At 38.8% G+C, this 42,836-nt stretch carries 41 protein-coding genes; 20 read left to right on the top strand and 21 right to left on the bottom strand.

Annotated features, from left to right (window positions below; translation table 11 throughout):
• Together RMO03_RS00275 and RMO03_RS00270 are read left to right on the top strand one after the other, a co-directional pair.
• On the top strand, window positions 1-799 hold a 799-nt coding region (locus RMO03_RS00275; protein WP_309640071.1), incomplete at its 5' end, for an acyl-ACP desaturase.
• A 74-nt stretch (window positions 800-873) separates the two neighbouring features.
• Window positions 874-1,527 (top strand): HD domain-containing protein, encoded by a 654-nt coding sequence (locus RMO03_RS00270; RefSeq protein WP_309640070.1) that lies wholly within the window; start codon window positions 874-876, stop codon window positions 1,525-1,527.
• Window positions 1,528-1,558: 31 nt separating this feature from the next.
• Here RMO03_RS00270 and RMO03_RS00265 read toward each other — a convergent pair whose 3' ends face one another.
• Genes RMO03_RS00265 through RMO03_RS00240 form a run of 6 tightly spaced genes read right to left on the bottom strand, consistent with a single transcriptional unit; the run spans window position 1,559 to window position 7,900 of the window.
• A complete protein-coding gene (locus tag RMO03_RS00265) occupies window positions 1,559-3,115 on the bottom strand; it encodes a hypothetical protein (protein ID WP_309640069.1) in 1,557 nt (518 codons plus the stop codon).
• A gap of 22 nt (window positions 3,116-3,137) precedes the next feature.
• Complete coding sequence (locus RMO03_RS00260; RefSeq protein ID WP_309640068.1) at window positions 3,138-3,920, bottom strand: enoyl-CoA hydratase-related protein; 783 nt, start codon at window positions 3,918-3,920, stop codon at window positions 3,138-3,140.
• A 2-nt stretch (window positions 3,921-3,922) separates the two neighbouring features.
• Entirely contained in the window at window positions 3,923-5,395 is a 1,473-nt protein-coding gene (locus RMO03_RS00255; protein WP_409024898.1) for a sensor histidine kinase, read from the bottom strand.
• 1 nt (window position 5,396) lies between these two features.
• Window positions 5,397-5,951 carry a CopD family protein gene (locus tag RMO03_RS00250; RefSeq protein WP_309640067.1) on the bottom strand — a complete coding sequence of 185 codons (555 nt, stop codon included), beginning with the start codon at window positions 5,949-5,951 and terminating at the stop codon, window positions 5,397-5,399.
• A gap of 55 nt (window positions 5,952-6,006) precedes the next feature.
• Complete coding sequence (gene hemH / locus RMO03_RS00245) at window positions 6,007-7,020, bottom strand: ferrochelatase (protein ID WP_309640066.1); 1,014 nt, start codon at window positions 7,018-7,020, stop codon at window positions 6,007-6,009.
• Window positions 7,021-7,027: 7 nt separating this feature from the next.
• Window positions 7,028-7,900: an AraC family transcriptional regulator gene (locus RMO03_RS00240; RefSeq protein WP_309640065.1), complete on the bottom strand. Its 873-nt coding sequence runs from the start codon at window positions 7,898-7,900 to the stop codon at window positions 7,028-7,030.
• Window positions 7,901-8,127: 227 nt separating this feature from the next.
• Between RMO03_RS00240 and hemA the strand changes: the two genes are divergently transcribed.
• From hemA to RMO03_RS00170, 14 genes are all read left to right on the top strand, one after another.
• Window positions 8,128-9,384, top strand: coding sequence for a glutamyl-tRNA reductase (hemA, locus tag RMO03_RS00235; RefSeq protein WP_309640064.1), 1,257 nt, complete (start codon window positions 8,128-8,130; stop codon window positions 9,382-9,384).
• Complete coding sequence (hemC, locus tag RMO03_RS00230) at window positions 9,381-10,307, top strand: hydroxymethylbilane synthase (protein WP_309640072.1); 927 nt, start codon at window positions 9,381-9,383, stop codon at window positions 10,305-10,307. The genes hemA and hemC overlap by 4 nt, the downstream gene beginning before the upstream one ends.
• The gene (locus RMO03_RS00225) at window positions 10,308-10,988 is read left to right on the top strand and encodes a uroporphyrinogen-III synthase (RefSeq protein ID WP_309640063.1); all 681 of its coding nucleotides are present in this window, start codon (window positions 10,308-10,310) and stop codon (window positions 10,986-10,988) included.
• Window positions 10,981-12,006: a uroporphyrinogen decarboxylase gene (gene hemE / locus RMO03_RS00220; RefSeq protein ID WP_309640062.1), complete on the top strand. Its 1,026-nt coding sequence runs from the start codon at window positions 10,981-10,983 to the stop codon at window positions 12,004-12,006. Before RMO03_RS00225 ends, hemE begins: the two co-directional genes overlap by 8 nt.
• A 116-nt stretch (window positions 12,007-12,122) precedes the next feature.
• Window positions 12,123-12,497 carry a hypothetical protein gene (locus RMO03_RS00215; protein ID WP_309640061.1) on the top strand — a complete coding sequence of 125 codons (375 nt, stop codon included), beginning with the start codon at window positions 12,123-12,125 and terminating at the stop codon, window positions 12,495-12,497.
• Window positions 12,498-12,502: 5 nt separating this feature from the next.
• Window positions 12,503-13,048 (top strand): GNAT family N-acetyltransferase, encoded by a 546-nt coding sequence (locus RMO03_RS00210; RefSeq protein WP_309640060.1) that lies wholly within the window; start codon window positions 12,503-12,505, stop codon window positions 13,046-13,048.
• A complete protein-coding gene (hemF, locus tag RMO03_RS00205) occupies window positions 13,045-13,950 on the top strand; it encodes an oxygen-dependent coproporphyrinogen oxidase (protein WP_309640059.1) in 906 nt (301 codons plus the stop codon). Before RMO03_RS00210 ends, hemF begins: the two co-directional genes overlap by 4 nt.
• Before the next feature lie 103 nt (window positions 13,951-14,053).
• A complete protein-coding gene (gene hemB, locus RMO03_RS00200) occupies window positions 14,054-15,043 on the top strand; it encodes a porphobilinogen synthase (RefSeq protein ID WP_309640058.1) in 990 nt (329 codons plus the stop codon).
• 3 nt (window positions 15,044-15,046) lie between these two features.
• Window positions 15,047-15,418, top strand: a complete 372-nt coding sequence (locus RMO03_RS00195; RefSeq protein ID WP_309640057.1) for a c-type cytochrome — start codon at window positions 15,047-15,049, stop codon at window positions 15,416-15,418.
• Window positions 15,419-15,624: 206 nt separating this feature from the next.
• Window positions 15,625-16,095 carry a methylated-DNA--[protein]-cysteine S-methyltransferase gene (locus RMO03_RS00190; protein WP_309640056.1) on the top strand — a complete coding sequence of 157 codons (471 nt, stop codon included), beginning with the start codon at window positions 15,625-15,627 and terminating at the stop codon, window positions 16,093-16,095.
• 223 nt (window positions 16,096-16,318) lie between these two features.
• Window positions 16,319-17,476, top strand: coding sequence for a serine hydrolase (locus RMO03_RS00185; RefSeq protein WP_309640055.1), 1,158 nt, complete (start codon window positions 16,319-16,321; stop codon window positions 17,474-17,476).
• Window positions 17,477-17,512: 36 nt separating this feature from the next.
• Window positions 17,513-18,226, top strand: coding sequence for a 3'-5' exonuclease (locus tag RMO03_RS00180; protein WP_309640054.1), 714 nt, complete (start codon window positions 17,513-17,515; stop codon window positions 18,224-18,226).
• Between the two features lie 136 nt (window positions 18,227-18,362).
• Window positions 18,363-19,802, top strand: coding sequence for a nucleoside recognition domain-containing protein (locus tag RMO03_RS00175; protein ID WP_309640053.1), 1,440 nt, complete (start codon window positions 18,363-18,365; stop codon window positions 19,800-19,802).
• 18 nt (window positions 19,803-19,820) lie between these two features.
• Window positions 19,821-20,210 (top strand): hypothetical protein, encoded by a 390-nt coding sequence (locus RMO03_RS00170; RefSeq protein ID WP_309640052.1) that lies wholly within the window; start codon window positions 19,821-19,823, stop codon window positions 20,208-20,210.
• On the opposite strand, the gene RMO03_RS00165 is transcribed toward RMO03_RS00170, so the two are convergent.
• The 9 genes from RMO03_RS00165 to RMO03_RS00125 form a co-directional block, all read right to left on the bottom strand.
• The gene (locus tag RMO03_RS00165; RefSeq protein WP_309640051.1) at window positions 20,200-20,856 is read right to left on the bottom strand and encodes a CoA transferase subunit B; all 657 of its coding nucleotides are present in this window, start codon (window positions 20,854-20,856) and stop codon (window positions 20,200-20,202) included. The genes RMO03_RS00170 and RMO03_RS00165 overlap by 11 nt on opposite strands.
• A gap of 8 nt (window positions 20,857-20,864) precedes the next feature.
• Entirely contained in the window at window positions 20,865-21,563 is a 699-nt protein-coding gene (locus RMO03_RS00160; RefSeq protein ID WP_309640050.1) for a CoA transferase subunit A, read from the bottom strand.
• A 190-nt stretch (window positions 21,564-21,753) separates the two neighbouring features.
• Window positions 21,754-24,042, bottom strand: a complete 2,289-nt coding sequence (locus tag RMO03_RS00155) for a PBP1A family penicillin-binding protein (RefSeq protein ID WP_309640049.1) — start codon at window positions 24,040-24,042, stop codon at window positions 21,754-21,756.
• A 5-nt stretch (window positions 24,043-24,047) separates the two neighbouring features.
• Entirely contained in the window at window positions 24,048-24,524 is a 477-nt protein-coding gene (locus RMO03_RS00150) for a gliding motility lipoprotein GldH (RefSeq protein WP_309640048.1), read from the bottom strand.
• The gene (locus RMO03_RS00145) at window positions 24,508-25,743 is read right to left on the bottom strand and encodes a regulatory iron-sulfur-containing complex subunit RicT (RefSeq protein ID WP_309640047.1); all 1,236 of its coding nucleotides are present in this window, start codon (window positions 25,741-25,743) and stop codon (window positions 24,508-24,510) included. Before RMO03_RS00145 ends, RMO03_RS00150 begins: the two co-directional genes overlap by 17 nt.
• Window positions 25,744-25,931: 188 nt before the next feature.
• Window positions 25,932-27,290, bottom strand: a complete 1,359-nt coding sequence (locus tag RMO03_RS00140; protein WP_309640046.1) for a rhodanese-related sulfurtransferase — start codon at window positions 27,288-27,290, stop codon at window positions 25,932-25,934.
• 333 nt (window positions 27,291-27,623) lie between these two features.
• A complete protein-coding gene (locus RMO03_RS00135) occupies window positions 27,624-28,034 on the bottom strand; it encodes a BrxA/BrxB family bacilliredoxin (protein ID WP_309640045.1) in 411 nt (136 codons plus the stop codon).
• A 116-nt stretch (window positions 28,035-28,150) separates the two neighbouring features.
• A complete protein-coding gene (locus tag RMO03_RS00130; RefSeq protein WP_309640044.1) occupies window positions 28,151-29,287 on the bottom strand; it encodes a lycopene cyclase family protein in 1,137 nt (378 codons plus the stop codon).
• Window positions 29,288-29,289: 2 nt separating this feature from the next.
• Window positions 29,290-30,033, bottom strand: coding sequence for a transporter (locus RMO03_RS00125; RefSeq protein WP_309640043.1), 744 nt, complete (start codon window positions 30,031-30,033; stop codon window positions 29,290-29,292).
• 81 nt (window positions 30,034-30,114) lie between these two features.
• Between RMO03_RS00125 and RMO03_RS00120 the strand changes: the two genes are divergently transcribed.
• From RMO03_RS00120 to RMO03_RS00110, 3 genes are all read left to right on the top strand, one after another.
• Window positions 30,115-31,986, top strand: a complete 1,872-nt coding sequence (locus tag RMO03_RS00120; RefSeq protein WP_309640042.1) for an Nramp family divalent metal transporter — start codon at window positions 30,115-30,117, stop codon at window positions 31,984-31,986.
• A gap of 222 nt (window positions 31,987-32,208) precedes the next feature.
• Window positions 32,209-32,862, top strand: coding sequence for a metal-dependent transcriptional regulator (locus RMO03_RS00115; protein ID WP_309640041.1), 654 nt, complete (start codon window positions 32,209-32,211; stop codon window positions 32,860-32,862).
• Between the two features lie 13 nt (window positions 32,863-32,875).
• Window positions 32,876-33,301, top strand: a complete 426-nt coding sequence (locus RMO03_RS00110) for a hypothetical protein (protein WP_309640040.1) — start codon at window positions 32,876-32,878, stop codon at window positions 33,299-33,301.
• Window positions 33,302-33,463: 162 nt separating this feature from the next.
• On the opposite strand, the gene feoB is transcribed toward RMO03_RS00110, so the two are convergent.
• From feoB to RMO03_RS00090, 3 genes are all read right to left on the bottom strand, one after another.
• Entirely contained in the window at window positions 33,464-35,566 is a 2,103-nt protein-coding gene (gene feoB, locus RMO03_RS00100) for a ferrous iron transport protein B (protein WP_309640038.1), read from the bottom strand.
• A gap of 5 nt (window positions 35,567-35,571) precedes the next feature.
• Complete coding sequence (locus tag RMO03_RS00095) at window positions 35,572-35,805, bottom strand: FeoA family protein (protein ID WP_309640037.1); 234 nt, start codon at window positions 35,803-35,805, stop codon at window positions 35,572-35,574.
• 82 nt (window positions 35,806-35,887) lie between these two features.
• A complete protein-coding gene (locus tag RMO03_RS00090; RefSeq protein ID WP_309640036.1) occupies window positions 35,888-36,556 on the bottom strand; it encodes an SCO family protein in 669 nt (222 codons plus the stop codon).
• A gap of 90 nt (window positions 36,557-36,646) precedes the next feature.
• Between RMO03_RS00090 and RMO03_RS00085 the strand changes: the two genes are divergently transcribed.
• On the top strand, window positions 36,647-38,710 hold the full coding sequence (locus tag RMO03_RS00085; protein ID WP_309640035.1) for a M13 family metallopeptidase: 2,064 nt from the start codon (window positions 36,647-36,649) through the stop codon (window positions 38,708-38,710).
• An 87-nt stretch (window positions 38,711-38,797) separates the two neighbouring features.
• Here the strand turns inward: RMO03_RS00085 and RMO03_RS00080 are convergent, their stop codons facing one another.
• The 3 genes from RMO03_RS00080 to RMO03_RS00070 form a co-directional block, all read right to left on the bottom strand.
• Window positions 38,798-39,727: an EamA family transporter gene (locus RMO03_RS00080; RefSeq protein WP_309640034.1), complete on the bottom strand. Its 930-nt coding sequence runs from the start codon at window positions 39,725-39,727 to the stop codon at window positions 38,798-38,800.
• A complete protein-coding gene (locus RMO03_RS00075) occupies window positions 39,728-40,531 on the bottom strand; it encodes an SDR family oxidoreductase (protein WP_309640033.1) in 804 nt (267 codons plus the stop codon).
• Window positions 40,532-40,552: 21 nt separating this feature from the next.
• Window positions 40,553-42,836, bottom strand: a 2,284-nt coding sequence (locus RMO03_RS00070; RefSeq protein WP_309640032.1) for a M20/M25/M40 family metallo-hydrolase, incomplete at its 5' end; no start/stop codon positions are given.

Below are 42,836 nucleotides of genomic sequence, written 5' to 3'. Positions count from 1 at the left end.
TTTTTGGGTAGCCATGGTAGGTGATACGATCACCGAAGAAGCCCTGCCAACCTACGAATCCTGGCTGATGGACGTGGAAGGTGTTGACAATGTGGAGCGAAATGCATGGTCGAAATGGGTTCGCCAATGGACCGGCGAGGAAAACCGTCACGGCGATCTCCTCAATAAATACCTTTATTTGTCCGGCCGTGTCAACATGCGTGAAATCGAAATGACCACACAGCATTTAATCTCCGACGGATTCGATATCGGAACCGGACGCGATCCATACAAAAACTTTGTGTATACTTCTTTTCAAGAATTGGCAACCTACATTTCACACAACCGTGTTTCGCAATTGGCGAAAAGTTATGGCGACAACAAACTGTCGAAAATGTGTAAGATGATTGCGGGCGACGAAATGCGCCATCACCATGCGTACAGCCAATTTGTGACTGAAATTTTTAAAGTCGATCCAAGTGAAATGATGCTCGCGTTCAATCACATGATGCGAAACAAAATCACAATGCCTGCCGGGTTTTTGAGAGAATCTGGGCAACAAATTGGTGCTGCTTTCGAACAGTTCTCCAATTCAGCGCAGCGTATTGGCGTTTACACCGCAAGCGATTACGTAGACATCATGCAGAAACTCATCGACAAATGGGAGATTGATAAAATCACCGGTTTGACGGATGAAGCTGAAAAAGCCAGAGATTACTTGATGAAACTTCCAGCGAGAATGGCCAAGGTTTCTGAAAGAATGGTGATTCCACCGGATTCGTTTGTGTTTAAATGGGTGGAACCGGCTGTAGCGGGATAATTAATTTTAATAGCATATCAATGTTGAATTTTGAAGTGAATACTTTAAGGTTCAACATTTTTTAATTCAAAATCATGAACAATCCTGATTTAATTTCTAGAACCATAACCTTTGTAAAACAACAATTGGCGGATGCTGAAGGCGGGCACGATTGGTTTCACATCGAACGTGTTTACAAAAATTCGATGCTGATTTCACAATCCGAAACTTGTGATGAAATGGTTGTGAAGTTGGGTGCGTTGCTTCATGATATTGCCGATAGTAAATTTCATGATGGTGACGAAACCATTGGTCCGAAAACAGCGCGTGCGTTTTTAGAAAGTCAAAATGTTGAAGAAACGATTATTGTTCATGTATTGAATATCATTGAAAATATTTCTTTCAAAGGCGGTAATTTCGAAAAGAAATTCCATTCTAAAGAATTAGAAATTGTGCAAGATGCTGATCGCCTCGACGCTATTGGTGCGATTGGCATTGCCCGAACTTTCAATTATGGTGGATTTAAAAACAGACCGTTGTACAATCCTGATATTGCTCCGAATTTGCATATGAGCAAAGAAGAATATAAGTCGAATGAAGCACCAACACTCAATCATTTCTATGAAAAATTGTTGTTGCTCAAAGACAAAATGAATACTGAAACCGGAAAGCAAATCGCCCAAGAACGCCATCATTATATGGAACTGTTCCTATCGCAATTCTACGCGGAATGGAATGGTGAGCAATAAAAAAGAGCGCCATTTAGACGCTCTTCCTATTTTATAATGTGACTTTCAATAATTGCTTTTTCTTGCCTTTTCTTCCCATAAAAAAGACGGAATGTTCTGAGGTCATAATGGCGCCATAAGCTACCATAAATGGCACTTCATTATCTTTATCATCTAAGATTTCTTTGTAATCAAAGTCGCCATTTTCGTTGACACGGATTACATTTAAATTAGAATGCTTCGTGCTGGTTTGCCCAAATTGAATGCGGTCATTGCTGAGTTTTTTTACTTTTTCACCAGCATTGATAAAGAAATAAGTGTCGTTGCCTTTGATGGTTGATGTATAAGAAAGATACGAACTCTCACCTGCTGTTGCTTGACGTTTGTTGATGTTTCTAGCCCAAGCGATATCGCCCGAAGTATTGATTTTTGCCGTTACGATATCGTCATAATGATACGTTGTCGTGGTATAACTTCCGTTAGGTGTGCTCACGTATGAAGTAACGATGTAAAACTCTTCAGCATTGAAAACAATTTCATGCGTCGGCGTAATTAGGATTTTTCTGAATGATAAATTTTTAAGCTCCTTGTCTTTATCTTTTCCGTATTTATCAATCATAAATTGCTCGGTAAACGGATTGAATTTTGTTTTTCTGATAGCCAACGTTTCCGGGTCGAGTTCGAAATAACTAATCCCTTTATAACGATTGTCATTTCTGTCGGAATAGAAACCAACGCAAGTCAGACGACCTTCTAAAACAATGGTTTTGAGTGATCTTGAGTAATGTTCTTCCGTGTCAAAAACTTGTGTTTTCTGACTGTCTTTTGTGACACGTGTTAATTCGAATTGGTATTTTCCGCCATCTTTTTTGCTTTTCTTTTCGTCGGTATATACTTTCCCTAACAAATATAAAGTGTTGCCATCATTGGAAACATCGATGTTTTCATACACAAATTTTCGGTCTTTAATATCTCTTACGAAAATGTGTTCTATCTTTTTATTCAATTTATTGTCGAATAAAAACAGTTTGTGGGTTTCTGTCGATTTGTCTTTAATATCAACGGTAATTGCAAATGCATTTTTATCTTCATTCAGAATCATAGACGCGCCGGAATCATTATCAAAAGCGGAAGAAGCGAAGAAACTGAATTGTTTGATTTCATCGCTACTGAGTCTGAACAATTCTGTTTTTTTAAAATTAAAATCATTGATATTCGCGGTCAATGCAGAACAGATGTATGCTTTTTCATCACGGTTGTATAAGAAGTCAATCAAGTGAATTTCGTCGCCATTAGTGATCATGCCCAACACCGAACTTTGTTTTTCAAATTCTGAGTATTTCATTTCATATTCATACTCCTTAATGAGTTTGAGTTTGGCATCATAATGTTCGAAATAATAACCGCCGGCTCCGCCTGAAAAGAAGCCTCCTCGATAAGTTCTGGAAACGAGCACGCCACCATTGCCGTCTTGGGTGACATCAGCAATCTGAGAGAATTTGTATTCATCTTTAAAAATATCGCTTTTTGCGATAGTAGTTGGAATGTCTTGCGCGTAATTACCAATGGTACTTAAGGCGAATAATGCTAGAGCGATGCTTTTTTTCATATAATAATTGGGTTTGGTTGAACTAGTTTCCTTTAAATGCTGCTTTCCTTTTTTCTAAAAATGCTGTTGTTCCTTCTTTGAAATCCTCAGTCCCGAACATTTTCCCAAACGCTTTGATTTCGGTTTCATAACCATTCACGCCTTCTTTGAAGTTGGCATTCACAGCTTTAATCGCTTGTCCGATAGCTACAGGAGAATTTTTTAAAATGCGTTCCGCAATACTTTTACAAAAATCTAAAAGCTCGGCTTGTGGCACGACATGATTCACCAAACCTGTTCGGTGCGCCTCTTCAGCGGTAATCATTCCGGCGGTCATAATCATTTCCATAGCGCGGCCTTTTCCTATAAGTTGTGGCAATCTTTGCGTTCCGCCATAACCTGGAATCACACCTAAAGAAACTTCAGGCAATCCCATTTTAGCATTGTCAGATGCGATTCTGAAATGACAAGCCATCGCCAATTCTAAACCGCCACCTAAAGCAAATCCGTTGACTGCCGCGATAACCGGAGTTTTGAGTTTTTCTACAAAATCGAACAATAATTCTTGACCTTGTGCTGCCAATTGCGCGCCTTCTTCTATAGAAAAATGAGCGAATTCTGCAATATCGGCTCCGGCTACAAAGGCTTTTTCTCCGCTTCCGGTTAGAATAATGACTCTGATTTCTGAATTCAATTCTAACGTATTAAAAGCGTGATGCAATTCTTGTATGGTCGCCACATTCAAAGCATTGAGTTTCGTCGGACGATTGATCGTCACAGTAGCAATTTGATTTTCGGTGCTGATGATAATATTTTCGTAATTCATAATTATGATTGTATTAATGGAAGTGCCACTAAAAACGTAGTGCCCTTCCCAAATTCGGTTTCAAATGTAATTGTTCCTTTATAATTTTCGATAATATTTTTGATAATTCCCAAGCCTAAACCCATGCCGCTGTTTTTGGTGGTGAATTTAGGTTCGAAGATTTTCTCAACAAACTGTTCCTCGATGCCTGTTCCATTGTCTTTCACCAAAATAATCACTTCATTTGGATGTCTTCTGACTGATACCAAAACCGATTTGTATTCTTGTATTTCAGGAATCGATTGAATGGCATTCTTAACCAAATTGGTAATGATTCGGATCAATTGGGTACGATCCATTTTGGAGATGATTTCTTTTTCGTCGCTTTCAAAAACGATGTATTCTTCGTTGAAAATATCGAGCGCCAACTCTACAACTTCTACTACATTAAGCGTTTCGTTTTGTTGTGCCGGCATCGATGCAAAATTCGAAAATGCAGAAGCCACGGCACTCATTGTATCGATTTGTTGAATTAATGTTTCCGAATAATCTTTGAGTTTTTGTTTGAGTTCCGGATCGTTCGCATCAAACTTTCTTTCGAAACTTTGCACGGTAAGTCGCATCGGTGTAAGCGGATTTTTGATTTCATGCGCGACTTGTTTCGCCATTTCGCGCCACGCTTCTTCACGTTCGCTTTGGGCCAATTTGACAGCACTTTTTTCGAGTTCATCGACCATGCCGTTGTAGGCTTTAATCAACAAATTGATTTCCTTGCTGTTGGCTTCTAGTACAATTTTTTTGTTTTTCTGACTCAAACTCGTTTCGCTCAAACGGTCGGAAATGGTTTTTAAAGATTGGGTAATGTAAGTTGAAAGAAAATACGCCAGTGCAAAAGCAATCACGAGCATGAAAGCATAAACTTGACCCAATCGAATTAAAAAGTTTTGCAATTCTTTTTCATAAAAACCATCGTCTTCCACATAAGGTAGATTCAGAATTCCTAGTGGTTTGAATTTCTCGTCTTTAATTTGGCTGTACGAAGATCGGTTTCTGACACCGTCAATATTTTTGATATCAACGTAACGTTTTTCAATAGACGATTGTACAAGTTTGATGATGTATTTCGGAATTGGAGGCGATAAAGTGTCAATCGAAAAAGACGCTTTCGAGGATTTCAACAATTTTCCATCAAGGCTGTAAATGTTGATTTCAAGATTGTGAATTTGCGCCAATTCATGGATTTTATCTTTAAAAATCAAACCCAAATTTTTTGTCGTCAACGGATAAGTTGTCGTCGAAAGCACATATTGAATGTGTTCTTTAATCGCAGTTTCCTTACGTTCGAGTCGCTCTTGATGGTAATCTTTGGCTTCGTTTTTAAACTGAATAATCGAAATCGAAGCCATCAAAATCGACGCTATCAAAATCAATACAATCATCGACAGGAAAATCCTAATCCGCAGCGAAAGCATCGACATTTTGAATTGGGCTGCCATGTTACGATGGATTGCGTTCGCGTATTTTTTTATAGAAGCGGAATCCAAGCATAATCAAAACAGAAAATAAAACGATTCCGATGACGCCATAAATCCAGTTGACGGCGTTTTTCAAGATGACAAGAAAGACGACAGCAAATAAAATAATGGTAGCGCCTTCATTCCACAAACGCATAAAATTCGAAGTGTGTTTGACTTCATCGCGTTGCAATTGCAAATAAATCTGATGGCATTTCAGGTGGTATAAATACAACAAAAACACAAATCCCAACTTGACATGCATCCACGGCATATGCAACCATGCGTTCCCTAAATCGGTAAAAAACAACATCCAAAATGCAAAGAAACTCGCCAAAATTGCCGACGGCCAAGTGATAATATACCACAATCGATAGGTCATGATTTTGTATTGTTTCTGTAAAATTTCCTTTTCAAGTGATGGTTTTTGGGAAGCTTCAATTTGATATACAAACAATCGAACGATATAAAACAATCCTGCGAACCAAGTGATTACAAAGATGAGATGCAGCGATTTTAGGTAATTATAAAGTTCCATTAATATCGTATTTTTTTCAAAAGTAGTTAAAATCCGTGTTGAAAGGCGTTCCTTACTATTTTGCCCAATCTGAAATCCAATGACTTACCGTTTCGCACCATTCATCGCCATCATTCATACACGGAATCGCCAAAAATTCTTCACCGCCATGTTCTTTAAATTGATGGTTCGCTTCCATCGCGATTTCCTCTAAAGTTTCCAAACAATCTGCAACGAAAGCCGGTGTTACCACCGCTAATTTTTTGATACCTTTTTCGGGCATTTTATTAACTTCAACATCCGTATAAGGCGTCAGCCATTTATCTCCAGCCAATCGAGATTGAAAGGTTTGACTGTATTTCCCTTCGGGAATGCCTAGCAGTTTTACAACTTGTTTCGTAGTTTCATAACATTGATGACGATAGCAAAACTCATGTGCCGGCGAAGGTGTATTGCAACAAGAACCATCAATTTTGCAATGCGATTTAGTGATGTCGGTTTTGCGAATATGACGCTCAGGAATGCCGTGATATGAAAACAACAAATGGTCGTATTCGAAAGTGTCAAGATATTTTTTAATGGAATTCGACAATGATTTGATGTAATCGGGTTTGTTATAAAACGCCGGAACAATCGTAAATTTCATTTCAGGAAAATGCTTCTTACGCAATTCTTCCGCCAATTCTAAAATCGTCACCGTTGATGCCATCGCATGTTGCGGATACAAAGGAAAAAGCAACACTTCAGTTACGCCTTTGTCTTTAAGTTCTTGTAATCCTTTTAAAATCGACATTGTCCCATAACGCATCGATAAAGCCACAGGAATATCAACCAGTTTTTGAACTTTTTGATGCATTTTTTTAGAGATGACAATCAATGGTGAACCTTCAGCTGTCCATACTTTAGCATAAGCTGCCGCCGATTTCTTTGGCCGTGTTTGTAAAATAATACCGCGAACTAATAATGCCCGCAGTAAAAATGGAACGTCGATAACGTATTTGTCCATTAAGAATTCATCTAAATAAGGCTTAACATCTTTTGCGGTTGGACTTTCGGGCGAACCCAAATTGACTAATAAAACTCCTTTCATGGTTTGTTTATGTATTGGGATTAATGGACATTAAATATTTTTTTGGTGTCGTGGCGAATTTCTTTTTGAATGCTGCAATGAAATGGCTTCCTGTACTGTAACCGATTTTCAATCCAACTTCATTGACATTATACGAACCGCTGTCGAGCAACCGCCGTGCATAATCCATTTTGTAATCGAATAAAAAACCGTAAACCGTATCGCCGTAAATTTGCTTGAAACCCATTTTTAGTTTTTTTAAATTCAACCCAACTTGGTCTGAGAGTTCTTGCAAACCCGGTGGTTCTGACATGTTAGCAATTACGATGTCTTTGGCTTTTCGGATTTTCATCACGTTTTCTTCGTCAATCAGAAACGGGCATTGTTCTGCGTTTGGATCTTCAGAACGATTGAAATAAAGGCTAAGCAATTCGTAACCTTTACCTTTATAATATAAATTTTTAATCGATGGATGCAGGTTGTAATGAAACAATTGGCTCAACACAATCGCCATCGATGGACTAATATCGGTTTCACTATAATATTTTTTGTCTTTATTTTCAAGATTCAGAAATGAAATATAATTCGCTTCGTCGGAAAACAAAGCATGGAATTTTTTAATCGAAACAATCACCGAAATCACCCACGAATTTGGAGCCAATTCTAAATGCAAAGGCAATTCTTTTTGTGGGTTGTAGAGTAACAATGCTTTCTCTTCTTTCAAGTCTAAAGCATAACTTCCTTGATTAAACATAAATTTTGCTTTGCCTTTGATGCCGAAATGAAATTGAATCAACCCTTGTTTTATCTGCCTTTCGGCCGTAAAAATGTCATCGCCGTCGTTTTGAAAACGAATTAGGGTAAAATCTTCTTCAATTGTTATTACTTCCTGAGAACCCATAGCGATATTTTTTCGTATATGTTTTTGAATCAAGCTTAAAATCTATTTAGAATAATTCTATATAAGCAATTTCACAAGGCTTGATTCTATTGCAAATTTATAAGAATTTACGATGTATAACAGGATTTGGATTAAAATATCTCACAGCGACACAAATAGTCCTTACAGCGTTACTTTTATAAAAAGCATAGTGATAATTTTGTTGAACTTTCTAGAAAAGTAAATTTATGGAAAACAATACCGTCCCAAAACACCTCTACTTCTATGCCGTTGGTTTGAGCTATAAAAAAGCCGATGCTGTGATTCGTGGAGAATTCAGTCTCGATGCCAAAGCTAAAACCAAAGTTTTAGAACAAGCCAAGCTTGAAGGCATTGAAAGTCTTATTGTGACTTCGACTTGTAACAGGACAGAAATATATGGCTTTGCGGAACATCCGTTTCAACTCATCAAATTGATTTGTGAAAACAGTAATGGTTCCGTTGAAGCGTTTCAAAAAGTAGGTTTTGTATATAAAAATCAAGAAGCAGTCAACCATATGTTCCGAGTTGGAACAGGTTTAGACAGTCAAATTCTTGGTGACTTTGAAATTATCAGCCAAATCAAAACCAGTTTCAACGAATCAAAATCATTAGATTTAATCAATACCTTTTTAGATCGTTTGATTAATGCCGTGATTCAAGCGAGTAAAAAAATCAAGACCGATACTGAAATCAGTTCAGGAGCTACTTCGGTTTCTTTTGCTTCTGTTCAATATATTATTAGGAATGTAGAAAACATCGGAAACAAAAACATTCTGCTTTTCGGAACCGGCAAAATCGGAAGAAATACTTGCGAAAATTTAGTAAAGCATACCAAAAACGAACACATTACACTAATCAATAGAACAAAAGATAAAGCGGAAAAACTTGCAGGAAAATTGAACCTGATTGTTAAAGATTATTCTGAATTGCATCTCGAATTGCAAAAAGCAGATGTGGTTGTCGTTGCAACAGGTGCACAAAATCCAACGATTGACAAAGCGATTTTGAATCTCAAAAAACCAATGTTGATTTTAGATTTATCGATTCCAAAAAACGTACATGAGAATGTTAAAGATTTAGAAGGCGTTTCTTTAATCCACATGGATCATTTATCACAAATGACTGATGAAACTTTAGAAAAAAGAAAATCTCATATTCCCGCAGCGGAAGCTATTATAGAAGAAATCAAAGAAGAGTTTTTAACTTGGACAAAAGCCCGAAAATTTGCGCCAACAATTCACGCTTTGAAAGAGAAACTCAATTCTATAAAAGAAGGCGAGCTCAATTTCCAACGCAAGAAAATTTCAAACTTCGACGAAGAACAAGCCGAACTCATCAGCAATCGCATCATTCAAAAAATCACCAATCATTTTGCGAATCACCTCAAAGACGACAACACCATGGTAGATGAAAGCATCGAATGGATTGAGAAAATTTTTCAAATAGAAACGGTGTCGAAATAATGAGCAAAACCATACGCATCGGAACTCGTGACAGCGAATTGGCACTTTGGCAAGCACACACCGTTCAAAAAAAACTCAACGATTTAGGATACAAAACCGAAATCATTGCCGTCAAATCTCAAGGTGATATCATTCTCGACAAACCACTTTATGAACTCGGCATCACCGGAATTTTTACCAAAACTTTAGACATCGCGATGATTAATGGGCAAGTTGATATTGCCGTGCATTCGATGAAAGACGTGCCGACAGCGTTACCGCAAGGCATAGTGCAAGCCGCCGTTTTAGAGCGCGCCAATGTTTTGGATATTTTAGTCCATAAAGGAAACCCAGATTTCTCAAGCGAAAATACAATAGCAACCGGAAGTTTACGCCGTCAAGCGCAATGGCTCAATCGTTATCCGAATCACCATGTTGTTGATTTGCGCGGTAATGTCAATACACGAATGCAAAAACTCCAAGATAACCATTGGGATGGTGCTGTATTCGCAGCAGCAGGTCTTGAACGCATCAATATCAAACCTGAAAATTTCATCGATTTAGATTGGATGATTCCCGCACCGGCACAAGGAGCCATGGTTATAGTAGCCATGGGAAATGACAATTTTTGTATCGACGCTGTTTCGGAATTAAACGATGTTGAAACCGAAGTCTGCACACACATCGAACGCCAATTTCTTAAAACATTAGAAGGTGGATGTACCGCGCCAATTGGAGCTTTGGTTAAAATTATAGAAGACGATATTTCATTTAAAGGCATTCTTCTTTCATTAGACGGCAAGCAAAAAGTGGCTGTTGAAAAAACAGTGCCCATACAAGAATGGAAAAAACTAGGCTATTACTGTGCTCAAGAAGTTTTAGAAAATGGCGGAAAAGAAATCATGCAGGAACTTCGAAAACAACTCAAACCGAAAATGAACTAAATGGAAAATCAAGTTCGCATAGTATCAACAAAAAAATTGCTGCCCAACCAAAAGCAGTATTTGTTGAATGCGAATTTTTCTGTCGTTGAAGCTGATTTTATTGGTATCAAGTATAAAGATTTTAAAATCAACAATGATTTCGAGTTTCTAATTTTCACGAGTCAAAACGCTGTTGAAAGCATTCTTAAAAATAAAAAACCAGAAGTGTTACTTCCTAAAAGGTGTTTTTGTGTTGGTGAAAAAACCAAAGCTTTGTTAGAGGAAAATGGTTTTGTAGTGTTGGTATGTTCAGATTACGCTGCTGAATTGGCATCAATCATTTGCAACAAATACCAAAAACAAAACTTTACGTTTTTTAGCGGGAATTTAAGAAAAGACATTTTGCCCGAAGCCATGCAGTTGGCGCAAATTGAGTTTGAAGAAATTGAAGTCTATGAAACGATATACACGCCAACGGAAATACAATCGAAACCTGACGGCATTTTATTTTTCAGTCCATCAGCAGTAGAAAGTTATCTCAAAACAAATAAAATTACAGATGAAATGTGTTTCTGCATCGGTCAAACTACCGCGGAAACTGCAGAAAAATTCACAGAAAATATAGTTATTGCGAATCAACCATCCGTTGAAAACGTGATTATACAATGTATAAATTATTACAGTAAAAAAGATTATGATTAAAAACGACTTATTTTTAAAAGCCTTAAAAGGAGAAACCGTCGAACGCCCTCCAGTTTGGATGATGCGTCAAGCCGGAAGATATTTACCCGAATTCATTGCACTTCGCGACAAATATGATTTCTTCACGCGTTGTCAAACACCCGAATTAGCTGCCGAAATTACGGTTCAACCGATTCGCAGAATTGCACCCGATGCGGCGATTTTATTCTCCGATATTTTGGTTGTTCCGCAGGCGATGGGCATCGAAGTGCTCATGAAAGAAAACGTTGGTCCGTTTTTGCCCAATCCAATCCGAACAATTCAAGATGTAGAAAAAGTCATCGTTCCCGACATCCACGAAACTTTAGGTTATGTGATGGATGCCATCAAACTCACCAAAGAAATGCTCAATGATGAAGTGCCATTAATCGGTTTTGCAGGTTCGCCATGGACGATTTTCTGTTATGCCGTGGAAGGAAAAGGCTCCAAAAGTTTTGATACTGCCAAAGGATTTTGCTTTACACATCCCGAAGCCGCGCACGTATTGTTGCAAAAAATCACCGATACCACCATTTTATATTTAAAAGAAAAAGTAAAAGCCGGCGTCAATGCCGTACAGATTTTCGATTCTTGGGGTGGCATGTTGTCACCGGTCGATTATCAAGAATTTTCATGGAAATACATCAACCAAATCGTCGAAGCATTAGCCGATGAAACCGATGTGATTGTTTTCGGAAAAGGTTGTTGGTTCGCTTTGAATGAAATGGGGAAAAGTCGTGCATCTGCTTTAGGTGTCGATTGGACATGCTCGCCAAGAAATGCAAGATATCTTTCGGGTGGAAATATCACATTGCAAGGCAATTTCGATCCGTCAAGATTGTTATCTCCGATTCCAACGATTAAAAAAATGGTGCATCAAATGATCGACGAATTCGGGAAAGACAAATACATCGTCAATCTCGGTCATGGGATTTTACCCAACATACCGGTCGACCACGCGAAAGCGTTTATTGATGCCGTGAAAGAATATAAAAATTAGGGCGTGTCCACAAGGGCCGGGCTTTCCGCACTCGCTTTTTTACGCCGAACGCCGGCGCAAAAAGAGCTCAGACAAAGCGTCAATCCCTCACGCAAACTTGGTAAAATAGAACGATTATGCCACTAACTGCAAGACTTCGCGACGAAGAAAACGAACGCATCAACAACATCCTCAAAAGGTTGATGGGTATGGATTACGTTCCCGAAAACGGCAATGCATTGATTGATGAAATATTATCCGGAATTGGATTGGATTTACAAGCGTTGTTGGAATTTAAACCAGAAAACATGGTTGAACACCTTCAAAAGCACCATTTCGATTGGGAAAATGCAGAGCAATTCGCCGATTTTCTAATTATGCTTTCATCAAGATTACCCGAAAACGGATTTTCATTATCCGAAAAAGCCATCGCTGTTTATGAGTTTGTGCAAACAGAAAGCAAAACATTTTCATACACTATTTTCAATAAAATAAACGCCGCTAAAAAGTAACAGCCATGATGACATTCGAGAATTGGACAACAGAACGCATCGACACTATTCTTCCTGAAGAATTTTACAATTTGGTGCAAAGCAATAAAAGTCATATCGAAAACACATTCCCAATTACGTTAAGTTGCTGTTCGAATCTCGAAAAAACGAAAGATTTTCTTCAAAAAAACATACAGAAAGAAAACGAAAAAGACGGTTATTATTTTTACATTCGAAATACAGAAACTGAAAAATTGATTGCTTATGTATGCATTAAAAACATCAACAAATCGATTATGAAATGTGAATTGGCGTATTTCATAGACCACCATTTTGAAGGCAAAGGCATCATTTCTAAAGCGGTTGCTGAAACTGTTGCTTTTTGTTTTGAGGTATTACAAATGAATAAAGTGTACATCTGCACTTCAAAAATCAACATGGCAAGCCAACGCATCGCCACCAAACAAGGCTTCCAAAAAGAAGGCATTTTGCGCGAAGAATTCAAAAACGGAAAAGCCATTTTAGAAGATATCGTTTATTTTGGATTATTGAAATCGGAATATCAAAAATGAAAGACACATTTTACAATTACATACTAAAACTACAAGACGAAATTGTCTCCGGACTAGAAGCCATTGATGGTCAAGCGAAGTTCCGTGAAGATATTTGGGAACGTCCCGAAGGCGGTGGCGGAATAACACGCGTCATCGAAAACGGAGCCGTCATTGAAAAAGGCGGTGTCAACATTTCGGCTGTTCACGGAAAGTTGCCCGAAGCCATGCAGAAAATGTTCAAAGTTGGTGAAGCCGATTTTTTCGCCTGTGGATTAAGCCTTGTCATTCATCCAAAAAATCCAATGGTGCCCACGGTTCATGCCAACTGGCGCTATTTTGAAATGTATGATAATGACGGAAATATCATCGAACAATGGTTCGGCGGCGGACAAGATTTAACGCCTTATTATTTGTTCGAAGAAGATGCGATTCATTTTCATCAAACTTGTAAAACCGCTTGCGACAAACACAACGTTGAATTCTATCCAAAATATAAAAAACAATGCGACCACTATTTCTGGAATGCCCATCGAAATGAAGCCCGCGGCATCGGAGGATTATTCTTCGATTATTGTAAAGCAACCGAGTCAATGTCGATGCAAGATTGGTACAATTTCGTAACCGAAGTCGGCAATAGTTTTCTAGAAGCTTACGTTCCTATTGTAGAAAAAAGAAAAAAACTACCATACACCGAAGCCCACAAAACTTGGCAAGAAATCCGCCGTGGCCGCTACGTCGAGTTTAATCTCGTGCACGACAAAGGCACATTATTCGGACTCAAAACCAACGGCCGTATCGAAAGCATTCTGATGAGTTTACCGCCACACGTGCAATGGGTTTACGACCACCATCCCGAAAAAGGTAGCGAAGAAGAAAAGTTAATTCAAGTATTAGAGCATCCAAAAGAATGGATTAAATAAAATAATAATCAACCACATAGAAACATAGCTAATTGCTATATGAAGCGAAGCGTCTAAAATGACAAATAAGTCTATGTCTCTATGTGGTAAAAAAAATAAAAATATGTTCCCATTAAACAGAAATAGAAGATTAAGAACCAACGAAGCCATTCGTTCTCTAGTGCGCGAAACTATCATTTCGCCCAACGATTTTATCGTACCGCTTTTCGTAGTGGAAGGCAAAGGCATTAAAGAAGAAATTCCATCAATGCCTAATTATTTCCGCATGAGCCTCGACAACATCGAAAAAGAAGTCAAAGAACTTTGGAATCTCGGTTTGAAATCAGTGTTACTTTTCGTTAAAGTCGCTGACAACCTCAAAGACAACAAAGGCACCGAAGCGTTAAATCCAAACGGACTCATGCAACGCGCGATAAAAACCGTCAAAAACGCCACGCCAGGAATGCTCGTCATGACCGATGTTGCGTTAGATCCATTCTCCTCATTCGGACACGACGGAATCGTTGAAAACGGGCAAATCGCCAACGATATCACTTCAGCAATCCTCGCAGAAATGAGTGTTTCTCACGCGCATGCCGGAGCCGATTTCGTAGCACCAAGCGACATGATGGACGGAAGAATTCTCGAAATCCGCGACGCTCTCGAAGACGCTGGTTACATCAACACCGGAATTTTAGCTTACAGCGCCAAATACGCTTCTGCCCATTACGGCCCATTCCGCGACGCACTCGATAGCGCTCCTGTCGATTTGGTTGACGTTCCCAAAGACAAAAAAACCTATCAAATGGATTACCACAACCGCATCGAAGCGATTCGCGAAACCCTAATGGATATCGAAGAAGGAGCCGACATCGTCATGGTAAAACCCGGAATCGCCTATTTAGATATTGTGCGTGAAGTTAAAAATGCCGTCGAAGTTCCTGTTGCCGTTTACCAAGTTTCGGGCGAATATGCCATGATTAAAGCAGCTTCACAACGAGGTTGGCTCGACCATGACGCCGTGATGATGGAGCAAGTTACCGCCATCAAACGTGCCGGTGCCGATATGATTGCAAGTTATTTTGCGAAAGATGTGGTGAAGTTAATTTCATAAAATATGAAAAAAACAGCACTTCTTGGTCTTTTGGTTTTGATAGTTTCGTGCAAGAAAGAATCCACCGAATCTTTCGGGAAATCGAATACCAAAAAAACACCTGTCGAATTAGGAAAAGAACTTTTCGAAGACAAAGGCAATTGTGTAGCATGTCACCAACCGAATCAGAAAGTGATTGGTCCAAGTATTCAAGACATCGCCAAAATCTACAAAGCTAAAAACGCGAGCATCGTAACATTCCTGCAAGGCAACGCTGACCCGATTGTAGATCCGTCTCAATTCGAAGTCATGAAAACCAATTTCGCGATCACCAAATCAATGAGCGAAGATGAATTAAAAGCGATTGAAGCTTACATTTATTCGAATTTAAAGTAGGAACTATTTACTTCGTCAGTTCGCTCTTTACGAGCTCGGGTCCCGCTATCCATTCCCAATCTTTTGTGCCGAACACCGTCACAAAAGGATTTCCACTACTATCGGGGCTAGGGCAGACTATAAGATTGTAAGATTTCAAGACAGTAGGATCAAATCTTATAGTCTTACAGTCTTAAAATCCTAAAATCCTTTACTATCTTTATCCCATGGAAACCGCCTTCATCAAAACCCCACTAGGAACCGCCAAAATCACCGGCGACGATAACGGCATTGCTGCAATTTCGATTCTAGAAGAAGGCCAAATCACCAAAAAAATTCCAAAAGTTTTAAAAGAAGCCAGCAACCAACTTCAAGATTATTTCAACGGAAAACGCAGCACTTTCGATTTCAAACTGAATCCTCAAGGCACCGAATTCCAACAAAAAGTTTGGAATGCCTTACTCGAAATTCCATTCGGTAAAACAGTTTCTTATATGGATATCACCAAAAAACTAGGCGATGTAAAAGCCATTCGAGCCGTAGCATCAGCTAACGGAAAAAACCCATTGTGGATTGTCGTTCCATGCCACAGAGTTATCGGAACAGACGGTTCACTCACAGGTTATGCCGGTGGTTTGTGGCGAAAGAAATGGTTGCTTGAGCATGAAAGTCCATCCCAACAACAAACTTTGTTTTAACCTCAAGGGTCGCAAAGGTTTTCGCAAAGAACGCAAAGAAATAATTGTATTTATATTTTTACCGCAGATTACTTCGTCTGTTCGCTATCGCTCGGGTGACAGATTAATATAAATATCTGCGAATCTGTGGTTTAATTTTTTTAAAACTTAGCGAACCTTGCGAAAACCTTTGCGCACTTTGCGGTTATTTTTTGTAAATTCGTCTATCAATAAATACATGCACATGAAATTCTTGAAAAAATTCCTCCTTTGGTTTGTCATTCTCTTTGCCACGATTATCGCCTTGCTATACATTTTCCAAGTGGATTATCTAATCAAAGCCGTGCGCACGATTTACCTCAACGGACACACGACGGCTTTTCTAAAAGACTACACCGAATTCGACAATCGCATCATTCCTAAAAGTCATACACCACAACCTTGGGCAACTTCGAAAGATTACAATACCGTAAAGCCAACAAATGAACTCGAAAATTGGCATAAAAAACTCGGAACCGTCGCTTTCTTAATCATCAAAAACGACAGCGTTTGGAACGAAAGTTATTATGATGATTACGATAAAAACTCCAAATCGAATTCGTTTTCGATGGCGAAAAGTATTGTATCCGCTTCGCTTGGAAAAGCCATTATGCAAGGCAAAATTAAAAGTCTTGACCAAAAGGTTTCTGATTTTTTTCCTGAATTTAATAAAGGAACTTCAGCCAATATGACCGTTGGCGATTTGTCTTCGATGGCTTCAGGGTTAGATTGGGATGAGTCGTATTACAGTCCATTTTCGATTACAACACGTGCCTATTTTGATGAAGATTTAAACAAAGTTATTCTCGGTCTCAAAGGCGTCGATGAACCAGGAAAAGCCTACAAATATTTAAGCGGCAACACCCAATTACTCGCCATGTGTATCGAAAAAGCCACTGGAAAAAGCCTCGCCGATTACGTAGCTGAAAACTTCTGGAATCCGATGGGCGCAGAAAACGAAGCGTTCTGGCAAACGGATCATAAAGGCGGTATTGTTAAAGCGTATTGTTGTTTTGCCAGCAACGCCAGAGATTTTGCGCGTTTCGGAAAACTATACAAACAACACGGAAAATGGAATGGTCAACAATTGCTCGATAGTACTTTCATCGCTAAATCAACAATGCCAAGATTTAAAGCCTCGCCTGAATACGGCTACGGTTGGTGGCTCAGCGATTACAAAAACAAAAAAATATTTTATATGCGCGGGCATTTGGGACAATACGTGATTGTCATTCCACAAGACGATTTGATTATCGTACGTCTTGGAAACCAACACCAAGCGAGCACCAAAGGCAGTCCACACAGCGAAGATTTCTTCGTTTACATTGATGAAACTTATAAAATGCTCGCACAAAGAAAATAAATACAACCCACGAATTATTAACTAAATATATACGCCATGATTGAAAAAATGAACCTCGAAAACATCTTGTTCCTCGACATTGAAACTGTTCCTGAACAAGAAAATTTTACTAGTCTGGATTCCGAAATGCAAACGCTTTGGGAACTCAAAACGCAATACCAACGAAAAGACGAATTTACTCCTGAGGACTTTTACGAACGCGCCGGAATTTGGGCTGAGTTTGGAAAAATCGTTTGTATTTCTGTTGGGTATTTTACGCTCAAAAGCGACATTAGCCATTTTAGAGTCACTTCTTTTTTTGGAGATGAAACTAAAATTCTCAAAGATTTTTCGAATCTAATGGGCAACCATTTCAGCAAACCGCAGCATCTTTTGTGTGGACATAATGCAAAGGAATTTGATATTCCGTTTATCGCGAGACGTATGATTATCAACCAGATTGCGATTCCGTCGAAATTGAATCTGTTTGGCAAAAAACCTTGGGAAGTACCGCATCTCGACACTTTAGAATTGTGGAAATTTGGTGATTACAAACATTTCACTTCGTTGAAATTACTCACCAAAGTGCTCGGCATTCCATCATCCAAAGGCGATATCGATGGCAGTCAAGTGGCGCATGTTTTTTATGTAGACCAAGACATCGATCGCATCATCACCTATTGTGAAAAAGATGTCATTGCCGTAGCTCAGGTTTTCCTTCGTTTTCGTCGTGAAGATTTGTTGATTGATGAGGAAATTTTGCATGTATAAATAAGTAAACTTTGCGTCTCTGCGACTTTGCGAGGTTTAATTTCACGCAAAGACACAAAGGCGCAAAGCATATTGAAATCAATAGAATCCGAATTAAAATATTATAAAAAATATTACATTTACGAAAAAGTAAGTTATGGTATTAAGTAGATTTTGGCTCACGATTTTTATCGCTTCGATTCTGTTCGTGGTGTTCAGTTTGTTTACCGGCAACAGCTATACAATCGATTATGTACTAAATGGAAAGAAAGACGATCCCGTTTTGATTTCGGAAAAGTACAAGGAACAACTTCCCGCTTTCATCAAAGATTCGATCGAAAAAGCGCCTGAGCAAACAATGATTATCAATCGTGATACTTTGAATGCCGATACGACTTATGTCTTCAAAAACAAAACCGTAAAAATCTACAGCGGCGTTCAGAAATCGGACGGATTGTTGCCAACTTGTAAAAACACCTTACTCGATTTGATTCTTCCGCTGATTGCCTATTTGGCTTTTTTCTGCGGCTTGATGGAGCTTTTAATTATTTCCGGTGCTTCCGCAAAATTGGCTAAACTATTGAGTCCTGTTTTCGTAAAAGTGTTCCCGAGTATCCCGAAAGACCATCCGTCTATTTCGTACATGACGTTGAACTTTGCTGCCAATTTCCTTGGATTGGATTCTGCCGCAACGCCATTCGGGTTGAAGGCGATGGAAAGTTTACAAGAAATAAATCCTGAAAAAGACAGGGCGAGTGATGCGCAAATTATGTTTTTGTGTTTGCATGCTTCGGGGCTTACTTTAATAGCCACTTCGATCATCGGTTATCGCGCTGCAGCCCATGCGACGAATCCTGCCGATGTGATGCTGCCTTGTATTATCACTTCTTTTATAGGTACGATTGCGGCTTTTCTTATCGTTGGAATCAAACAGAAAATTAATTTTAAAAGCGCTTCTTTGGTTGTGGGTTTGATGGGATTAATAGCCGCCATTGTAGGGTTGTTGATGTATGTGAACCACTTGGATTTGATTGGAAAAAACTATTTTACCTCTAATCTTTCCGCTTTAATATTAGTAGCGATTATTGCTTTTACTTTGATATTTTCGTTTATTAAAGAGCAGCAATTTACGGCGGCGAAAACCACTGTTTTTGAAGCTTTTGTTTCGGGAGCCAACAATGGAATAAAAACTGGAGTCACTATTTTCCCTTATGTTTTGGGAATGTTGGTGGCCATTTCGTTATTTAGAAACAGCGGTTTATTTGAAATTATCAGCAACTGGATAGCGTTTGGTTTTTCGAATATGGGTGTGAGTAAAGAAATTACAGATGCACTACCTGTTGCGCTGCTTAGACCATTTAGTTCTGCGGGTTCAAGAGGATTTTTGATCGATTCGATGAATACATTTGGAGCTGATTCCTTAACCGGAAGATTAAGCAGTATTTTTCAATGTAGTGCTGAAAGTACATTTTATGTCATCGCCGTTTACTTTGGCTCGGTCAATATAAAAAATACGCGTTACGCTTTAGGAACGATGCTTATTGTGGATGTGATTTGTGTGATTACTGCGATTTTTGTTGCGGGATGGTTTTTTTAAAATAAAATTTCAAAAGTAATGTCATTTACGGAATCCTTCTCTGCTTTCTATAACCAGGTTAAAACTAGTTTAGCCGATGGTACTTTTGCCAAATTAACGCTTGCAAAAACAATTGGCAATACCGATTTGATGAATATTTATGTTCGCCCGATAGTAGAAAATGGCGTTTTAAAAATGGAACTCAAATACAAATTCCAGCAAGAAGAGCAGATTGAAATTCACACGATTGACAAAGCACGCGACACTTTAGTATATTATATCAACAATCCGTTTATGTCGGCCATACTATTCACAACAGCATTTGATTTGACCTATAAACTCAATAAAAAACGCGCGGTAAGTATTACTGAAAAAGCCAATACTTTTGGAAACGCTTCGGAAGTTTTACTAGATTATCTTAATCAATAACCATTTCAGGAATCTCACCTTCAATAATCAAATCGGCTTCCGTTGATGCGATGATGTGTTCTACCGAAACGCCAGGTGCTCTTTCGAGAAGTTTGAAGCCTTTTGGTGTAATTTCTAAAACCGCTAATTCCGTAACGACTTTCTTCACGCAACCTACGCCTGTTAATGGCAAAGTACATCGTTTCAATATTTTCGATTCTCCGGCTTTATTGACGTGCATCATGGCTACGATAATGTTTTCTGCGGAAGCAACCAAGTCCATGGCACCACCCATACCTTTGACCATTTTTCCGGGGATTTTCCAATTGGCAATGTCACCATTTTCGGCTACTTCCATAGCGCCTAAAATCGTTAAGTCGACGTGCTGACCGCGAATCATACCAAAACTAAATCCTGAATCGAAGAAACTAGCTCCTGGTAACGTCGTGATGGTTTGTTTTCCTGCGTTGATTAAATCAGCGTCTTCTTCACCTTCGAACGGAAATGGGCCCATGCCTAAAACGCCGTTTTCACTTTGAAATTCTACTGAGATATCGGTGCGCACATAATTCGCCACAAGCGTTGGGATTCCGATGCCTAAATTGACATAATATCGATCTTGGACTTCTTGTGCAATTCTTTTTGCGATGTCGTTTTTATCTAACATGGTGGTGGTTATTTTTGTCTGACAGTGCGTTGTTCTATTCGTTTTTCAAATTTTTCGCCTTGAAATATTCTTTGAATCAATATTCCTGGAATGTGCACTTGGTTTGGATCGAGCGTGCCAACGGGAACCAATTCTTCTACTTCGGCTATTGTGATATTTGCTGCGCCACACATGCATGGGTTGAAGTTTCTGGCGGTTCCTTTGAAGATTAAGTTTCCGGCTTCGTCGCCTTTCCATGCTTTTACGATGGCGAAATCGGCTTTGAAAGCGTGTTCCATCACGTGCATTTTGCCGTTGAATTCGCGCGATTCTTTTCCTTCTGCGACTTCGGTTCCGTAACCTGCTGGTGTGAAGAAAGCAGGAATTCCGGCTTGTGCAGCGCGACAACGTTCGGCTAATGTGCCTTGTGGGATAAGTTCAACGTCGAGTTCACCTGAAAGCATTTGGCGTTCGAATTCGGCGTTTTCTCCGACATACGAAGAAATCATTTTTTTGATTTGCTTTTTTTGCAACAACAATCCCAATCCGAAATCATCGACGCCGGCGTTGTTGGAAATACAGGTGAGATTGTTGGTTTCTTTGTTAACGAGTTCCCCTATTGAGTTTTCAGGAATGCCACAAAGTCCGAAGCCTCCGAGCATTAGTGTCATTCCGTTTTCGATGCCTTGTAGGGCTTCTTGTACTGAGTTTACTTTTTTGTTGATCATATTCTTTTAAAAATGGATTTTAAGACTGTAGGATTATAAGATTGCTTCGCCAGTTCGCTGACAATCAGGTCGATCTTACGGTCTTGAAGTCTTGTAATCTGTGCCTAGCCCCGATAGGAACGTTATCCTTTTGTTCTGGGGTTCAGAACAAAAGATTTAGTGGATAGCGGGATTAAGCTCCTGACCAATATTACAATTCAAATTCATCGGTGTTTTGTTCGAAATCTGTCGTGTCTTTTACGGGTGCCCAGCAATCTACTTTTATCGATAAATTAGCCGGTCGTTCGAAATCGGATTTGGAGACATTGAGCGTTGGATCGGCATAGCATTTCTTCATAAACATCGCCCAAATCGGAAGTGCAGCTGTCGCACCTTGTCCGTAAGTGATGCCTTTGAAACGTGCGGATCGGTCTTCGCAACCTACCCAAACACCAGCCGTCAGATTCGGCACCATGCCCATAAACCAGCCGTCGGATTGATTTTGTGTTGTTCCAGTTTTTCCTGCAATCGGATTGGTGAACATATACGGATAACCTGTCACGCGGTTGTAGCCATTGCCGCCACCTTGTGTTCTCAGACGCGCGCCCGAACCACCTTCGGTAACACCTTCGAGTAGTTTGATGACTGCGAAAGCGATGTCTTTGTTGAGCACATCATGCGAGTCCGGTGAAGGTTCGTAGATGACCACGCCATTTTTATCTTCGATGCGCGTGATGAATTGTGGTTTGATGTAAACGCCTTCATTCGCAAAGGTGCTGTAAGCAGCAACCATATCTTCAACGGTAATTTCTACCGCGCCCAATGCGATGGATGGTTGCACTGGAATTTCTGATTTGACTCCAAGTTTGTGCGTGAGTTCAACTACGGCTTCTGGGCCGACTTTATCGATTAATTTCGCTGAAACGGTGTTGATGGAATTCGCGAGTGCTTTTTTCAAAGTCACCATGCCGCGGTATTTGTTGTCTGAATTTTTAGGTTCCCAATCTTCGGTTACGTGGTGAACACCTTTGTGAATCATAAACGGGCTATCGATGATTGAATCGCAAGGTGACATATTAAGTTGTTCGATGGCTGTGGCGTAAACGAACGGTTTGAATGTCGAGCCTACTTGACGCGCACCTTGTCCGACGTGATCGTATTGGAAATATTTGTAATTGATACCGCCGACCCAAACTTTAACGTGTCCGGTTTGTGGTTCCATTGCCATCATGCCGGCTTGTAAGAAGCTTTTGTAATAACGAATCGAATCGGTTGGTGTCATGATGGTGTCTTTCTCGCCTTTCCAAGTGAAGACTTTCATTTTGGTTTTGACGCCGAACGATTTGATGATTTCTTCGTCGGATTTGTCGTCGGCTTTCATGAGTTTCCATCGACTGGAATTCTTCATGGCTTTCATCATGAGTTTTTCAGTTTCGATATCAGAAATGTTGACGAACGGTGCATTTTTATTGTCTTTTTGTTGGCTTGACAATTCGATTTGTAGATTCGTTAAATGCTGTTTCATCGCTTCTTCAGCATAGGTTTGCATTCTCGAATCAATTGTGGTGTAGATTTTTAAACCGTCTTTGTAGATGTCGTATTCCGAACCGTCGGATTTCTTGTTTTCTTTGACCCAGTTTTTCATGAAGTCACGCAAATATTCGCGGAAGTAAGTTCCGATGCCGTCAGTGTGGCTTTCGGGTTGAAAGTGCAATACGATAGGTTTTTGTTCCAATTGCTTTTTCGCAGATTCTTCGAGGAAACCGTTTCGCACCATTTGACCGAGCACGACGTTTCTTCGTTTTTGAACTTTCTCAACACGGCGAACCGGATTGTATAACGATGGATTGGTCAACATTCCGACTAGCATGGCGCTTTCGTCAACGGTTAGGTCGCGGGGTTCTTTCCCGAAATAAACTTTGGCGGCGGAACGAATTCCGACTGCGGTATTGACGAAATCGGCTTTGTTGAAATACATTGCGATGATTTCATTTTTGGTGTATTGTCTTTCTAGTTTGATGGCGATGATCCATTCTTTGGCTTTTTGGATGATTCTGAGTGGAAGAAATTTTGAACCTTCACCATGAAAAAGTAGTTTCGCCAATTGTTGGGTTAACGTACTAGCACCACCATTGGAACCTAATCTTATCGCTGCGCCAAGGGTTCGTCTGGCATCGATTCCTGAATGTTCGTAGAACCGTTCGTCTTCAGTGGCCACCAATGCATCGACTAAATGTTTTGGAAGGTCGGCGTATTTTATTGGCGTTCTGTTTTCATTATAAAATTTACCGATGGTGACACCATCTGTGGAAATAATTTCAGTAGCTAAATTGGAATCGGGATTTTCTAAATCTTCAAATGAAGGCATTGACCCAAGTAAACCCCAAGAAGCAAAAATGAAAAACAGGAAAACGCCACCTAAAGTATAAAAGTAGATTTTCCAAAATTTCTTTTTATAGTGATTGATATCTTTTGTCTGATTGTTTTTTGGAACTGCCATACTTGCTAATTTTCTATTCTAAAACCTACTTCCGTGATTCCGTCTAATGTTTTTACACCCACAACTTTTCCGGTTTGTCTGACGGCGTGTCGGATGTGCACTTTATATATGCCGGGTTTGAATTTCATGCGTTCTTTGTAAACGAGTTTACTTTCCTTCACATCCGTAAAACCTTCGCCCAATAATGAACCGTCATCATTCGCCATTTGGTATTCGAGCGTATCGACCAAGGTCATTTTGTCGGGTTGCTCCATCGCAACAATTAAGAAAAGATTGTTGTATGGATAATTGTTGTTGTCACGGATATTGAGGAACAGATTGTATTGTTTTTTAGAATCCATTTGAGGCAACTCAAAACTCACAATACTGTCTTTATCCCAGCTTTTACCAACTGATTTGTATTCGTCGAACACTCTTTTTTTATCGCAGGAAAACAACGATATTATTACCAGAAAAGATAGAAAACTATTTTTTAGGCTCATTTCTATTAACAGGAATTATTTTATTATTAGCCGGTCTTGGGCCGTTATTCCCTCCATTGTTGGGCTGACCGTTGGGTTGTCTTTCTCCGGAAGGTTTCTTTTTCTTATTCGATTTTTTCTTTCTGTTGGGTTGATCGAAACGCGTCAGACTTTCTTGCCCCATCGCATTGTTGAAGTCTTTCTCAGGTTCAGATACAATTTCTAAAGCAAAATCTTCAAGCGAAGATACTTTGTTTTTGAGTTTGTTTTCAGCGATGATTTCACGCACATGTTCTATTTTCAACACATGCCATTGCGCAAAATTATTCGTGTAAGCAAACCACATCAAACCTTTAAAAATATCCTGTTTCTGACAAATCGCATCACCTTTTTCAGTCACCAATTTGGTGTCGAAATCAGGGAAATCCTGCAACGCATCCATGTAAGTGTCGAGTTCATAATTCAAACAGCACTTCAATTTCCCGCATTGTCCCGCCAATTTCTGCGGATTCAAAGACAACTGCTGATAACGCGCCGCTGAAGTATTGACACTTCTGAAATCGGTAAGCCAAGTCGAACAACACAATTCTCTTCCGCAAGATCCGATGCCGCCCAAACGTGCAGCTTCCTGACGGAAACCAACTTGTTTCATTTCGATTCTCGTGCTGAATTCTTTCGCAAAATCTTTAATCAACATACGGAAATCGATACGGTCATTCGCGGTATAATAGAACGTCGCTTTCGATCCGTCGCCTTGGAATTCGATGTCAGAAATTTTCATTTCTAAGTTGTGGGATATCGCCAATTCTCGTGCTCGGACTTTCATTGGCTCTTCCTTATCGCGGGCATTCGACCAAATGTCAATATCTTTTTGAGAAGCTTTTCTGTAGATTTTGGCAACTTCAGGACTCGTATGATTCGTTCCTTTTTTCTTCATTTGGATGCGAACCAATTCACCCGTTAAGGTAACAATTCCTATGTCATGCCCTGGTGAAGCATCTGTTGCCACAATATCACCAATACTCAAAGTGAGTTTTTCGGAATTGCGATAAAATTCTTTTCTACCGTTTTTGAAACGAACCTCAACACAGTCGAAAGGCGCTTCACCATTAGGCAAACTCATATTCGCGAGCCAATCGAAAACGGTTAATTTGTTGCAGCTATCGGTGCCGCAAGTCCCATTATTTTTACACCCCTTTGGCGCACCGCCATCTGAGGTTGAACAACTTGTACATGCCATAAAACTTGAATATATATTGATCGTCGCCAAAGGCAGACTACTAGACAAAACGTTTAGAGCGTAAAGATAGTATTTTTTGCGAAAGTTGCTAAGTTCCCGAGATACTAAGTTGCTAAGTTTTTTTGAATGAAAAAAGCCTGTTTCGTTTTTGTTGAAACAGGCTTTTTGATGTGATTTATGAATAATAATTACTCGATAATTTTATAGAGTTTGTCCGACAATCGAACGCGGAATGGTACTTGAAAAGTAACTTTATCGTCGATGGTCGCATTGTCATTTGCTTTCCCGTTGACGAATAAATTTTCAAGAATTAATATTTCATTGCCGGTACTTGGTCCGGAAATCAAGATTTTATCTCCGTTTTTTAATTCGTTGTTTTCGATTAAAAATTGGGCAACACTCGCTTTGGTGAAATAATGTTGTGCTTGGCCAATCAATACTTTTTTGATTTTTATTTTTTGACGAATCGCTTTCGGCTTTTCAGCAATGGCTAAAGATGTATCTCCTAATTCGCCTGAATGTTTGAATTTGAGTTTATCAGACTTTCCTTTTCTGAAAATTTTATTGCCATTGACAATACCGCGACGCAATTTGACTTGTTCATCCAAAGGCATGTGAATGATTTCTTGGCATTCAACGGAACAGCAATTTTCCATCACAGCTTTACATTCGTCGCATTGAATGAACAACAAATGACAACCTTCATTCTCGCAATTTGTATGATTGTCGCACGGTTTCCCGCATTGATGGCATTGCGAAACGATATCATCCGTAATGCGTTCTCCCAACCGATGATCGAATACGAAATTCTTTCCGATGAATTTGCTTCCGAGTCCTTCTTCTTTGATTTGATTCGCGTAATTGATGATACCGCCTTCAAGTTGATAGACATTTTTAAAACCCTGATGCTTGAAATAAGCTGATGCTTTCTCACATCGGATGCCACCGGTGCAATACATCACGAGTTTTTTGTCGTCTTTATGGTCTTTGAGCTGCTCGTTGATGATGGGTAAGCTTTCGCGGAAAGTCTCTACATCCGGCGTAATGGCATTTTTAAAATGACCGATTTCGCTTTCGTAATGATTCCTGAAATCGACTACAATTGTGTTGGGATCTTCTAAAATCTCATTAAATTCTTTGGCTTTCAAGTGTACGCCGATGTTGGTTACGTCAAAAGTTTCGTCGTTCAAACCATCAGCAACAATCTTGTCGCGGACTTTTATAGTTAACTTTAAGAACGAATGGTCATCTTGCTCTACGGCCACGTTCAAGCGAATGCCTTTCATGAAATCGTAGGCTTCTAAAGTTTGACGGAAAGCTTCAATTTTTTCAGCAGGAACACTCAATTGAGCATTGATTCCTTCATGGGCTACGTAGGTTCTGCCGAGCGCATCAAGTTGGTTCCATTCGATAAATAAATTGTTGCGAAATTCTTTTGGATTTTCAATTTTGGCATACGCATAGAAAGACAAAGTGAGTCTTTGTTTGCCGGCTTGGTCAATAAGTTCGGCTCTTTCTTCTGCGCTTAAGGTGTTGTACAGTTGCATGCTATAAACGTTTAAGTGAGAAATATTTTGAACTCTAATTGGAAGAATTCGGGGCAAAGATAAAAATTTACTTAAAGACGTACAAGGTTATGTTTACGATAAATGGATTATAAGACTCTAAGACTATAAGATTCGATCTTACAGTCTGAAATCTTACAATCTTATCATCCGTTCCCTAGCCCCGATAGCAGCGGTTATCCTTTTGTGCCGGTGTTTACTTCGTCAGTTCGCCAAGGCTCGGGTGGCACAAAAGATTGGAGCGAATAGCGGGATTAGCTTCTAACAAAAAAGCCAAACAATAACGTCTGGCTTTTTATAATTGTGATTTACTTCTTAGCAATATTCTTCGTAAGCGTCTTTCAAATTTTCTGCAATGAGTTCAGCCGGACGGCCTTCGATGTGATGACGCTCTAACATGTGCACCAATTCACCGTTTTTGAACAAAGCCATACTCGGCGATGAAGGTGGGAAAGGAAACATATGTTGTCTTGCGGCATCAACGGCATCTTTGTCGACACCCGCGAAAACTGTGATTAGATGATCGGGTTTTTTAGCTCCGTCTAAACTCATTTTGGCTCCCGGACGGGCGTTTCTAGCGGCACATCCACAAACAGAATTGACAACTACTAAAGTTGTTCCGTCTGATTTTAAAGCGTTTTCTACGGCTTCTGCGCTATATAATTCTTGAAAACCTGCATCTGAAAGCTCGGCTCTCATGGGTTTTACCATTTCTTCTGGATACATAATATTTTAGATTTTAGATTGCTTCGCCAGTTCGCTGACGCTCGGGTGCTGATTTTAGATTTAAAAATCATGATGCAAATATAAGCAGAAATATAAATGAGAATCTTAAAGATTTGTTAGAATATTCTGCGAAACAATGCTTTCATAAAAAGCCATTTCGGGCATTTCCAAATGACTTGTAAATCTTCTGTGAATGTGGTTTCTTCATCGAGAAATTTAAAAATCAACGTTGGATTTCCTTTTTGAAATAGTGCTGAAAAAACGTTGCTGCCTAAAGCATTATTTCGATTTAAAACATCTAAGAACAACAAATCATAAAACCAAAATTTGTCTTTTTTATGGAATTTTCTGAAGTCGTTTTCTGTCGATAGAAACTCAACCAATGCTTTCGATTTTTTGATGGTGTTTTTGAATGTATAACCCGTACTCGCTTTCGTCCATCCACCGGCAGAACCAATGTTGATAATGTTTTTACTGTTGTGCTTCCAAAACGGATATGAGGTCATGGGAATATTGCCATATTCTTTTTCGACGATTTCGTACTCAGTAATGCCGAGTTTTTGAAGGTAATTTTGAATGGCCATTTCGTATTCAGCAGTTTCCAACAACTCTTTTGAGAACAAAGTATATTCCACCAAAGCTTCGGTTTCTGAAAATGGTAAAACATACATAAAACGTGTGTTGCCTTTTTGTTCGATGGAAAAATCCATGAAAGTGGCTTGGTTTGGATTGAAAACGGTGGTTTTGCTTTTAACAAACCAACCAATGAAATGCTGTTGTAATAAAGGATATTTTGATTGATTCTTTACGATTTCAGGGTTGAAAATGGAATTGAAAACCTGATTGCAAGTAAAACTTTGGGTTTCGGTTTTGACGACACAATGATTTCCTAATTCCTCAAAATCGATGACTTTTTGTTGTATGAAATGAATGTTGCTTTCTTTAAGAATCGTTTCCAAAATCAAAGTATAGAAATCCAAACCTTTGATCATTTTGTATTGATATGGACTTAAATCCAAAACCCTTTCAGCATCTGAATCTGCATAAAGCGCCATATTCCATGATTTGGAAATGATGTTCTCGAAAGTGTTTTTTTGATTCCAAAAACACCAAGTTCGGTCGTTGGTTTTCTTGGCATTTTGATCAATAAGCAATATCGATTTGTCTTTGAAATTTCCGGAAACCACCATTTCATATACCGTCATCATCGAAGACAAACCGGTTCCTGTGAAAATATAATGGTAGTGTTGCATGTTTATATTCGAAATGAAAACCCAAAAGCGATGTAGTAATCCGGTGCGTTTTCAGTTACACCAACGCCCGATGACAAATCTACCATAAAATTGCGGTTTACCAAATACGTAATACCGGCATCAAAGTTATGATTGGCTTTGTCTTCTTGTGGCGCAAAACCAAAGAATTCGACATATGAGCCTAATTTTTCATTAATCGAATATCCTGTAGTCAGTGTATAAATAAAAGTCGGTTCGGCGGAAAAGCCGTCCCATTCACTGCCTAAATTATAACCCAAACTGAGCTTATCCGACAGCGTATGTTGCATTGTAAATCGAAATTCAGGTGCATAAAAATCAGCTTTATATTTTGACGAAGCCGCTTTCGGAATTGACATATGACCGATAAAAGATGTTTTTGGAATGATGCCTTTTTCTTCGCAAATTTTGATTTTACAACCTATCAAAATCGGATTAACACCGGAAGTTGTTGTGTCTAGTTCTTTATCTACGACCCATTCGGTAATCAAACGCAATTCGAAATTGTCATTCACACCGTATTTCCATAAAGCAGATGGCAACGCTAAAGAAGTACTATTGACTTTATTTTTTTGATAGCTAAAACCCACCTCAAACTGAAACATGCCTTTGGGAACAATCGCAGGTGTTTCGGTTTGATCGGGGCGATCAGCTTCGATAGGTTCTGTGGTTTGACCGGTAACCATTACACCATAAACTAAAAATAAAAATAAAAGCGAACGTTTCATATTGATAAATTTTTAGACAAACCTAAAAAAATATTTACCTAAATCAAATTTATTTTTATATTTGCTTAAAATATTTCCGTTATGAGCACATCGTTAGAAGAAGTAAATCAATCTGTTCCCACCCAAAACAAAGCAACAGTCTTCAGAAAAATTCTTGCTTTTTTTGGCCCGGCCTACTTAATCAGCGTCGGTTATATGGATCCCGGAAATTGGGCAACCGATATCGCCGGTGGTAGTCAGTTTGGCTATGCCTTGATTTGGGTTTTATTGATGAGCAACATCATGGCACTGCTTTTACAAAGTTTAAGCGCACGTCTCGGTATTGTAACCCAACGCGATTTGGCACAAGCTTCGCGCGAAACGTATTCGCCTTTCATCAATTATATTTTATATTTTCTGGCTGAAATTGCGATTGCCGCCTGCGATTTAGCTGAAGTGCTGGGAATGGCCATCGGTATCAATTTGTTGTTTGATATTCCACTGATTCAAGGTGTGATGATTACTGTTTTAGATACATTTCTACTACTATTTCTAATCAACAAGGGCATCAGAAAAATGGAAGCTTTCATCATCGCACTAGTCATGATCATTGGCTTTTCATTTATTTTTGAAATGATATTCGCGCAACCTGAACTTCCAAAAATCATCCACGGACTCATTCCTAGTTTACCCAACAGCGCTGCTTTATACATCGCCATCGGAATCATCGGAGCTACAGTCATGCCGCACAATTTATACCTGCATTCGTCTTTAGTACAAACGCGAAAATTCGACCGCAGTACTGCCGGAATCAAACAAGCTTTAAAATACAATTTCATCGATAGCACTATTGCGCTCAACTTAGCGTTCTTCGTAAACGCTGCCATATTAATCTTAGCCGCAGCAACTTTCTATAAAAACGGCATGTTTGAAGTCGCCGAAATTCAAGATGCACACCGATTTTTAGAACCCCTTTTGGGCAACCAATGGGCGCCAATATTATTCGCAGTCGCGCTGATTGCAGCAGGGCAAAGCTCTACCATCACAGGAACATTAGCAGGACAAATCGTTATGGAAGGTTATCTCAATCTAAGAATCCAACCTTGGGTAAGACGCATCATCACGCGCCTCATCGCCATCATTCCGGCTGTAATTGTCATTCTGGTTTACGGCGAAAGCGTCACCGGAAAAATGTTGATTTTAAGCCAGGTGATTTTAAGTTTACAACTCGGATTCGCCATCATTCCACTGATTCACTTTGTGAGCGACAAATCGAAAATGAAAGGTTTTCACATCAGCAAAATAACCCAAATTGCCTCGTGGATCGTCGCCAGCATCATCGTTTCTTTAAACGCCAAATTGGTTTTTGACGAAATCACAGGTTGGTTAGAAACTTCAGAAAACCCAATCGTATTGTGGCTTACCGTGGTTCCTTTAGCTTTCGGATTTCTGATTTTGTTGCTCTATATCGTGTTCAAACCGTTCGTGACTAAAAGCAAACAAACCATCGAAAACCATTCGCCGCACCATATCGAATTAAAATTTTCACCCTTCGAAAACAACGCCAAAAAGAACATTGCCGTTACGGTAGATTTCTCAGCCGCTGATGAAAAAGCATTACAACACGCTATTAATTTAGGCGGAAAAGAAGCCCATTACACTTTAATTCATGTCGTAGAAACCGTCGGCGCGATGATGTATGGCAGCACCATTATCGATCATGAAACCACCATCGACGAGAAACTATTGCACGAATATTTCGAAATGTTGTCTGATAAAGGTTATCAAGTCGACACTAAGTTAGGCTTCGGAAAACCCGGAAAAGTCATTTCAAACTACATCAACGATGGGCATTTCGACCTGCTCATTATGGGCACGCACGGCCACCACACCTTCAAAGATTTGCTCTTCGGAACCACGGTTGATAAAGTGCGACATGAAATCAAAATTCCGTTGTTTATTATCAAGCATTAGAAGCCGGGAACCTGCTATCCGTTGATATCTTTCGCGCCGAACAACGGCACAAAAGGATAACCACTGCTATCAGGGCTAGGGCAATTTCTTAACAGGAACTTTCAATCCTAAATCGTATCTTTGATAAAATTTAGGTGCTAAGGTTCTGAGGTACTAAGGGCAAAAAACTTTCCGAGCACGACCTCAGAACCTCAGAACCTTAGTACCTCAGCACCTTGAAAAATGACCTTATCAGAAGAAAATTACCTCAAAACCATCTACCACTTAACTTCAGCAACCGATACTGAAGTAAGCACCAATGCCATAGCCGAAAAAATGGAAACCAAAGCTTCCTCGGTCACCGACATGCTCAAGAAATTATCCGAAAAAGATTGGATTCATTATAAAAAATACCAAGGCGTTTCACTGACTGAAAAAGGACAATTGGCCGCCAAAATGATTGTCAGAAAACACCGTTTGTGGGAAGTTTTTTTAGTCGAAAAACTCCATTTCGCTTGGGATGAAGTGCACGACATTGCCGAACAATTAGAACACATCAAGTCGGAACAACTCATCAACAAACTCGATAATTTTTTAGGAAACCCAACCAAAGATCCACACGGCGACCCGATTCCCGACAGCAACGGAAAAATCATCGCAATAGAAAAAGTGTTGCTTTCAGAAGTTTTGCCCGACCAAAAATGTCAATGCATTGGCGTGAAAGATTCCTCTGCAGCATTTCTGAAATACCTCGACAATAATAAAATTGCACTAGGAACCTCGATAAAAATGTTATCAAAAGAAGAATTTGATTTATCTTTAAAAATCGAAATCGACCTCAAAGAAATGGTCATCTCACACAAAATCGCGAGCAATCTTTATGTGAAATTGGTTTAAAAAATCAAAAGTTATGAAAACCCGAATAGCTATAGTGTTCTTAAGTTTGTTATGTCTTTCCGTTTCGGCACAAAAACGCAAAAAGGTAAAAGTAAAACTCACCGACTTTACAATCACACAAACCAAAACGCTCAAAAAAACCGGAACGCAATTGTTTCTCAAACAAGTCATTTCTGACGGTCGTTGCCCTGAAGGCATAAATTGTTTTTGGGCCGGAGAAGCGCAAGCCAATATTTCAACCTACAAAAACGGAAAATGGATTGATGAAACCATCATCACATTCACACCTAAAAAAGAACAGGAAAATAAGGAATGGCTTTCCAAACAATTGTCTATTCCGATAGAAAAAATAAAAAGTATGGTGTTGTTTCCTTATCCTAAGGATAGCTTGAAAATCAACCCTAAAAATTATGTAATCAAAGTGGCGATTAATAAATAATCAGTGGCATCCACAATCATCCGAACCACAATCTTTCCCTTTTTTTTTCTTTTTAAAAAAGAATTTTTTCACCAAAAAAGCAACGGCGATTCCGAGTACAACATACATTATGATTTCTTGGACCATGATTTCTTGGTTTCAAAATTTATTCGTGTTAATCTTTTATTTCAAAAGTTGATACGCCACCAAAGCCACAACATAAGCCAATCCGCTCATCAATACCAATTGAATCATTGGCCATTTCCATGAATTGGTTTCTTTTCTTGTAATGGCAAGTGTACTGGCACATTGCATCGCAAAAGCATAAAACAACAACAGTGAAATTCCTGAAGCAAAGTTGAATATTTTGGCTCCGGTTACAGCGTTGGTTTCGGCTTTCATTTTGTTTTTTATGGTGTCTTCATTATCGCTATTGCCTACACTGTATATCGTTGCAAGCGTTCCAACAAAAACTTCTCTAGCCGCAAACGAACTGATTACGGCTATGCCAATTTTCCAATCGTAACCCAAAGGCGAAATCACAGGTTCAATCGATTTTCCCATGATTCCGATATACGAATTTTCTAATTTTTGTGAAGCAACAGCATTCGATAATGCTCCTGTCGACAATGGATTTTCTTTGTTTAGCTCAAGCACAACTTTTTCTGCATTGTTGAAATTGGCACCCGGACCATTCGATGCTAAAAACCAAAGAACAACTGAAATGGCTAAAATGATTTTCCCAGCACCGAAAACAAATGCCTTAGTTTTTTCGACCACATTAATAAAAACATTTTTTAAAAGTGGTAATTTATAATTGGGCATTTCAACTACGAAGTAGGTTTTGCCTTTGATTTTCAAAATTTTATTCAACACAAACGCAGAGAAAAGTGCCATTCCAAATCCAATCAAATACAATAACATCAGCGTCAAACCTTGCAAATTGACAACTCCAAAAACATATTGATCGGGAATTACCAAAGCAATAATAATCGCATAAACAGGCAATCTCGCGGAGCAAGTTGTAAATGGTGTGACTAAAATCGTAATCAACCGTTCTTTCCAGTTTTCGATATTTCGGGTCGCCATAATCGCAGGAATTGCACAGGCAGTTCCTGAAATTAGTGGTACAACACTTTTTCCCGAAAGTCCGAAACGGCGCATGATTTTGTCCATTAGGAAAACCACACGACTCATATAACCGCTTTCTTCGAGTATGGAAATGAATAAAAATAGAAAGGCTATTTGCGGAATGAATATTAAAATGCCACCAATACCCGGAATGATTCCTTGTGAAATCAGATTGGTTAAAACACCGGCTGGTAAATGCTCACTTGCTTTTGTACTTAAAGTTGCAAAAGTACTGTCGATATAATCCATTGGGACTTTCGACCAATCAAAAATCGATTGAAAAATAACGCCCAAAATCAAAAAGAAAATCACATAACCCCAGAATTTGTGGGTTAATACACGATCCAATCGACTTCGAAAATCTTTAGCATTCGCCGTATCAATTTGTTGGCCTTCTTTTAAAACGTCATTGATAAATTGATAGCGTTTGATGGTTTCTTTTTGCTGCAATCGTTTTAAATCTGAGTGCGACTTGGTGAAAGAGCTTCGAATTTCATTGCGCTCTAAGTTCAAAAAATTGACATCTTGTGTGATGACCAACCACAATTTATAAAGCAATTGATTCGGGAATGCTTTGCGCAAATTATCGAAATAAATTGAATCAATACTCGAAGCATTGAGACATGGTTCGGTAGAAAGCGATTTGTAATTGACGATGAGTTCCTTCAATTCTGTGATGCCCAATCCTCTTCTGGAACTGATGAGTGCTACTTTGGTTTTGAGTTTTTCTTCGAGCAACGGAATATTGAGCGAAATGCCTTTGTATTTCATGCGATCCGCCATATTGATGACGAGAATCGTTGGGATTTCTAAATCTTTGATTTGCGTGAAAAGCAGTAAATTTCGTTTTAAATTTTCTACATCCGTAATCAACAAAGCCACGTCAGGATAGAGTTTGTCGTTTTTATTAAGCAATAATTCGATAACAACATTTTCATCTATCGAACTGGCATTCAAACTATACGTTCCTGGTAAATCAAGAATATTGGCTTTGATGTTTTGCGGCAATTTGCAGAATCCGATTTTCTTTTCGACCGTGATGCCGGGATAATTTCCAACTTGTTGGTTCAAACCTGTCAACTGATTGAATACCGAAGTTTTCCCCGTATTGGGATTTCCGATTAATGCGACATTGATGGTTTGCTTGGCTTTCATGATTTTTATTTTTGAAGCATTTCGACTTCAATTTCACAAGCCGTTTCTTGTCGAATAGCGACATGAGCGCCATTGATGTTTAGGTATAAAGGATCACCGAAAGGTGCGATTTGAATGAGCTCGACGATGTTGCCCGGCAAGCAACCCATTTCTAATAATTTTAGCGGAATGGCTTCAACATCAAATTCTTTAATTAGTGCTTTTTCGCCTTTTTTTAAATCGGAAATTGTAGTTCGCAAATCTTATTTAGATTGAATTAAGATTGTAAAAGTACAGATAAAAAAAGAATATTAAATGATAATTATCAGATTTAAGGAAACTTTATTCTTCGTTGCAAAGCCAATTGATATCATCAATCAAGCGTTGAATTTCTTCTTTTTTGGTGCCGTCGTAAAATCCGCGAACGCGTCGTTTGGTATCAATCAGCACAAAGTTTTCGGTGTGCACCATATCGTATAACTCCGAAGGTTTTCCGAGTTTGACAGCCAAATAAGATTTTCGGGCCATCGTATAAATAGCTTTTTTATCTCCGGTAACGAGATTCCATTTGCGATCATCAACGCCTTTTTCGATAGCGTACTTTTTTAAAACGGGAACAGAATCCGTTTCGGGAAAAACGGTATGAGAAAGCAACATCACTTTAGGATTGTGTAGAAATGCTTTTTGCACATCGACCATATTAGTCGTCATTATCGGACAAATCGAGCCACAAGTGGTGAAGAAAAAATCAGCTACATAAATCTTACCTTCATAATCTTTTTGAGTGATGGTTTTTCCGTTTTGATTGGTGAATGAAAAATCCGAAATCGTGTGGTATTTTTGAATGTATTGCACCGTACTGTCGACCAACTCAGGGTTTACATCAGACGGATTGAATATCGGCAATGTCTTTTTTGGCTTCAAAGCAAAATAAAACAATGCTATACAAATGATAGAAAACACCGTCATAATTCCGAAAAAGATTCGAAATTTTTTCAAAAAATGCAGCATAATTTAAATTTGTAACAAAAGTATGAAATCACGACCTATCGACATTCAAATTTTATCAATAGTTTTGCAACCTTAACCAAACTTTAAATAATGAAAATACACTTTTACAAACAACTTGTTTTAATCATTCCGATGCTTATCGGATGTCATGTTATTCAAGCGCAAGATTCGACAAATAAAAAACCAGGAATCAATGTTGCTGACATGGATAAAAAAGTAAAACCTAGTGACGATTTTTATCGATACGTCAACGGAACTTGGCTCGACAAAACGGAAATTCCAAATGATAAAACGGCTTGGGGAACTTCAGAAGAATTATACGAAAACACGAATAAAGATGTCGCCAAAATCTTAAAAGATGCTATCAATAATCCGAAATACAAATCAACTACCGATGAAGGAAAAGCGATCAATTTGTATAAATCGATTATGGACACCATTTCGAGAAACAAACAAGGAATCAATCCACTAAAACCTTACCTCGCGCAAATCAACGCCGTTAAAAATATGCAGGATTTACAAAACCTCATCGTTGCGATGGAACCGATTGGTGGCATTGGTTTTTTCTCAGTATCGATTGGTGCTGACGATAAAGACAGCAATAAAAACTCGGTCAATATAACACCCGGAAAAGTCGGATTGCCTGACCGTGATTATTATATTTCCGAAGACAAAGATTCGAAAGAAAAAAGAGATAAATATGTAACGCATGTGGCTCGAATGCTTAAGTTTTTAGACAACGACCCAAAAGCCAATACCTTGGAAGATGCTAAAAAAGTATTAGCCTTGGAAACGGCAATGTCGCAGCCAAGATTAGATCGTGTTGAACGAAGAGACAGCAGAAAACAATACAATCCGATGACGGTTGCTGAGCTTCAAAAAATGACACCAGCCATCAATTGGAATACTTATTTCACTTCGCTTGGAATCACCAAATTGGATTCTGTGATTGTAACACAGCCTAGGTATATGGCCGCTTTGCAAACCATTTTTTCTGAAAATAATATCGATGCCTGGAAAGCCTACATGCGCTTGACATTATTAAACAGAACTGCCGGACAATTATCCAGTACTATTGGTGATGCTAATTTCGATTTCTATGGGAAAACATTGAATGGTATTCTGAAACGAAGACCACTTGACGAAAGAGCTTTACAAACCGTCAATTTCTCTATCGGTGAAGCTTTAGGTAAATTGTATGTAGAGAAAATGTTCCCGGCTGAAGCCAAAGCCAAAGCGGAAAGTATGATTAAAAATATCATTCAAGCTTATAAAGTAAGAATCAATAATTTGACTTGGATGTCGCCTGCAACCAAAACCAAAGCGATTGAAAAATTAAACAAACTCATCATCAAAATTGGTTATCCAGATCATTGGAAAGATTATGGAACATTAAAAATTACAGCAGCCAATGAAGGTGGAAGTTACTTCGAAAACATGAATAACATATCGAGCTGGAATTTCAACGATGAAGTCCGAAAACTAGGCAAACCTGTTGATAAAACAGAATGGTTTATGTCGCCACAAACGGTCAATGCGTATTACAATCCATCGTATAACGAAATTGTTTTCCCAGCCGCCATTTTACAACCCCCATATTATGATTACAGAGTAGATGAAGCCTTGAATTTCGGTGCAGTAGGCGCTGTTATCGGGCATGAAATTTCACACGGTTTTGATGATTCAGGATCGCGATACAATGCGGAAGGCAACTTAGTAGATTGGTGGACAGAAGACGATTTGAAACAATTTACTGCATTAGGAACTGCATTGGCAGATCAATACAGTGCTTTGGAACCATTCCCCGGAATTCATGTTGATGGTAAATTTACTTTGGGTGAAAACATCGGCGATTTGGGTGGAATCAATGCCGCTTATGACGGATTGCAAATGTATTTGAAGTCCAATAAAAATCCTGGTTTGATTGACGGTTATACACCGGAACAACGATTCTTTATTTCTTGGGCCACCGTTTGGCGTTCGAAAGCGAGAGAGGAATCGATTAAAACTCAAGTGAAAACCGACCCGCATTCGCCGGACAATTATAGAGGTTATGTGCCTTTGCAAAATGTGGATGCTTTTTATAAAGCATTTGATATTAAAGAAGGAGACAAAATGTATATCGCTCCAGACAAACGAGTAAAAATCTGGTAAGTCTTAATTACATCATATTAAAAAATCCCATCCGTTACATCAGATGGGATTTTTTATTGAAGAATAACTTATAACTCGTATTCGTTTTTAAGCCGCCATTTTCTTTTTTCGCATTGCTTGATTGACTAAATACAATCCAATCAGAACAATGATTCCGCCAATGGCAATCAACAATGTTAGTGGTTCTCCAAAAATAATCGCGCCTAAAATCACCGCAACGATCGGGTTGATGTAAGCATAAATACTATTGACTTCTGCGGGTAATTTTTGTAAAGCATAAATGAAGGCAACGAATGTCAACACCGAACCAATAATCACCAAATAGCCAATCGACCACCAAGAGTTTGAAGGAATTTCACTTAATGGAATGGTCGTTCCTGTTGCGCCGATAATGGTAAATAAGAACAAACTCGAAATCATCATTTGCAATCCCAAACTAAAATACGGATTGAAACTTGCCGCTTTTTTCTTCGTGTATAAGGTGCCGAAAGCCCAAGTTAATGTGGCGATTAACGATAATAAAATTCCAAAACTAAAATTAGGTTGTAGAAAATCTTTGAGATGATCATAGAAAATAATGCAAACACCGCCAAAGCAAATCAGCAATCCGGTAACGGCTAATTTTGATGTTTTTTCACCTCTAAACAACGTGATGATGACAATCCAGATGGGAAAGATGGCGCCCAAAATCGCACCCAAACCACTACTGATATATTTGATGCCCCAAGTGCTTAAGCCGTTGCTTAAAACAAAATTCAGCAAGCTCAAAATCAGAATGGTTTTCCATTGTTTGCCTTTGGGCCAAGGTGTCTTTTTGAATAAAAAATAAGCTACATACAAAATGCCTCCTAAGAATTGTCGAATCGCTACTAGTTGCATTGCGGGCATGTGTTTGACACCTTCTTTCGAAGCAATCCAAGTGGTTCCCCAAAAAAAACTAACCCAGCACAAAGCCAGTATTGGCAAACCGATAGCTTTTACTTTTAGAGAAACTGCTTTTTTAATTCTTGCTTTCAATTACAGCTTGTTTTTGGTAAAGGTATAACCTAAGACTGAAATTACTTTATCGCTTAAAATTGTTTTTCCGATGCATCGCTTGTTGGCATTAAACTCAGGAATATCCAAATTCAAGTCGATGGCTTTTTGAGTGTAATATGCTTTTCGTGTAGGATGAAATGGCGCAACTGCATTGAACGTTTCATTCCAAAAATCGCTTTCAATAATTTTTTGAATGATGCCGATGCAATCGTCTTGATGAATCAAATTGATTGGCGCATCAGGGTTTTCAATGTTTTTTCTTCCTGCTAAAAAACGTATCGGATGTCTATCGTTTCCAATCAATCCGCCAAAACGAACAACAGTAGTTTGAAAATGATGGTTGTTTTGTAAAAGTTGTTCGGCTTGAAACAATTGCAATCCACTTTCGGAATCCGGTTCTGGAATCGTGACTTCTGTAATGGTTTCATTACAATCAGGATACACCGAAGTTGAACTCACGAACAACACTTTTTTGATGGTTGATGCTTCAACGGCTGCCATAATATTTTGAACTTTTGCAACGAAATTTTCTTTCACATCGCCTCGTAATTTGGGTGGAATGTTGATAATTAAAATCTCAGCGTTTTTCAAAAACGAAGTCACATCGCCTTCGATTCCTTCACCCGAAACATTGATTAAGAAAGGTCGAATACCGTTATTTTCTAAAACAACAAGTTTGGCTTCAGAAGTTGTGGTCCCTTTAATCTCATAACCTTGACGAATCAATTGCTGCGCTAAAGGCAAGCCCAACCAGCCGCATCCGAGTATGCTAATTTGTTTCATTGGTGCATTGTAAAATCAATATTATTTGATTTTGATGGTATCAACAACTTGTACAATACTATCATTTTTCAAGTCAAAGGTAGGAATTGTAATACTGGTTTCAGGTGTTATTATTCTTTCAGAAGGTTTGATTTTTTGTTCAATCACAACAGCATCCGTCAAAACGAAAGGCATGGGCATCATCCAAGAAGCGCGTTTGACCATAGTAAATAAAGGGTTGTTCATCAAATCGAAAGCGCTTTCCACCAGATTCATATTCAAAATCGATTTAGCATTAATACTGAATTCCAACTCCAACGGTTCATTATTCACCACATAATAACTCAAAACTCTTTTAGTTGTTCTTTGGTATAACGACCCTTTTTGCGTGATCGCTTTAACATGATTTGCTTTCAAATTATAGATTGCCATTTTTTCATCAGCGAAAATATCGTAGCGATTCACTTTTCGATTGGGTGAAATTCGAATTTTTAGCAAACGTTGATTTCCAACTACAGAATCTTTTAAAAATACAATGGTTGGTTTTGCAATATTTTTGATGGGTGCTTTCGCTGTAAAAGTAAATGCTGAATTGTATTTGCTAAACAAATTGTCGCCATCAACAGCATTCGGTTTTTGAGGATTTTCACCCAAATAATTTTTCGTCCATGCATCTAAATTTTGATCATAAGTTGCCCAAGTAGCTCGGTTTTTATCTGCATTTAAAACATAAACCAGACTATTAGGTTTCGCTTTTCCTACTTCATAAGATGAATAATAGTGCGCCATTCCAAAGAACACCATCGAAAGAATGAACAACGTGCTGATCCAAAATCTTTTTTTGCCAAATGAACCAAAAATCGGAAGCAACAATGCGAAAACCAATACCGTAAGAACGGCGCTTCCGGTCAACATTTTCAATCCCAAACCAATCGGAAATTGAATAATAAACGGCACAAAAATGACCAAAGCCGGAATCGATAAAATCAGATTTAAAGCCAAATTGGTTTGCTGTGTTATGATGAAATACGCCAACATCAACAACCCGAAATAAACGGGAATGATAAAAAATCCGGCGCCGGGAAGATAAATCGCAATGGCTAAATTGATTAAAATCCACACAAAAAGTGGTGCGATAGTTTGATTTAAATTGACCGTTGCCGTTTTCGAATTCCCATAAAATAAGAAGGCAATGGCCAAGTTTAAAAACGCAAAAGCGGCAAGATAGTAATGTCCGTTATACGTAAATCCTTGAAGAATATCCTGGTATTGCGGATAGATTTTCAACAGCAATTGCCAACCAAAATAATTGCAGAAACCAGCAGTAATCAACGCTCCAAACAAATACAAAAACCCTTTAGCGATTTCTTTGCCTAATAAGATTTTTTTGCCCGCTCCGATGATGACCAAAAATAAGAAAAACAACAACGCTCCAATAGCCATTTTCATAATCCATGCGAATGAATAACTTACAAAATAAAACGGTGTGTTGAAATAAACATCGTCTTGAGTTGAATCCAAATGCTTTAAATCTGCGTTCGAAAAATAACCCAACATCGGCATCAAATACGAGCCTTGATGTGCTATGGTTGTTGGATTGACATGCGCAAAATTATCCTGTGCCGTATGATAATTAAAATGATTATCGATAAACGCAAAGTTGAATCCTTGAATCTTTCCTTGTTCTCTGAAAACGGTCAAATCAGTGTCGTTGGGAAGCATTTTATAGATGCTGTACATGAGTGAATTTGACACCGGATATTTCGGATTGGCTTTGGTGAAGCCTTCAACCATAGCAGAATTTCCTTGATTGACTTCCATCAACATATAACTTGGCCCTGAAGTTCCTCGCGCTTCAAAATTGAGTGCCAAACCAATTTCTTTGGCCCATTGATGTTGTGTTACGAAAAGTGCTGCGCCATTCAAACCCAACTCTTCTGCATCGGAAAATAAAATAACAATGTCGTTTTTATGTGGCTTTTTTTGATGTAAAAAAGCACGTAAACCTTCTAAAATTGTGGCCACTCCGGAAGCATCGTCGCTCGCTCCACAAGAAAAAGAATGCGGCGCGCTGTCATAATGTGATAATAGTAAAAGCGCTTTTGAGGTGTCTGTTCCGTCAATTCGGGCAATAATGTTTCTAGATTTAACGAGATTTCCCCATTCGGTTAGCGTTGTGCCTTCTTGGGTTTGAGGATTCAACCCTAGCTTTTTTAATTCTTGTATTAAGTAATCGGCTACCACTTCATGATTTTGCGAACCGATATAATGTGGTTTTTGAGCAATATTTCGAATGTGCTCTATGGCTTTGGGTGTAGAAAACTCA

Source organism: Flavobacterium sp. (genome assembly GCF_031411595.1).
Lineage (GTDB): Bacteria > Bacteroidota > Bacteroidia > Flavobacteriales > Flavobacteriaceae > Flavobacterium.
This window is presented reverse-complemented; position numbering and strand designations above follow the sequence as displayed.

Bases quoted from the DNA above. Each gene is read 5' to 3' on its own strand.
- RMO03_RS00250 (WP_309640067.1), bottom strand. From the start codon at position 5,951: ATGGAACTTTATAATTACCTAAAATCGCTGCATCTCATCTTTGTAATC.
- hemE (WP_309640062.1), top strand. From the start codon at position 10,981: ATGATTAAAAACGACTTATTTTTAAAAGCCTTAAAAGGAGAAACCGTC.
- RMO03_RS00190 (WP_309640056.1), top strand. From the start codon at position 15,625: ATGGAAACCGCCTTCATCAAAACCCCACTAGGAACCGCCAAAATCACC.
- hemF (WP_309640059.1), top strand. From the start codon at position 13,045: ATGAAAGACACATTTTACAATTACATACTAAAACTACAAGACGAAATT.
- RMO03_RS00090 (WP_309640036.1), bottom strand. From the start codon at position 36,556: ATGCTGCATTTTTTGAAAAAATTTCGAATCTTTTTCGGAATTATGACG.
- RMO03_RS00265 (WP_309640069.1), bottom strand. From the start codon at position 3,115: ATGAAAAAAAGCATCGCTCTAGCATTATTCGCCTTAAGTACCATTGGT.
- RMO03_RS00240 (WP_309640065.1), bottom strand. From the start codon at position 7,900: ATGGGTTCTCAGGAAGTAATAACAATTGAAGAAGATTTTACCCTAATT.
- RMO03_RS00255 (WP_409024898.1), bottom strand. From the start codon at position 5,395: ATGGCAGCCCAATTCAAAATGTCGATGCTTTCGCTGCGGATTAGGATT.
- RMO03_RS00110 (WP_309640040.1), top strand. From the start codon at position 32,876: ATGAAAACCCGAATAGCTATAGTGTTCTTAAGTTTGTTATGTCTTTCC.
- RMO03_RS00260 (WP_309640068.1), bottom strand. From the start codon at position 3,920: ATGAATTACGAAAATATTATCATCAGCACCGAAAATCAAATTGCTACT.
- RMO03_RS00125 (WP_309640043.1), bottom strand. From the start codon at position 30,033: ATGAAACGTTCGCTTTTATTTTTATTTTTAGTTTATGGTGTAATGGTT.
- RMO03_RS00170 (WP_309640052.1), top strand. From the start codon at position 19,821: ATGTCATTTACGGAATCCTTCTCTGCTTTCTATAACCAGGTTAAAACT.
- RMO03_RS00140 (WP_309640046.1), bottom strand. From the start codon at position 27,290: ATGCAACTGTACAACACCTTAAGCGCAGAAGAAAGAGCCGAACTTATT.
- RMO03_RS00165 (WP_309640051.1), bottom strand. From the start codon at position 20,856: ATGTTAGATAAAAACGACATCGCAAAAAGAATTGCACAAGAAGTCCAA.
- RMO03_RS00075 (WP_309640033.1), bottom strand. From the start codon at position 40,531: ATGAAACAAATTAGCATACTCGGATGCGGCTGGTTGGGCTTGCCTTTA.
- RMO03_RS00215 (WP_309640061.1), top strand. From the start codon at position 12,123: ATGCCACTAACTGCAAGACTTCGCGACGAAGAAAACGAACGCATCAAC.
- RMO03_RS00180 (WP_309640054.1), top strand. From the start codon at position 17,513: ATGATTGAAAAAATGAACCTCGAAAACATCTTGTTCCTCGACATTGAA.
- hemB (WP_309640058.1), top strand. From the start codon at position 14,054: ATGTTCCCATTAAACAGAAATAGAAGATTAAGAACCAACGAAGCCATT.
- RMO03_RS00120 (WP_309640042.1), top strand. From the start codon at position 30,115: ATGAGCACATCGTTAGAAGAAGTAAATCAATCTGTTCCCACCCAAAAC.
- RMO03_RS00130 (WP_309640044.1), bottom strand. From the start codon at position 29,287: ATGCAACACTACCATTATATTTTCACAGGAACCGGTTTGTCTTCGATG.
- RMO03_RS00145 (WP_309640047.1), bottom strand. From the start codon at position 25,743: ATGGCATGTACAAGTTGTTCAACCTCAGATGGCGGTGCGCCAAAGGGG.
- RMO03_RS00210 (WP_309640060.1), top strand. From the start codon at position 12,503: ATGATGACATTCGAGAATTGGACAACAGAACGCATCGACACTATTCTT.
- RMO03_RS00155 (WP_309640049.1), bottom strand. From the start codon at position 24,042: ATGGCAGTTCCAAAAAACAATCAGACAAAAGATATCAATCACTATAAA.
- RMO03_RS00160 (WP_309640050.1), bottom strand. From the start codon at position 21,563: ATGATCAACAAAAAAGTAAACTCAGTACAAGAAGCCCTACAAGGCATC.
- RMO03_RS00195 (WP_309640057.1), top strand. From the start codon at position 15,047: ATGAAAAAAACAGCACTTCTTGGTCTTTTGGTTTTGATAGTTTCGTGC.
- RMO03_RS00150 (WP_309640048.1), bottom strand. From the start codon at position 24,524: ATGAGCCTAAAAAATAGTTTTCTATCTTTTCTGGTAATAATATCGTTG.
- hemA (WP_309640064.1), top strand. From the start codon at position 8,128: ATGGAAAACAATACCGTCCCAAAACACCTCTACTTCTATGCCGTTGGT.
- RMO03_RS00185 (WP_309640055.1), top strand. From the start codon at position 16,319: ATGAAATTCTTGAAAAAATTCCTCCTTTGGTTTGTCATTCTCTTTGCC.
- feoB (WP_309640038.1), bottom strand. From the start codon at position 35,566: ATGAAAGCCAAGCAAACCATCAATGTCGCATTAATCGGAAATCCCAAT.
- RMO03_RS00270 (WP_309640070.1), top strand. From the start codon at position 874: ATGAACAATCCTGATTTAATTTCTAGAACCATAACCTTTGTAAAACAA.
- hemH (WP_309640066.1), bottom strand. From the start codon at position 7,020: ATGAAAGGAGTTTTATTAGTCAATTTGGGTTCGCCCGAAAGTCCAACC.
- RMO03_RS00225 (WP_309640063.1), top strand. From the start codon at position 10,308: ATGGAAAATCAAGTTCGCATAGTATCAACAAAAAAATTGCTGCCCAAC.
- RMO03_RS00085 (WP_309640035.1), top strand. From the start codon at position 36,647: ATGAAAATACACTTTTACAAACAACTTGTTTTAATCATTCCGATGCTT.
- RMO03_RS00115 (WP_309640041.1), top strand. From the start codon at position 32,209: ATGACCTTATCAGAAGAAAATTACCTCAAAACCATCTACCACTTAACT.
- RMO03_RS00175 (WP_309640053.1), top strand. From the start codon at position 18,363: ATGGTATTAAGTAGATTTTGGCTCACGATTTTTATCGCTTCGATTCTG.
- RMO03_RS00135 (WP_309640045.1), bottom strand. From the start codon at position 28,034: ATGTATCCAGAAGAAATGGTAAAACCCATGAGAGCCGAGCTTTCAGAT.